The sequence below is a fragment of the Streptomyces sp. NPDC051104 genome, from assembly GCF_040682835.1.
GTDB lineage: Bacteria > Actinomycetota > Actinomycetes > Streptomycetales > Streptomycetaceae > Streptomyces > Streptomyces cynarae.
Genome location: NZ_JBFBBS010000004.1, coordinates 281,311 through 332,483, shown reverse-complemented (window position 1 = coordinate 332,483; position 51,173 = coordinate 281,311). Strand labels below are relative to the sequence as shown.

At 69.1% G+C, this 51,173-nt stretch carries 46 protein-coding genes and 6 pseudogenes (1 of these 52 running past the window's edge); 28 read left to right on the top strand and 24 right to left on the bottom strand.

The window, feature by feature from the left end:
- The 10 genes and pseudogenes from AB0N14_RS09795 to AB0N14_RS09750 all read left to right on the top strand — a co-directional run.
- Window positions 1–251: pseudogene (locus AB0N14_RS09795) on the top strand (IS701 family transposase); the annotation flags it as partial.
- A 190-nt stretch (window positions 252–441) separates the two neighbouring features.
- Window positions 442–1,299, top strand: a complete 858-nt coding sequence (locus AB0N14_RS09790) for an aldo/keto reductase (protein WP_366025139.1) — start codon at window positions 442–444, stop codon at window positions 1,297–1,299.
- A gap of 411 nt (window positions 1,300–1,710) precedes the next feature.
- Window positions 1,711–2,394, top strand: a complete 684-nt coding sequence (locus AB0N14_RS09785; protein WP_366025138.1) for an aspartate/glutamate racemase family protein — start codon at window positions 1,711–1,713, stop codon at window positions 2,392–2,394.
- A gap of 31 nt (window positions 2,395–2,425) precedes the next feature.
- Window positions 2,426–3,994: a sugar ABC transporter ATP-binding protein gene (locus AB0N14_RS09780; RefSeq protein WP_366025137.1), complete on the top strand. Its 1,569-nt coding sequence runs from the start codon at window positions 2,426–2,428 to the stop codon at window positions 3,992–3,994.
- Between the two features lie 51 nt (window positions 3,995–4,045).
- The gene (locus tag AB0N14_RS09775; protein WP_366025136.1) at window positions 4,046–5,068 is read left to right on the top strand and encodes an ABC transporter permease; all 1,023 of its coding nucleotides are present in this window, start codon (window positions 4,046–4,048) and stop codon (window positions 5,066–5,068) included.
- The gene (locus tag AB0N14_RS09770; RefSeq protein WP_366025135.1) at window positions 5,065–6,135 is read left to right on the top strand and encodes an ABC transporter permease; all 1,071 of its coding nucleotides are present in this window, start codon (window positions 5,065–5,067) and stop codon (window positions 6,133–6,135) included. Before AB0N14_RS09775 ends, AB0N14_RS09770 begins: the two co-directional genes overlap by 4 nt.
- A gap of 159 nt (window positions 6,136–6,294) precedes the next feature.
- The gene (locus tag AB0N14_RS09765) at window positions 6,295–7,335 is read left to right on the top strand and encodes a substrate-binding domain-containing protein (protein WP_366025134.1); all 1,041 of its coding nucleotides are present in this window, start codon (window positions 6,295–6,297) and stop codon (window positions 7,333–7,335) included.
- Between the two features lie 110 nt (window positions 7,336–7,445).
- Window positions 7,446–8,333: an NAD(P)-dependent oxidoreductase gene (locus AB0N14_RS09760; RefSeq protein ID WP_366025132.1), complete on the top strand. Its 888-nt coding sequence runs from the start codon at window positions 7,446–7,448 to the stop codon at window positions 8,331–8,333.
- Window positions 8,290–8,640, top strand: a pseudogene (locus tag AB0N14_RS09755) (helix-turn-helix domain-containing protein); the annotation flags it as partial. The gene AB0N14_RS09760 and the pseudogene AB0N14_RS09755, both read left to right, overlap by 44 nt.
- A 433-nt stretch (window positions 8,641–9,073) precedes the next feature.
- Window positions 9,074–9,268, top strand: coding sequence for a hypothetical protein (locus tag AB0N14_RS09750; RefSeq protein WP_366025156.1), 195 nt, complete (start codon window positions 9,074–9,076; stop codon window positions 9,266–9,268).
- A gap of 96 nt (window positions 9,269–9,364) precedes the next feature.
- On the opposite strand, the gene AB0N14_RS09745 is transcribed toward AB0N14_RS09750, so the two are convergent.
- From AB0N14_RS09745 to AB0N14_RS09670, 16 genes are all read right to left on the bottom strand, one after another.
- The gene (locus AB0N14_RS09745) at window positions 9,365–10,117 is read right to left on the bottom strand and encodes a FadR/GntR family transcriptional regulator (RefSeq protein WP_366025131.1); all 753 of its coding nucleotides are present in this window, start codon (window positions 10,115–10,117) and stop codon (window positions 9,365–9,367) included.
- Between the two features lie 5 nt (window positions 10,118–10,122).
- Window positions 10,123–11,178, bottom strand: coding sequence for a D-erythronate dehydrogenase (denD, locus tag AB0N14_RS09740; protein WP_366025130.1), 1,056 nt, complete (start codon window positions 11,176–11,178; stop codon window positions 10,123–10,125).
- Window positions 11,175–11,987, bottom strand: a complete 813-nt coding sequence (gene otnI / locus AB0N14_RS09735) for a 2-oxo-tetronate isomerase (protein ID WP_366025129.1) — start codon at window positions 11,985–11,987, stop codon at window positions 11,175–11,177. Before otnI ends, denD begins: the two co-directional genes overlap by 4 nt.
- 35 nt (window positions 11,988–12,022) lie before the next feature.
- Window positions 12,023–12,445, bottom strand: a complete 423-nt coding sequence (locus tag AB0N14_RS09730; protein WP_366025128.1) for a hypothetical protein — start codon at window positions 12,443–12,445, stop codon at window positions 12,023–12,025.
- A 126-nt stretch (window positions 12,446–12,571) separates the two neighbouring features.
- Complete coding sequence (locus AB0N14_RS09725; protein WP_366025127.1) at window positions 12,572–13,270, bottom strand: aldolase; 699 nt, start codon at window positions 13,268–13,270, stop codon at window positions 12,572–12,574.
- Complete coding sequence (gene otnK / locus AB0N14_RS09720) at window positions 13,267–14,547, bottom strand: 3-oxo-tetronate kinase (protein ID WP_366025126.1); 1,281 nt, start codon at window positions 14,545–14,547, stop codon at window positions 13,267–13,269. Before otnK ends, AB0N14_RS09725 begins: the two co-directional genes overlap by 4 nt.
- A gap of 1 nt (window position 14,548) precedes the next feature.
- Complete coding sequence (ltnD, locus tag AB0N14_RS09715) at window positions 14,549–15,466, bottom strand: L-threonate dehydrogenase (protein WP_366025125.1); 918 nt, start codon at window positions 15,464–15,466, stop codon at window positions 14,549–14,551.
- A gap of 143 nt (window positions 15,467–15,609) precedes the next feature.
- The gene (locus AB0N14_RS09710; protein WP_366025124.1) at window positions 15,610–15,762 is read right to left on the bottom strand and encodes a hypothetical protein; all 153 of its coding nucleotides are present in this window, start codon (window positions 15,760–15,762) and stop codon (window positions 15,610–15,612) included.
- A gap of 95 nt (window positions 15,763–15,857) precedes the next feature.
- The gene (locus AB0N14_RS09705) at window positions 15,858–16,160 is read right to left on the bottom strand and encodes an aldehyde dehydrogenase family protein (RefSeq protein ID WP_366025123.1); all 303 of its coding nucleotides are present in this window, start codon (window positions 16,158–16,160) and stop codon (window positions 15,858–15,860) included.
- 281 nt (window positions 16,161–16,441) lie between these two features.
- On the bottom strand, window positions 16,442–17,725 hold the full coding sequence (locus tag AB0N14_RS09700) for an SGNH/GDSL hydrolase family protein (protein ID WP_366025122.1): 1,284 nt from the start codon (window positions 17,723–17,725) through the stop codon (window positions 16,442–16,444).
- A 331-nt stretch (window positions 17,726–18,056) separates the two neighbouring features.
- Window positions 18,057–20,474: a glycoside hydrolase N-terminal domain-containing protein gene (locus tag AB0N14_RS09695; RefSeq protein ID WP_366025121.1), complete on the bottom strand. Its 2,418-nt coding sequence runs from the start codon at window positions 20,472–20,474 to the stop codon at window positions 18,057–18,059.
- 181 nt (window positions 20,475–20,655) lie between these two features.
- Window positions 20,656–22,530 carry a carbohydrate-binding protein gene (locus tag AB0N14_RS09690; protein ID WP_366025120.1) on the bottom strand — a complete coding sequence of 625 codons (1,875 nt, stop codon included), beginning with the start codon at window positions 22,528–22,530 and terminating at the stop codon, window positions 20,656–20,658.
- Window positions 22,531–22,677: 147 nt separating this feature from the next.
- Window positions 22,678–23,499, bottom strand: coding sequence for a carbohydrate ABC transporter permease (locus AB0N14_RS09685; protein ID WP_366025154.1), 822 nt, complete (start codon window positions 23,497–23,499; stop codon window positions 22,678–22,680).
- 98 nt (window positions 23,500–23,597) lie between these two features.
- On the bottom strand, window positions 23,598–24,527 hold the full coding sequence (locus AB0N14_RS09680; protein ID WP_366025119.1) for a sugar ABC transporter permease: 930 nt from the start codon (window positions 24,525–24,527) through the stop codon (window positions 23,598–23,600).
- A gap of 20 nt (window positions 24,528–24,547) precedes the next feature.
- Complete coding sequence (locus AB0N14_RS09675; protein WP_366025118.1) at window positions 24,548–25,864, bottom strand: ABC transporter substrate-binding protein; 1,317 nt, start codon at window positions 25,862–25,864, stop codon at window positions 24,548–24,550.
- A gap of 2 nt (window positions 25,865–25,866) precedes the next feature.
- Window positions 25,867–27,048 (bottom strand): ROK family transcriptional regulator, encoded by a 1,182-nt coding sequence (locus tag AB0N14_RS09670; RefSeq protein WP_366025117.1) that lies wholly within the window; start codon window positions 27,046–27,048, stop codon window positions 25,867–25,869.
- 401 nt (window positions 27,049–27,449) lie between these two features.
- On the opposite strand from AB0N14_RS09670, the pseudogene AB0N14_RS09665 reads away from it, so the two are divergent.
- The 14 genes and pseudogenes from AB0N14_RS09665 (at window position 27,450) to AB0N14_RS09600 (ending at window position 39,521) form a co-directional block, all read left to right on the top strand.
- Window positions 27,450–27,868: pseudogene (locus tag AB0N14_RS09665) on the top strand (alpha-galactosidase).
- Window positions 27,825–28,343 (top strand): GH36 C-terminal domain-containing protein, encoded by a 519-nt coding sequence (locus AB0N14_RS09660; RefSeq protein WP_366025116.1) that lies wholly within the window; start codon window positions 27,825–27,827, stop codon window positions 28,341–28,343. The pseudogene AB0N14_RS09665 and the gene AB0N14_RS09660 overlap by 44 nt, the downstream one beginning before the upstream one ends.
- A gap of 120 nt (window positions 28,344–28,463) precedes the next feature.
- Window positions 28,464–29,558, top strand: coding sequence for a substrate-binding domain-containing protein (locus AB0N14_RS09655; protein WP_366025115.1), 1,095 nt, complete (start codon window positions 28,464–28,466; stop codon window positions 29,556–29,558).
- A 35-nt stretch (window positions 29,559–29,593) separates the two neighbouring features.
- Window positions 29,594–30,682, top strand: coding sequence for a mandelate racemase/muconate lactonizing enzyme family protein (locus tag AB0N14_RS09650; RefSeq protein ID WP_366025114.1), 1,089 nt, complete (start codon window positions 29,594–29,596; stop codon window positions 30,680–30,682).
- An 11-nt stretch (window positions 30,683–30,693) separates the two neighbouring features.
- Window positions 30,694–31,761 (top strand): ABC transporter permease, encoded by a 1,068-nt coding sequence (locus AB0N14_RS09645; protein WP_366025153.1) that lies wholly within the window; start codon window positions 30,694–30,696, stop codon window positions 31,759–31,761.
- Window positions 31,758–32,834, top strand: a complete 1,077-nt coding sequence (locus AB0N14_RS09640) for an ABC transporter permease (protein ID WP_366025113.1) — start codon at window positions 31,758–31,760, stop codon at window positions 32,832–32,834. Before AB0N14_RS09645 ends, AB0N14_RS09640 begins: the two co-directional genes overlap by 4 nt.
- Window positions 32,831–34,375 carry a sugar ABC transporter ATP-binding protein gene (locus AB0N14_RS09635; protein WP_366025112.1) on the top strand — a complete coding sequence of 515 codons (1,545 nt, stop codon included), beginning with the start codon at window positions 32,831–32,833 and terminating at the stop codon, window positions 34,373–34,375. Before AB0N14_RS09640 ends, AB0N14_RS09635 begins: the two co-directional genes overlap by 4 nt.
- Window positions 34,372–34,695 carry an L-rhamnose mutarotase gene (locus tag AB0N14_RS09630; RefSeq protein ID WP_366025110.1) on the top strand — a complete coding sequence of 108 codons (324 nt, stop codon included), beginning with the start codon at window positions 34,372–34,374 and terminating at the stop codon, window positions 34,693–34,695. Before AB0N14_RS09635 ends, AB0N14_RS09630 begins: the two co-directional genes overlap by 4 nt.
- Before the next feature lie 58 nt (window positions 34,696–34,753).
- The gene (locus tag AB0N14_RS09625; protein ID WP_366025109.1) at window positions 34,754–35,512 is read left to right on the top strand and encodes an SDR family oxidoreductase; all 759 of its coding nucleotides are present in this window, start codon (window positions 34,754–34,756) and stop codon (window positions 35,510–35,512) included.
- Window positions 35,509–36,528, top strand: coding sequence for an aldo/keto reductase (locus tag AB0N14_RS09620; protein WP_366025108.1), 1,020 nt, complete (start codon window positions 35,509–35,511; stop codon window positions 36,526–36,528). Before AB0N14_RS09625 ends, AB0N14_RS09620 begins: the two co-directional genes overlap by 4 nt.
- 23 nt (window positions 36,529–36,551) lie before the next feature.
- Window positions 36,552–37,412, top strand: a complete 861-nt coding sequence (locus AB0N14_RS09615; protein ID WP_366025107.1) for an amidohydrolase family protein — start codon at window positions 36,552–36,554, stop codon at window positions 37,410–37,412.
- 47 nt (window positions 37,413–37,459) lie between these two features.
- The gene (locus AB0N14_RS09610) at window positions 37,460–38,317 is read left to right on the top strand and encodes a fumarylacetoacetate hydrolase family protein (protein ID WP_366025106.1); all 858 of its coding nucleotides are present in this window, start codon (window positions 37,460–37,462) and stop codon (window positions 38,315–38,317) included.
- Window positions 38,318–38,464: 147 nt separating this feature from the next.
- Entirely contained in the window at window positions 38,465–39,184 is a 720-nt protein-coding gene (locus AB0N14_RS09605; RefSeq protein ID WP_366025105.1) for a GntR family transcriptional regulator, read from the top strand.
- A 130-nt stretch (window positions 39,185–39,314) separates the two neighbouring features.
- Complete coding sequence (locus tag AB0N14_RS09600) at window positions 39,315–39,521, top strand: hypothetical protein (RefSeq protein WP_366025103.1); 207 nt, start codon at window positions 39,315–39,317, stop codon at window positions 39,519–39,521.
- On the opposite strand, the gene AB0N14_RS09595 is transcribed toward AB0N14_RS09600, so the two are convergent.
- The 6 genes from AB0N14_RS09595 to AB0N14_RS09570 form a co-directional block, all read right to left on the bottom strand.
- On the bottom strand, window positions 39,497–40,084 hold the full coding sequence (locus tag AB0N14_RS09595; RefSeq protein WP_366025101.1) for a helix-turn-helix domain-containing protein: 588 nt from the start codon (window positions 40,082–40,084) through the stop codon (window positions 39,497–39,499). The genes AB0N14_RS09600 and AB0N14_RS09595 overlap by 25 nt on opposite strands.
- Before the next feature lie 44 nt (window positions 40,085–40,128).
- Complete coding sequence (locus AB0N14_RS09590; RefSeq protein WP_366025100.1) at window positions 40,129–41,763, bottom strand: amidohydrolase; 1,635 nt, start codon at window positions 41,761–41,763, stop codon at window positions 40,129–40,131.
- Window positions 41,764–41,856: 93 nt separating this feature from the next.
- Entirely contained in the window at window positions 41,857–43,218 is a 1,362-nt protein-coding gene (locus AB0N14_RS09585; RefSeq protein WP_366025099.1) for an amidohydrolase family protein, read from the bottom strand.
- A 37-nt stretch (window positions 43,219–43,255) separates the two neighbouring features.
- Entirely contained in the window at window positions 43,256–44,227 is a 972-nt protein-coding gene (locus tag AB0N14_RS09580; RefSeq protein ID WP_366025098.1) for an MBL fold metallo-hydrolase, read from the bottom strand.
- Window positions 44,228–44,246: 19 nt separating this feature from the next.
- On the bottom strand, window positions 44,247–45,233 hold the full coding sequence (locus AB0N14_RS09575) for a zinc-binding alcohol dehydrogenase family protein (protein WP_366025097.1): 987 nt from the start codon (window positions 45,231–45,233) through the stop codon (window positions 44,247–44,249).
- Between the two features lie 55 nt (window positions 45,234–45,288).
- Window positions 45,289–46,164, bottom strand: a complete 876-nt coding sequence (locus AB0N14_RS09570) for a dioxygenase (RefSeq protein WP_366025096.1) — start codon at window positions 46,162–46,164, stop codon at window positions 45,289–45,291.
- A gap of 121 nt (window positions 46,165–46,285) precedes the next feature.
- On the opposite strand from AB0N14_RS09570, the gene AB0N14_RS09565 reads away from it, so the two are divergent.
- From AB0N14_RS09565 to AB0N14_RS09555, 3 genes and pseudogenes are all read left to right on the top strand, one after another.
- Window positions 46,286–47,209, top strand: a complete 924-nt coding sequence (locus AB0N14_RS09565; RefSeq protein ID WP_366025095.1) for a LysR family transcriptional regulator — start codon at window positions 46,286–46,288, stop codon at window positions 47,207–47,209.
- A 166-nt stretch (window positions 47,210–47,375) separates the two neighbouring features.
- A pseudogene (locus AB0N14_RS09560) lies at window positions 47,376–47,735 on the top strand (HEAT repeat domain-containing protein); the annotation flags it as partial.
- A gap of 32 nt (window positions 47,736–47,767) precedes the next feature.
- Window positions 47,768–49,099, top strand: a pseudogene (locus tag AB0N14_RS09555) (trehalase family glycosidase); the annotation flags it as partial.
- A 133-nt stretch (window positions 49,100–49,232) separates the two neighbouring features.
- Here AB0N14_RS09555 and AB0N14_RS09550 read toward each other — a convergent pair.
- Together AB0N14_RS09550 and AB0N14_RS09545 are read right to left on the bottom strand one after the other, a co-directional pair.
- Window positions 49,233–49,508: pseudogene (locus AB0N14_RS09550) on the bottom strand (alcohol dehydrogenase catalytic domain-containing protein); the annotation flags it as partial.
- 41 nt (window positions 49,509–49,549) lie between these two features.
- The gene (locus AB0N14_RS09545) at window positions 49,550–50,497 is read right to left on the bottom strand and encodes an EamA family transporter (RefSeq protein WP_366025094.1); all 948 of its coding nucleotides are present in this window, start codon (window positions 50,495–50,497) and stop codon (window positions 49,550–49,552) included.
- A 16-nt stretch (window positions 50,498–50,513) separates the two neighbouring features.
- Here AB0N14_RS09545 and AB0N14_RS09540 point away from each other — a divergent pair, with 16 nt between their 5' ends.
- A protein-coding gene (locus tag AB0N14_RS09540) for a PLP-dependent aminotransferase family protein (protein WP_366025152.1) crosses the window boundary here: on the top strand, window positions 50,514–51,173 show its beginning. The gene runs 936 nt beyond the window's last position; only the first 660 of its 1,596 coding nucleotides appear in the window; its start codon is at window positions 50,514–50,516; its stop codon lies beyond the right edge, outside the window.

Here is a 51,173-nt window from a genome sequence, read left to right as displayed (position 1 = left end):
TGGCCCTGCTCGCCCACGCCTTCCTCGCCGTCACCGCCGCCCTCGAACGCCGAGGCCAGGCCCTGACGGACGACGGCACCAGTCCCGACGGACTGACTCCACTCACCTGCAACGAGATCCAGCGCCTGTTCAACGCCGTGATCCCACAGCCCGCCCGCGACCTCGCGCACCGACTGCGCTGGTCCCTCTGGCGCCGACGCCACCAGGCCCGAGCCTGCCGCAGCCACTACCGCAGACAAGCCTCCCAGTAACCATGGAGATCACATCTCCGGCTGGAGTATTAGTTCCATGAAGATTGCTCCAGCCTATTGGCCTCGTGATTCATGAGTCCATTTACTGAATGGATTCGTTTACTTCTATTGGACGGAGATTCTAAGCGGCAAGCATGCTGAGCCAGCCGCTTCGGTGCGGCACCAAGTTCCGAGAAAGGCTTCGCCACCAATGCAGACTCGCCGTATCGGATCTGTCCGGGTCAGCGCCGTCGGGCTGGGCGGAATGCCGATGTCGATCGAGCGCAGGCCCGACCAGGCCCGCTCGATCTCCACCATCCATGCCGCCCTGGACGCCGGGGTGACCCTCATCGACACCGCTGACGCCTACCACATCGGCGCCGATGAGGTGGGGCACAACGAAACCCTCATCGCCAAAGCCCTCTCCTCCCACTGCGCCGGCTCCCAGGTGCTGGTCGCCACCAAGGGCGGCCACCTGCGGCCGGGGGACGGTTCCTGGACGGTCAATGGTTCGCCCGAGCACATCAAGCGCGCCTGCGAGCAGTCGCTGACCCGGCTGGGTGTGGAGGCGATCGGCCTCTACCAGTTCCACCGCCCCGATCCACAGATACCCTACGCCGACTCCATCGGGGCCCTCGTGGACCTGCTCGACGAGGGGAAGATCCAGATGGCCGGGATCTCCAACGCCAACCCCGATCAGATCCGGCTCGCCCACGAGATTCTCGGTGGCCGCCTGGTCAGTGTGCAGAACCAGTACTCTCCCGCTTTCCGCTCCAGCCGGCCGGAACTGGACCTCTGCACGGAACTGGGCATCGCCTTCCTGCCCTGGAGCCCGCTCGGCGGTATCTCCAACGCCCGCCGTCTGGGCTTTGCGCACCTGCCCTTCACCGCCGTGGGGCAGTCCCGCGGCGTCAGCCCCCAGCGTGTCTGCCTGGCCTGGATGCTGGCGACGTCACCGGTGGTCATTCCGATTCCCGGCTCCAGCCGCGTCAGGACGGCCATCGACTCCGCCGCAGCCGCCGACCTGGTCCTCACTCCCCAGGAGATGGCCCTGCTCGACGCCGTCTGAGACCTCTCCGGCTCGGACCCGTCCGAGTCCGGACCGAGACCCTGCGTTCAAGGACTGTATTCGGACCAGGCGGGTCCGGTTGCACAGCGCACTCGCACCGCGCGAGCGCTGTCTCCCACCCGGACAAAGCCTCGTACAAACCCTGAGAAGCCGCCCCCGAGAAGCCGCCCGCGTACGGGACGGCCATGCCCGAATCGCGGTCCATCGGCCCGCGACGTCCATGGCGCGGCACTGATCACCCCGGGCGGACCACGCACCGCGACTGTCTCAAGCCGACGGACGTTCCACCGCCCCCGCGGAAGCGCAACCTTACGGCCGTGCGCATAGCGCGCGGTTCCCACCGCTCTCCTCCCGCGCCCGTGTGCCCTCCTCGGCACGCGGGCTGATTCCCCACACTCTGTAGGAGCCGCAATGCCCACCGCTCCCTCGATCGCCGTGCTGCACACCAGCCTGGTGTTCGTCAACGTCGAGCCGGTCATCAACGACTACCTCGCGGAACTCGCGCCGGACGCCAAGGTCCTGCACTTCGTCGACAGCGACGTGCTCGCGACCGTGATGCGCGAGGGTGAGATCTCACCTGCCAGCACGCAGCGCATGGTGCACCTGGCCCAGGCCGCGGAGTCCGCGGGAGCCGACGTCATCTTCTCCGCCTGCTCCTCGCTCGGTCCGGCCATCGATGTGGCCCGACGGCTGGTCTCCGTCCCGATCGTCAAGATCGACGACGCGATGACCGCGGCGGCGATCGAGACCGCGGACGCGATCGGCGTCCTGGCGACGGTCCCCACGACGCTCCCGCCGACACGTGCCCTCGTCGAGGAGAAGGCGCGGGCGGCCGGTCGCGACATCACCGTCCAGGAGCGGCTCTGCGAGGGCGCCTTCTCGGTGCTGATGTCCGGTGACCGCGACCGCCACGACGCGATGGTGCTGGACGGGGCACGGGCGCTGGCCGCGGAGGTCGAAGCGATCGTGCTGGCCCAGGCGTCCATGGCACGACTGGCCCCCGCGATCGCCGAAGCCGTCGGCAAGCCCGTGCTCTCCAGCCCGCGCAGCGGAGCGGAGAACGCGGTGCGCGTGCTGCACGAGCAGACGGCTTGAAACTGTCCATGCCACAGGGAGGGCAGGAAACATGAGTGTGTCATTGAGCACCGCGCGATCCGCAGCCGTCCCCGTGCCGCTCAACGCCCTGCGAGAGGGCTACCGGGCGCGGAACGTCGGCAAGGCGTTCTCCGGCGTCACGGTGCTGGCGGATGTGTCACTCGACTTCCGTCCGGGCGAAGTGCACACCCTCATGGGCGAGAACGGCGCGGGCAAGTCGACGCTGCTGAAGATCCTCTCCGGCATCTACCGTGCCGACAGCGGGCAGTTCAGCATGGACGGTGAGTCCGTGACGCTGGGCAGTCCTCGCGCCGCGCTGGACCAGGGCGTCTACCTGGTGCCGCAGGAGCCGTCGCTGCTCCCGCACCTGTCGGTGGCGGAGAACCTCTACCTGGGCAACAGCCCCAAGCGCGGCCCCGGGAGGCTGCGGTGGCTCGACTGGGGAAAGATGTACCGCTCGGCCGAGGATGTCCTGCCGCTGGTCGGCCTGTCGGTGGACGCATCCAGTCCGGTCAGCCGACTGACCATCGCCCAGCAGCAGTTGCTGGAGTGCGCGCGGGCCCTGGTGCGCAATTCCCGGGTCATCTTCTTCGACGAGCCGACGTCCCCGCTGACCAGTCATGAGGTCGAGACCCTCTTCGGAGTCATCGACGAACTGCGCGCACAGGGCTATGTGCTCGGGTTCATCAGCCATCGCATGGACGAGGTGCTGGAGATCAGCGACCGCATTTCCGTGCTGCGCGACGGGCACTTCATCGACAGCGTGGCACGTGCCGACGCGGTGGCCGCCGACCTGGTGAACAAGATGGTCGGCCGCAGCCTGGTGCTGGGCAAGCGGAAGGCCACCTGCCACACCACGGAGGAGACCGTGGTCGAGGTCAGTGGCCTGAACGGTCCGTCCTTCAGCGATGTGTCGTTCCACGTCAACCGTGGTGAGGTGGTCGGCTTCGCCGGGCTGGTGGGCAGCGGACGCACCGAGATCGCCGAGGCGATGGTCAACCTGCGGCCGCACACGGCCGGTTCGGTGAAGGTCGGCGGCACCGACCTCGCCTCGAAGTCGCTGCGCGAGGTCATCGACGCGGGCCTCGTCTATCTGCCGGAGGACCGTGCCAGGAACGGCGCCTTCCTCGACATGACGGTCACCGAGAACCTCTCGGCGGGCATGCTCAACCGGCTCCGCGCGGCCCTTGGCCTGCTCGATCTGAGGCGTGAGCAGCGGGAGGCCGCCGCGATGACCTCCCGGCTCAAGGTTCGTGCCGCCTCCCTCGACCTGCCCATCCGGTCGCTGTCCGGCGGTAACCAGCAGCGGTGCCTGTTCGGCAAGTGGCTTCTCACGTCCCCGAAGGCGGCGGTGTTCGACGAACCGACCCGCGGGGTCGATGCCGGGGCCAAGGAGGACCTCTACCAGGTCATCGACGAACTGGCCGCGGACGGACTCGCGGTCGTCGTCATCTCGTCGGAACTGGAAGAACTGGTCCGCCTCTGCGACCGCGTACTCGCCGTCTACGAAGGCCGGATCGTCGGTGAACTCTCCGGCGACGAGATCTCGATGGAGAACGTCGGCCGGCTCATCCTCGGGTCCCACGAGCCCACCCCCTGACCCGCCCGGGGCCATGCCAGGCCCTGCAGAACCGTCGCGCCAGGAGCGCTCATGCAAGCAACAACCCAACTTCTGTCCAGAGAGCGACCACTGTCCGCCCGATCACTGAGCACCGTCCTTCGTCAACGCGCGGTTCAGCTCACCCTCGCACTGCTCGCCATCAGCGCGCTGGTCGGGTCGTTCCACCCCAAGTTCCTGTCCCAGGGCAACATCGAGTTCATCCTGCTCGACGCCGTCGTCCTGGGTTTGATCTCCCTGGGACAGACCTTCGTCATCATCAGCCGCGGCATCGACCTCTCGGTGGCCCCGATCATGGGCTTCACGGCGGTGGTCACCGGACTGATGTCCACCCGCGATGGTCTGCCGCTGTGGGCCGCGGTGCTGCTGTCCCTGGGCATCGGCCTGGTGCTGGGAGCCGTCAACGGGCTGCTGATCAGCTTCGTACGGATGCCCCCGATCATCGTCACCCTGGGAACCCTCGGCCTGTACGGAGGCTTCCAGTTCCTGTACACCAACGGTGACCAGGTCACGAGCGTGCCCGCAAGCTACGACCACTTCGGCAACGACGCACTGCTGCCCGGCCTGCCGAAACCGGTCGCTCTGCTGGCGCTCATCACGCTGGTGTGCTGGGCCGTGCTGAAGTACACCGGCTTCGGGCGCAACGTCTTCGCCGTGGGCAACAACGAACGGGCCGCGAGGGCGGCAGGCATCCCGGTCCGCTTCACGGTGTTCAGCACCTATGTGATCAGCGGCCTGCTCGCCGGCTTCGCCGGGCTGGTCTACATCGCGCACACCGCGGCGGCCACCGCCACCACCGGCACCGCCGAGAACGTCCAGCTCAACGCCATCGCCGCGGTCCTGATCGGCGGGTCCGCCATCAGCGGCGGCCGGGGCGGGGTGTTCGGCAGCGTGCTGGGTGCCATCTTCCTCTCCCTCGTGCTCACGGCACTCGTCTTCTCCGGCGTTCCGGCGATCTGGAACACCGCGGGCGCGGGCGTTCTGATCCTCATCGCGGTCCTGCTCGACGCCCGCATCACCCACCGCTCCAAGTCCGTGGAAGGAGCGAGATCATGAGCCAGACCTCACTTCCCCTCAAGCCCGCCACCAACAGAGCAGAGAACCGGAAGCGGCCGGCGCTTCCCCTCCGGGCCGTGCGCAGGTTCGGCGGCTGGGAATCCGGACTCCTCGCGCTGTTGGTTCTGGAGTTGGTCTACTTCTCCGTCACCTCACCGGACTTCCTGGTCGGCGGCACCGGACTGCTCTCGCTGTCCATGCAGTTCGTCGCCATCGGGATCGTCGCCCTCGGTCTCGCGCCGGTGGTGCTCAGCGGCGGCATCGACCTGTCGGTCGGCGCCACCGCCGGCCTCACCGGTGTGATGATGGGCACCCTGTGGCAGCAGGGGCTGAACATCTGGCTCGCCGCCCTGGCCGGCATGGTGGTGGCCCTGCTGATCGGTCTGGTGAACGGCCTGCTGGTGGTGCGGGGTCATCTGGAGCCGCTGATCGGCACGCTGGCCGTCGGCTTCATCGTCACCAGCGTCGCGACCGTCCTGGCCGGGAACAACCCGCCCTACGGCTTCCCCGCTTCCTTCACCGTCCTCGGCACCGGACTGCTGGGCCCGGTCCCGCTCCAACTCATCCTCTTCGCCGTGCTCGCGGTGCTGATGATGCTGGTGATGAACCGGACCGAGTTCGGCCGCTCGATCAGCATGATCGGCCACAACCCCGACGCGGCCCGCTACTCGGGCATCGGGGTGGGCTCAGCGCTCATGCGCGCGTACGCCGCCTCCGCGCTGTTCGCCGGTGTCGCGGGTCTCACCCTCGGCTCCTTCTACAGCGCGGTCCGGCCGAACCTCGGGGACAGCCTGCTGCTGCCCGGTATCACGATCGTGGTGCTCGGCGGGGTGGACATCTTCGGCGGCCGCGGCAAGGTGCTCGGCGTGATCCTGGCGGTGTTCACCCTGGGATACCTCACCCAGGGCCTGCTGGTCTCGGGCTACTCGAACCTGGTCTCGGCGATGATCGAGAGCCTGGTGATGCTGGCCGCCATCGCGGTGAAGCTGACCGTCTCCGGTACCGAGGGCGGGCTGGCGGAGCGGCTGCGGCAGCGCTTGCAAGGGCTGTCCGGACCCCCCACCTGAGTTCCCCACGCGCGGTACGCCCCGACGGACCACGCCGCGCTCAAGTCCCCGCCCGGCCGGCTGCGCCGTGCGCAGCCCGGCAGCCGGGCGGCTTCCACCCGCGCGAGGCGGCTTTCCCACCCGCACAGCGTCGTACGAACAAGGAAAGGCACCACCCCCATGTCACGCACTGCCCCGAGAACCAGAAAGCTGGCCGCGGTCGCCGCCGCCTGCACCCTCACCGCCCTGGTCGCCGGCTGTGGCGCCGTCCAGACGGGCGCGGCCGCCGGCGCCGGCTCCGGCAGCAAGGCGGGCAAGACCATCAAGGTCGCCATGGTCCCCAAGCTGGTCGGTCTGGCCGTCTTCAAGGCCAACCAGCAGGGTGCCCAGGTCGCTGCCAAGAACCTGAACATCGACTTCACGTACACGGGTCCGGTGGACGCCTCGGCGCAGGGCCAGGTACAGGTCTTCAACAGCCTCACCGCCCAGCGCTACGACGTGATCACCACCACGGCGAACAATCCCTCGGTGCTGGCGCCGTCCTTGATCCAGGCCAGGAAGCAGGGCATCAAGGTCGTCTCCTACGACTCCGACGTACTGCCGCAGGCCCGCGACTTCTTCATCCAGAACACCTCGTACCCGGCGTTCGGCAAGGCCCTGGTCGAGTGCGTCGCGCCGCACACCGGGCGGAACGCCGAGATCACCGTCCTGTCCTCCGACCCGGACGCCACGATCCAGGGCGAGTGGCTGAAGGCGACCAACGCGTACCTCAAGGCCAACTACCCCGGCCTCAAGGTGGTCACCACCCAGTACGGCCACTCGAGCCCGTCCGAGTCGCTGACCGCAGCCCAGAACATCCTCCAGGCGTACCCGAACGTCAAGGCGATCATCGCCCCGGACGGAGCCGCCGAGGCGGGCGCCGCGGAGGCCGTGAAGAAGCTCGGCAAGACCGGCAAGGTCGTCGTCACCGGCTCCAGCGACCCGGCGTCGATCCGGCAGTACGTCAAGTCGGGCATCATCCCCTGCTCGCCGCTGTGGGACGAGACCAAGGAGGGCCAGCTGGTCATGCAGGTCTCCCGGCTCGCCGCCGACGGCAAGATCGGGCCCAACTCCACCTTCGCGGCAGGCGGCCTGGGCACCTTCACCGCCAAGAACGGCGTGATCGTCTTCTCCAAGCCGCTGATCTTCACCAAGGACAACATCGACAACTACCAGTGGTGACGGACCGGACGCCGCCGGACGGAACAACCCCCATGAACGACGTCCGCCGGGCCGGGCTCAGACCGGGCCCGGCGGACGGGTACGGAAAGAAAAAGAAAGAGAGAAACACCATGCGAGTCCTCGTAACCGGCGCTCTGGGAAAGGTCGGACGCGCCGCCACCGACGCACTGGTCGAGGCCGGGCACCAGGTGACGGCATCCGACATGGCCAAGCCGGACTTCGACCGTGCGGCTCCCGGCACCCCCGACTACCAGCAGGCGGACCTGACCGACGCTGGTGACGCGTTCGCGGTGGTCCGCGGCCACGACGCGGTGGTCCATGTCGCCGCCATCCCCGAGCCCACCCACAACCCCCCGCACGTGGTTTTCCGGAACAACCTGATGGCCACGTTCAACGTCCTCGAGGCGGCCGTACGGTTCGGCGTCAAGCGCTTCGTCAACATCTCCTCGGAGACGGTGCCGGGATTCTTCTTCCCGGAGCGGCCGTTCCTGCCGGAGTACGTCCCCGTCGACGAGAACCATCCGGTCCGGCCGCAGGATCCGTACGCGCTCTCCAAGCTCTTCTCGGAGCAGTTGATGGACGCGGCGGTCCGGCGCTCGGACATCCAGGCCATCTCCATCCGGCCGAGCTGGGTGCAGCACAAGGGCAACTACGAGCGCAACCTGGGCCCCCAGGTGCGTGACGCGTCGGTGCTCAGCCCGAACCTGTGGAGCTACATCGACGCCTACGACCTCGCGGACGCGATCGTCCTCGCGGCCGAGTCCGACCTGCCCGGCCATGAGGTCTTCTACATCGCCTCGCCCGACAACGTCGGCGGCCGTGACTTCGCGGAGATGGTCCAGAAGTACTACGGCGACAAGATCGAGATCCGGGACCTGGCACGCGTCGACGCCTCGGGTATCTCCTGCGCCAAGGCACACCGCCTGCTCGGGTGGCAGCCGAAGCGTTCGTGGCGTGACTACCTCGACGACAACGGCCAGGCCCGCGCCGGGGACTGACCTGCGAGCGGTCTGCTGTCGCGCCCCTTGTACCGCGTCGTCCCGCGGGTCCCGGGCATCCGGGACCCGCGGACGGCTGTCGAGGTTCGCACTTCGTCCCCGGCGGAGTTGTCTGAGGAATCTGTGGTGGAACACGCCTGCATCGCCTTCGTTGAACGGCGTCACGACCGTGAAGGCCCTTGAGCGCGGCTTCGAGCTGCTCGAGGCCGTCAGCGTCGACGAGCGGCTGCGCCTGCGCGATCTGGCCGACAGGGCGGGACTGCCCGTCACCACCACGCACCGACTGCTGCAGTCGTTGGCGGACCTCGGGTACGTGCGGCTCAATGGCTCGCAGGAGTGGGGCCTGGGTCCGCGCGCCGCCTGGCTGGGCCAGCAAGCCACCCGCCAGCTCACCTCCTGGGCACGCCCGTTCCTTCACACCCTCATCGATGAAACGGGAGAGTCGGCCGGCCTCGCCAAGCTCGACGGCTTCCACGTCGTGCACACCGCGGTGGTTCCCGCGCCCCATGCGATGCGCACGGACCCCGTCCCAGGAGACAGATCGCTCCCGCACTGCACCGCAACCGGCAAGGTGCTCCTCGCTCAGCTTCCGCATTCCGAAGTGCGGACGATCCTGCGCAGGACCGGACTACCCCGACTCCCCGCGCGGACCCTCACGATACCGCGGCGCGTCCGAGCCGGCCGTCTTCCAAGGGCTCATCCCCACCGGCTGGTACCCCGGAAGCATCGAGTACGTCCCGGTGCCGGGCAAGCTGGTCATCGCCAGTCAGAAGGGCGTCGGCTCGCTGGGTGCCCCGACGACCCAGCTCCACGGGCTGGGCACGATGCCCGGCACCGGCCACTCGGTCTACTCCAGCATCGGCACGGTCAGCGTGGTGGCGAAGCCCACTTGCGGTCTCGGGGGAGTGGTCGCATGCCGGTGCGGATGCCGCTGAGCCACTCGTGCGGACACTCCAGCACCTTCTGTCCGGGACGCATGCGCCGGGAGTTGCCCGCCGGTGGGCCGGTCATCGCAGGGCTCCCCGCACGTGTCAGGGGGCAGCGTCGAGGTCCACGGCGAGGTCTTGCGCCTTGGTCCAGAACCTGTCGTCCGCGTCCTGGAGCCGAGAGGCGGCGTGCTTCAGGTGGCGGCGCGCGGCGGTGCGTGCCGTCTCGGCGTCACCTGCCTCGATGGCGGCGAAGATGGCGTGGTGCTCCTGCCGGACGGCTTCGATGAAATCGCCCCGCCGTGCCTCGTTCGCGCGGGTGACGCGGATGCCGCTGCGCAGTACCTCGCCCAGGTACCGGACCGTCGAGACCATCACGGCGTTCCCGGTCGACTCGGCGATGGACGTGTGGAAGGCGAGATCCTCGTCCACGCCGTCACCCCCGGCCGCCACGGCCGCGTCGATCGCGTCGAGGGCCTGACGTATCCGGGCGAGGTCGTCCGGTGCGGCACGGGCGGCTGCGAGATACGCCGCCTCGCCCTCGATCGGGCGACGTACCTCCACGATCTGCAGCACCTTGGACCTGGTCTGGGAGGCATCGGCTTCCAGGTCGAGCGGTCGGGTGCGCCGGGGCAGGACGAACACGCCGAGACCTTGGCGCGCTTCGACCAGGCCCGCGTTGCGAAGCCTGGAGACGGCCTCGCGCACCACCGTGCGGCTGACGCCCAGCTGCTTGACCAGCTGAACCTCGGTCGGCAGCTTGTCGCCCACGGCCAGCCGTCCGGACTCGATCTCCTCCGACAGCACCGCGGCGACCTGGTCCGCGAGCCGCACGGGACCGTTCACCTTGGAAAACATGGTCTTCAGTCTATCGGCGCGGCCCTGTCCGCCCCGGCTGCGAGCGGGGCGACGTCGACCAGCACCGCGTCGGCGTGGTCCTCGACGTAGTCCCGTACGACCGACTCGAAGCTCGGGTCGGGTTCCAGCCCGAGGGCGGCGGCGCGTGCGTTGTCGAAGACAGCGGGCCAGGAGCCCACGATGGCCTCGATGTCATGATCGGGTTCGATCGTCACCAGGTCGGCGACGGTGTCGCCGGCCATCCGCCGCAGCGTTGCCAGCATCTCGGCGACCGAAACCGTGAGCGCCGGAAGGTTCACCGGCACGCCGCCGTCGAGGCGGCCCGGCCCGACGCCTCGCTCGACCTCGGCGACGCGGAGGATGCCCGCGACCGTGCGCCGGGGCGAGGCCAGGGCCACCCGCAGCTCGGGATGCACCGGGCAGGTGGCCGGGAGGCCCGCGAGCGGCTCGCGGATGATGCCGGACAGGAAACCGGAAGCGGCCGCGTTCGGCTTGCCCAGCCGTACGGAGACGGTCATCAGGCGGGCGACGCGTCCGTCGACGAAGCCCCGGCGGGTGTAGTCCGCGATCAACTGCTCGCAGACGAGCTTCTGCGTCCCGTAGCTCGAGCGCGGTGTGGGCAGGGTCGACTCGCTGACCACCGGCGGCAGCGGCAGCATCGGGTCGCTGCCGTAGACCGCGACGCTGCTGGAGAACACCACCCGCGGCGTCGGGCCACCGGCGGCCGACTGTGCCCGGGCGGCTTCGAGGAGGGCGCGGGTCGTGCCCAGGTTTGCGCTCATGCCGAGGTCGAAGTCGGCCTCGCATGCGGCCGAGACCGCGGCGGCGAGGTGGATCAGCACATCGACCGGCTCGCCGAAGACCTCGTCGAGGTGGTCGATCAGGTCGCCCTGGACGACGTCCACGAGCGGATCAGCCGCCGCGGGCGAATCGGACGACACGATCCGGTCGGCGAGCACCAGCCGGTCGATCGGCGCACCACGGAACGTCCGCCTCTTCAGCAGTGTGGCGGCGACCTGTCGTCCCAGGAAGCCGAAGCCACCCGTGATGACGATCCTCATGCGCTTTCCCTTCGGGAGCTTCGGTAGTCGTTCAGCCAGCGGAGACCTTCGCTCGTGCCGGCGCGGGGGTGGTACTCGCAGCCGATCCACCCGTCGAAGCCCAGCTCGTCGATGACGTCGAGCAGGTGGCGGATGTTGAGCTCGCCCAGGTCGGGCTCGTGGCGGTCGGGCACGCCCGCGATCTGCAGATGTCCGACCCGGCCGGTCGGTACGTCGCGGCACAGGGTCGCGGTGAGGTCGCCCTCGACGATCTGGCAGTGGTAGAGGTCCAGTTGCACCTTGAGGTTCGAGGCTCCCACGTCCTGCACCGCGGCGTGGGCCTCGGCCTGGGTGGTCAGGAAGTATCCCGGCATGTCGCGGCCGTTGATGGGCTCGATCAGGAGGTCGACGTCCGCCGCGGCGGCCCGTTCCGCGCCCCAGGCGAGGTTGGTCAGGTAGGTGTCACGGTGCTTGGCCCGCTCGACCGGTGTCGCGTCCGGCCGGATGAGCCCGGCCATCAGATGCACCCGCGGGCTGCCGAGCTCCGCGGCGTACTCCAGTGCCCGGTCGATCCCGGAGCGCAGCTCCGCCTCGCGTCCGGGCAGTGCCGCCATCCCGCGCTCTCCGGACTCCCACGCTCCGGGAGGTGCGTTGAAGAGCACCTGCTTCAGGCCGTGGTCGTCGAGCCGGCGGCGCAGCTCGGTGGCGTCGTACGCATAGGGGAAGAGGTACTCGACGGCCTGGAAGCCGTCAGCCGAGGCCGCGGCGAAGCGGTCCAGGAAATCGTGCTCGGTGTACATCATGGAAAGGTTCGCTGCGAACCTCGGCATACTGGCTCCTGTGTTCCGGCCGGGGACGGCCCGGGTCAGTGATTGACGACGTGCTTCTTGGTGGTGAGCACCGCTGCGGCGCCGACGACGAGCGTGAACGCCAGGACGTACATCGGGATCGAGCCGGTGGCGCCCTTGATCGCGCCGATCATGTAGGGGCTGACGAAGCCGGCGAGGTTGCCGACCGAATTGATCACGGCGAGGCCGGCCGCCGCGGCGGTCCCGCCCAGGAACGCGGTGGGGAGCGACCAGAACAGCGGCGCGCAGGTCAGCACCCCGGCCGCGGCGCAGGACAGCGCGACGAGGGACAGCGCGGTCGACCCGGTCCAGCCGGCCGCCAGCGAGAACCCGACGGCACCCATGAGGGACGGGACGAGCAGGTGCCAGCGGCGCTCACGGCGCTTGTCCGCCGAACGCCCGAACAGGTTCATGGCGACCAGTGCGGCCACGAACGGCACGGCGCTGAGCCGAAGACGGCGTTCTCACGGGTGAGATCGGGGAGGCCGGCCGCCTTTGTCGCGGGCATGGACATGAGCGGAATCCTTCGTGCGGCTCAGGGGGATTCTCCGACTGGGAGGAGCTGGTCACCACGCGGCGCCGAACGTGTTCCTCAGTTCGGCGATCGCGTCGGCGGGGAGCGGCTCGGGTCGACGGTCGGTCAGGAGCCAGAGACGTGCCGTCTCCTCGAGTTCTTCGAGGACGGCGAGGGCGGTGGCCGCGTCGGGGCCCCACACCACGGGGCCCAGCCGGTCGAGCAGGACGGCCCTGATGGGCGTGCGGCTCGCTGCTCGCTCGGCGATACGGGCGGTCACCAGGTCGGCCACACGGGGGTCGCCGGGCCGATGGTAGGGGATGAGCGGGACGTGCCCGACCTTCATCACGTAGTAGGGCGTGATGGGCGGGAGCACGTCGTTCCTGCTCCACACGCCGGACAGGGTGAGTCCGACCAGGTGTGTGGAGTGGGTGTGGATGACGAACCGGGCCGTGGGGTCGGCCGCATAGATGCGCCGGTGGAGCACCAGGGTCTTGCTGGCCCGGTCGCCGGCGATCTGTTCGCCGTCGGCGCCGACCAGCGCGATGCGGTCGGGTTCGAGGAAGCCCAGGGCGGCGTCGGTGGGCGTGATCAGATGGCGGTCGCCGACCCTGGCGCTGATGTTCCCGGCGCTGGCGTGGACGTAGCCCCGGGCGAACAGGCTCGTGCCCACCCGGACGATTTCGGTGCGTGCCTCGTCGACGGCCTCGTCGTGCGCTTGGTCGTCGGCGGTGTCCAGAAGCTGGGTCATGAGGTCTCTCGGTCCAGGAGGGCGAATGAGGAGGTGAAGAAGTCAGGGCTGCCGAAGTTGCCGGACTTGAGCGTGATGTGGAGCGTGTCGCCGCCGGGAAGGGTCGCGGCGCACCACGGCACACCGGGGTCGATCTGCGGTCCGATCCGGAGCGCGGTGATCCCGAGCGCCTGGACGACCGCTCCCGAGGTCTCGCCGCCGGCGACGACGAGCCGTCGGACCCCGCGCTCCACAAGGCCCTGTGCCACGCGGGCCAGGGTCCGCTCCACGAGCTCACCGGCCTCGGTGGCGCCGAGCCGGCCCTGGACGGTGCGAACGGTGCCGGGTGACTCGGTGGAGTAGACGAGGACCGGCCCGTCGTCCAGGTGCGACTCGGCGAAGGCCAGGGCCTCGCCGGCCACGTCGTCACCGGCCGCGATGCGCAACGGGTCCACACTGAACGCGGGCCGGCCGCTGCGCAGGAACTGAAGGACCTGGCGGTTCGTGGCGACGGAGACCGAGCCGGAGACGACGGCCGCGTGGCCGCCGGATGGTGGCAGCTGTGCGGCGGCGCGGGACGGCTTGAACCCCCAGTTCGCGGGCAGACCGATCGCCAGGCCCGAGCCCGCGGTCACCAGGGGCAGCCCCTGTACCGCCGCTCCCAGGCGCACGAGGTCGTCGTTGGAGACGGCGTCGACGATGGCCATCCCGAAGCCGTCCTCGCGCAGGTCGTCGATGCGCGCCCGGATCGCCTCGGCGCCGTCGGCGACGACGGAGTGATCGATGAGGCCGACCGTTCGCGTGGTCTGCGCACCGAGGACGGAGATCAGGTTGGAGTCGGTCATCGGTGTGAGCGGGTGGTGGCGCATGCCGCTCTCGCTGAGCAGTACGTCGCCGACGAAGAGATGGCCCTTGAAGACCGTGCGTCCGTTGTCGGGGAACGCGGGCGTGGCGATCGTGAAGTCGGTGCCCAGCGTGTCCATCAGGGCTTCGGTGACCGGCCCGATGTTGCCGGCGCGTGTCGAGTCGAAGGTGGAGCAGTACTTGAAGTAGATCTGTTCGGCACCCGCGGACCGCAACCAGGCCAGTGCCCGCAGCGACGCCTCGACGGCCTCGGTCGCCGGGGTGGTCCGCGACTTGAGTGCGATGACCACGGCGTCCGCGTCCATCGCCTCCTCAGTGCCGTCCTGCGGCACGTCGATCAGCTGGACCACACGCATGCCCGCGTGTACCAGGTTGTTGGCCAGGTCCGTGGCGCCAGTGAAGTCGTCGGCGATGCAGCCGAGTCGGATTGCCATGTCAGACCTCCGCCGACTTGGGCAGGTCGATCCCCGGGAAGATCTTGATGACCGCGCTGTCGTCCTCGCTTCCCAGACCGGACGCCGAGGCCTGGAGGAACATCTGGTGGGCGGTGGCGGCGAGGGGGAGCGGGAACCGCTCGGGCCTGGCGGAGTCGAGGACGATCCCCAGGTCCTTGACGAAGATGTCGACCGTTGACAGGGGTGTGTAGTCACCGGCGAGCACATGCGCCATGCGGTTCTCGAACATCCACGAGTTGCCGGCGCTGTGCGTGATGACCTCGTAGAGCGCCTCCGCCGGAACACCGGCCTTGATGCCCAGAGCCATCGCCTCGGCGGCCGCGGCGATGTGCACGCCCGCGAGCAACTGGTTCACGATCTTGACCTTCGAGCCCAGTCCCGCGCGGTCTCCAAGGCGATAGACCGTGCTGCTCATCGCCTCGAGCACCGGATCGGCGACCGCGTAGGCCGCGTCCGAGCCGGACGTGATCATCGTGAGCTCGCCGGCCGCCGCGCGCGCGGCGCCACCGGAGACGGGGGCGTCCAGGTAGAGCACGCCCTTCTCGGCCAGACGCGCCTCCAGCGCGGCGGACCAGCCGGGGTCCACCGTTGAGCACATCACGAAGACAGCGCCCGGGCGGAGCCGGTCGGCCGCCCCGCCGGCACCGAACAGCACCGACTCGACCTGCGCCGCGTCGACCACCACGCTCACCAGGACGTCCACGGCGGCCGCCAGATCGCCGGGGGAGGCGAATGCCGTCCCGCCGTCACGGGCGAACGCGGCGGCCACGTCCGGTCGCAGGTCGTGGACCCCTACGTCGTAGCCCGCGTTCCGCAGGCTGCGGGCCATGCCGAGACCCATGGCTCCGAGCCCCACCACGCCCACGTGCGGCGGTGCTGGATTGTCCTGGCCGTTCATGTTCGTCCTCGTCTTGCTGTGCGGTCCGGTGCAGGTCACCGTAGTGACCAGGTCATATGATGACCTGAGGATGTCGATTAGGCTCCTGTGATGTGCGTCACGCACGGGTCGGCGGGTGCGGAGCACCCGGCGTTGTCCGGGTGTCAGGCGTTGAGCGCGTCGATGAGGGCCTTGGTGACGTCGGCGGTGGTGGCGGTGCCGCCGAGGTCGCGGGTGAGGATGCCCGCGGCGGTCGTGGTCTCGATCGCCCGGTTCAGGCGGTCGGCCTGGTCGGGCAGCCCGAGGTGGTCGAGCATGAGGGTGCGGAGGTCAGCAGGGCGGTCCTCGCCTTCGAGCTGTGCGCCGAGGAGGCCAAGCGGATCGGCGGCGAGTACAGGATCCGGTAGCGGTCCTACGGCACGAGCGGGTTTCCTTCAAAGGCCTTCTGCGCGGAGGCGATCGCCGCATCGACGTCTGCACGCGACGACTCTTTCAGCGTCGCGAGCGGCTCTCCGCCGAACGGCGAGACAACCGTCATCTGCTCGGAACCGGATCCGTCCGCGTTGTCGATGAGGAGGCCTGGAGTCGTGGAGGAATGGCGTGCGGGGGAAGACATGGCTGGCTCTCCCTCGCCGATGTCGGGTGCGACCGCCTCGATGAACTCGCCGTTCACCAGCACGTCGGCGGTGGTGAAGTCACCGATGCCGTCGTCCATGGTGATCACGGTGCCCTGCCGCAGCAGAACCCGCCGCTCACTCGTTGTCCACTCCTGTGTGAACAGGGACTGACAGGCCTATACGAACCATCATGACGCTGCCCTCCGTTTCGGGAACCGGCCGACGGCACCCGAAATCCGGACCGGAGACGACCGGGCTGCAGCTGTTCGGGGGAGACGACCACCCACCGTCGACCGGCCTCGGCGGCACGAAGCGGTGGCGCCCGCGAGCCGTTCCGGGCTCGTGGGCGCCACCTCGGAGGGGCCGGTGCCTGCGTCCGTCAGGTGTTGAGGAGCCGCAGGTCGATCGCGTCGGCCATCGCCTTCATGCCCTCGTCGTTGGGGTGGATGTGGTCGCCCGAGTCGTAGGCCGGATTGAGGGCGGCCGGGTTCGCGGGGTCGCGCATGGTCTGGTCGAAGTCGATGACGCCGTCGAAGGCGCCGCTGGTGCGGATCCACTGGTTGACGCTCTGGCGGAGCGTCTCGGCGGCGGGCGTGTAGTACCCGTTGCCCTGGTCGGGCATCAGTGTCGCGCCGACGACGTTGACGTGGGCGGCGTGTGCCTCTTCGATCAGGGTGCGGTAACCGTTGATGAGGTCCTGGGCAGTCAGCGGCTGGCCGTCGGGTCCGGCGTTGTTGCCGATGTCGTTGATGCCCTCGAAGAGGATCACGTCCTTGACGCCTGGCTGGCCGAGGGCGTCGTGGCCGAAGCGCTTGAGGGCGCTGACGCCCTGCCACAGGTTGGGGACGTCCGTGAGGACCCGGTTGCCGCCGATGCCGGCGTCGACGACACTCAGCTTCTGCGGGCCCGGTTCGGCACCCAGCCGGCGTCCGAGGAAGTCGGGCCACCGGGTGTAGGTGCCGGTCGAGGAGTGGTAGCCGTCCGTGATGGAGTCGCCGAAGGCGACGACGGTGCCCTTCGCGGTCGTTGACAGGACGTCCAGCCCTGCCAGGTAGTACCACGAGGTCGTGGTGGTGCCGAACGCGGCGGCGCTGTCGTCACCGGTGTGGTTGCCGGAGGCGATGTAGGTGGTGTCGAATGCGTCCGAGTGCCAGGTCGACATGCCCGTCGTGCCGGGCACGTAGAGGCTGACGAGCAGGTTCTCCCCGGCGCTGACCGAGATCGGGATGACATCGCTGACGGCCTCTTCGCCGGCGGGGACCGTGACGTGGCCGGAGTTGCCGAAGGTGACGTTCCGAGTGGTGCCGCGCGTCGCCTCTCCACCGCTCGCCTGGACGGCCACGTCCACGGCGCTGACATCGAGCGCGGTGGTGCTGTACCGATTGGACAGGGTGATGCGCGCGCCCGAGCCCGCGACGCTGCTGTGCACCACCATCCGGATGGTCTGGTTGTCGAAGGACGGGCCGCCGGTCGTCATGCTGGGCGACCAGGCACTGACCCGGGTGCCCTTGCCCTGGGACGAAGACGTGGCGGCGCTCGCCACGTTCGCGGTGGTCAACGGAACGACCGTGAGGGTCATGCCGGTCAGCGCGCCGACCACTGTCAGCAAGGACCTGCGACGCGGTCGGTGACCCGCCGCCATGCTTCCCTTGTTGGGGGACATCGTCGATCTCCACTCTTCTCGTCGTCCGCGGAGGGCTGGGCTCACCGGCTCCGGCTGAGGTGCCAGGAGGCGCGCGAAACGGAAACATCCCCGTGCCCACCCGGCGAAGACGGGCAGCACGCCGCGGACACCATGAATCCCCATCTCGGCGGGGACTTTCGAAATGACACGTCATGGGGGGGGCTCGGTCGGCGGCTGCGCATAAGCCGCCCGCCCATGTGGCGGTCAGGGGTTCGTCCTGACCGCCACGATCAGCGCGGCGACGCCTCCGCCGGCAGGGCGTCGTTGCGCGGGCCGGACGGGCCGTCCGGTCGCGTGTGCCGTATCGGCCTCAGCCGAGGTTGCCCAGCGTGACGGACTCACCGGGCTTGAGGCTGATCCTCCGCGAAGTGCCGCCCGCGAAGACGGTCGTGTCACGGCCGCCGACGCTCTTCAGCGTCACCTGGCTGACCTTGCCGTTCTTCCACCTGAGGTCGGCGACGAAGCCGCCACGGACGCCGACGCCGGATATCGAGCCCGATGCCGCCCAGGCGGCGGGCAGGGCGGGCAGCAGTTCGACATGACCGGGCCGCGAGTAGACCAGCATCTCGATGATCGCGGAGGGGGTGCCGAAGTTCGCGTCGATCTGGAAGATGCCGCGGCCCTGCCCCATGTCCATGATGTCGAAGAGGTTCGGCGCGGTGCCGTTGCTGCCGCCCACCGACGGCTTGAGGTTGTTGACGACGAGCTGGTAGGCGTTCTCCGCGTTCTTCAGCCGTGACCAGCACAGGCTGCGCCAGGCGTTGGACCAGCCGTAGCTGTTCATGCCGCGGGCGGTCAGGAGGGCCGTCGCGCCGGCCAGGATGTCCTTCGGCGTGGAGTCGTCCGGGCGGATCCGGTCGCCGGGGAAGAGACCGATGAGCGGTGAGAGGTGCCGGTGTGTGGTCTCACCGAGGTTGTCGGGCGACATCCACTCCTCCAGCCAGCCGGTCTTGGGGCTGACCACGGGCAGGTACAGGCGCTGACGCAGACCGTCGATGGTCGCGCTGTAGGAGGTGTCCTTGCCGAGTAGCTGCGTTGCGGTGCGGTAGTTGCCGAAGAGGTTCCACACCAGTTCCTGGGCGTAGGTGATGCCCTTGGCATCGAGCGGACCCTGCTCGGGCGACCAGTCACTGTCGGCGATCAGGACCTCGCGCGAGGCTCCGGAGGCGTCGGTGACGGTCGTGGTGATGAGGCGTGCCTCCCAGAACTCCACGGCACCCTTGATGAGGGGGTAGATCTTCTCGAGGTAGGCGCGGTCCTGGGTGTACTCGTAGTGCTCGAACAGGTTCTGGCAGAGCCAGGCGTTGCCGGCCGGGTGCCACCACCACCCGCCTCCGCCATAGGGGTTGGTGGAGATGGCGACGGTCCAGCCGGCGATCCTGCCGCTGGAGTTGCGATATCTGTTGGTCGGGCTGTTGAACAGCCGCCGGGTGACGTCCGTCCAGGAAGGCAGCTGCGCGAGACAGTAGTCCGCGAAGGCGTCGAAGCAGTCGGACAGGCCCGCCCGGTCGGCCATCCAGTAGTTCATCTGGACGTTGATGTCGGTGTGGTAGTCGCCCATCCAGTCCGGGTCGTTGCCGTCCAGCCACGGGCCCTGGAGGCCCATCGGCAGGCTGCCCCGCGACCCGGAGATCATCAGGTAGCGGCCGAACTGCAGGTAGGCGGCCTCGAGTTCCGGGTCGGGGACGTTGTCCCGGTAACGGGCCTGGACCCGTTGCCAGGTGTCCAGCTTGCGCTGTGTGGCGGACGATGTGCCGAGGTTGATGTCGAGCTGCTCGAACGCCGGGCGGAAGTCGGCGACATGGGTGTGCAACAGGGTGCTCGCGGAGTGGCCTGCCGCGTTGAGGACCTTGGTCCTCGCCAGGCGCTCCGGGTCCAGGGACGGGTCGCGGAACCCGGCGGCCGCGTCGGGCGCGTAGTCCGTGCCGCCGCTGACGACGACGGTGAGGTCCTTGCAGCCGTCGAAGGAGATCGACGTGCCGTTGACGGCTACCGTGCCGCTGCTGCTGTACGCGGTGACGGCGGCGCCGTACTTCAGCCCGTTGGCGAGGGAGGCGCCGAACGAGGCGTAGCGCCCGGCGCTGTCGGCGGTGGTGGACTCGCCGTGCGTGCCGGCGAGGGAGACGGTACCGGTGTAGGTGCCGCCGCCCTGCTGGGAGAAGTACAGGACGATGACGTCGTCGGGACGGCTGGCGAAGATCTGCCGCTCGTAAGTGACGCCGGACAGGTCGTACGACGCGCTGACGAGGCCCTGGCCCAGGTCGAGGGACCGACGGTAGTTGTCGACGGAGCCCAGGTCGTGGCCGGGGATGTCGACGGTGAGCTTGGCCAGCAGGGTCAAGGAGCCGAAGTCGTCGCGGCCGTAGGGGAACTGGCCGTCGCTCTGCAGGGTGTCGTTGCGACCACCGGTCCACAGGGTGGCATCGGTGATCGTCAGCAGTTCACTGGAGGGGTCGTTGCTCGCGAGCGCCCCGAGGCGCCCGTTCCCGACCGGCAGACCCTGCTGGATCATCGAGTTGGCCGAGCCGGGAGCCTGCCACCACAGCTGGTTCTTCGCGGCGTCGGCCGCGGACAGCAGGGGCGAGGAGGTCGGTCGCTGGGGGGCCGCCGAGGCGGTGAAGGCGGGCAGACCGCCGAGGGCGGCGGCCGTACCGGCTGCGGCCGCGAGGGCGAGGAAGCCCCTTCGGCTCGGGTGGTTGTCGCGCGATTCGGTGTGCTGAGCGTCCACGTTGTGCACTCCATGTCCGGAGAACGGCGCATGCGGGAACGACGGATGTGGGCCGTCGCGTTGTGTGAGGAGAGTACGCCGGGCGTTGGCACGCCCGGATGCTGCGGGACCGTTTGGGGGGCGGGGACGGTCCCCGGGCGCGGGGCCCGGGCGATGTCACTCCCGGGCCCCGTGGGAGGGGTCAGGCGGACTTGGGTACGTCGATCCTGTCGATGTCAGGTGAGTAGTCCCAACCGCTGTCGAACGTGATGGTGTTGGAGCCCGCCTTCAGGGCCAGCTGGACGCTGACGGTGTCGACCGTGTTCCAGTCGCCGGTGGAGGGGAATCTCAGGCTGGTGCCGTTGCCGCTGTTGGAGTAGACGGTCACCGAGCGGGAGTCGCCGCTGACGTAGGCGACGTTGACGGTGTAGATGCCGTCCTTCTTCACCGTGATGTCGTTGAACTGCAGCTTGCTGTCGAGGTAGAGGTTGCCGACCTTCTTGCCGCCGGAGCAGGCGTCGCATGTCGCGACGGAGGCGTTGCCGGTCAGGGTGTTGTTCGCGGACTCGGCCTCGTAGCCGGTGGTCGCCAGCGGGGTGCCGCCGGGCTTGACGGTGAACAGCCGCGAGCCGTGTGCGGGCAGCGTCGCGGTGATGCTGTTCTTGTGCGTTCCGAGGTCCTGGCGGTTCCACAGGTCTCGCACGGAGGCGGCCCCGGTGAAGCCGAAGGATGCCCAGTTGGCGGTGACGGACGCCGACGAGTTGCCGAGGTTGAACAGGGCGACGGTGTAACTGCCGTCGGAGTTCTTGGTTCCCCAGACCTGCTGGTCGCCCATCGGGGTGACAGGACGTGCGACGGGCGAGTCGTTCTGGTCGACGGCGATGACTTCCTGGTTGGTCAGCAGGGAGAGGCCGTAGCTGTCCAGCTTGGTGAGGTCGTCACCGGTGAACAGAGGCGACTTGTTGATGGCCCACAGGGTCATGTAGCTCTGCCGCTCGGCGTTGGTGAGGCCGTCCATCGCCCCGTTGCCGACGTCGATCGCGTCGAGGTCGTTCCAGCCGCCCGGGCCGGCCTTGCTGCTCCACGCCGGGGCGTCGTTCCACCGGTCGTTGACCGAGTTCTCCCAGGTGACCAGGGTGTTGCAGTAGCACTCGACGTCGGTGTCGATGCGCCAGCCGTTGGAGTACTTCTTCCAGTCGGCGGCGTGATTGATGTCGAGCGACCAGGAGAGCTCGAAGTGGATGGGGCGCCCGGTGTCGGCGATGGCCTTGTGCCAGGCGGCGACGTCCGCGACGTTGTTGTAGTTGTCACCGGACTTGAACGAGCCGGGGCCCACCCCGTCCAGCTTGAGGAAGTCGTATCCCCACCCCGCGAGCATCTGCGCCTGCGAGTCGATGTACTTCTGCGCGCAGGGGTTGTCGAAGTTCAGCTTGTAGGCGCTGTCCCAGCCGTTGGTGGTGCGCAGGTCCGGGTAGACGGCGTCCGCGGTGGTGCAGCCGGGGGCGTTCCAGATCGGCACCTTGCCGTCGCCGTACGCCCCCTTCTCCAGGCCGACGGGCAGGTAGATACCCGCCTTGAGGCCCTTGGAGTGGATGTGATCGGCGACCGACTTCATGCCGTTGGGGAACCGGACCGGGTCGGGCGTCTGCCGGCCGTACTGGTCGTACTCGGGCGTCCAGTTGTTGTCCATCCACCACCCGGCGTCGATGTTGACGTAGTCGTAGCCGTACTTCTTCAGCGTGGTGGCAAGGGCGTCCGCCTGCTTCAGGACGTTCGCCTCGGTGAGGTAGCTGTAGTTTCCGTTCGGGTTCAGACCCGGGTACTGGGAGGACTGCATGCTCCAGCTGGACCAGCCCATGTACGGCTTGGCCGCGATACCGGAGTCGGCGTCCGCCGTGGTCGCGGCCGAGGTGACGGCTGCGGTCGTGGACTTGGAGACGGCGGCTGTCGCCTGGGTGGCGGCCGGGACCGCTGTGGCGAGTCCGGCCGTGACGGCCAGGACCAGCATGCCTCTGATGGTACGGCGCGGAGAGCCGGCGAGGGCTTCGCGCAGAGCTCTGTACGGGGATGACCGCATGGGTCGCCTCCTGGTGGTGGGGTGAGCGGGATCGCGCGGTACCCGGTGGGGGACGGGTGTTGTTCCGGGCAGGGGACGGGCGTGGTACCGGCCAGGGCGCCGGGGAAGCGGTCGCGTGGCCGAATGCCAGGGCGTCGGGGCGGCGGCTCAGCCCTTGCCCGAGCCGATGGTGAGTCCGCTGATGAACTGGCGCTGCAGCGCGAAGTACACCAGCAGCGTGGGGATCGCGGTCATGAGGGCACCTGCCGCGATGAGGTTGGGATTGGTGAAGTACGCGCCCTGGAGATTGGCCAGTGCGGAGGTGATCGGACGCTTGTCACCCGTCTCGATCAGCGCGAGTGACCAGAAGAAGTCGTTGTAGATCCAGATGGCTTCCAGGGTCGCGAGCGCCGCGAACGCCGGTCGGCACAGCGGCAGAACGATCTGGAAGAACTGCCGCCACACCGGGGCACCGTCCACGAGAGCGGCTTCGAAGATCTCTTTGGGGAGCGTCTTCATGTAGTTGCTCAGCACGAACGTGCAGAAGCCGCACTGGTAGGCGATGTGGATGAAGATGATGCCCCAGAGCGAGTTGTAGACGAGCAGGGAGTCACTCATCCAGCCGGGCAGCGGTAGCAGAAGGTACAGCCGGTACAGCGGTGTGATCAAGACTTGTGCGGGGAGCAGGTTTCCCGCGGTGAAGAGCATCAGCAGCGCGACGTTCCAGCGGAAGTCGAACCGCGAGACGAAGAAGGCCACGGCTGCGGCGAACAGCAGGGTGCCGAGCACTGCCGGAACGGTGATGAGCACCGAGTTCCAGAAGAAATGCGGCATCCCCGACTGGTGCCAGGCGTCCGAGAAGTTCTGCAGGCTGATGCTGTGCGGCCAGGACAGATACCCGTGCCGGGTGGTGTCGGAGTAGGGGCGCAGTGAGGTGTACACGGCCCAGAGCAGCGGGACGAGCCACAGCAGTGCGATGGCGCCGAGCATGACGTGGCGTCCGGTCTGACGCTTCGGCCCTCCGGAGCCCGCGGCCTGATGCGTCGGCGAGGGGTGTGACCGGTGGACCGGCGGCGTGGCGGTCGTGGTCACTGGTCCTCCTTGCGGAATGTCTGGACGAGGAACGTCCCGATCGCGGCCAGGGAGACGAGGAGCAGGATGACCGCGAGCGCGGACCCGTATCCGATGTGGCTGGACTCGCCGATGATGTTGTCGGTGATGAGCAGCGACAGCAGCTCCATGCCGGGCTTGCTTCCGGTACCGCCGCCGAGCACGTAGACGACGTCGAAGGCGCGCAGTGACTCCATGACGGTGACGACCAGGATGATGACGTTGACCGGCTTCAGGGCCGGCACCACCACCTTCAGGAAGGTCTGGCGTCCGTTGGCGCCGTCGAGCGCGGCCGCCTCCTTCAGGGCGGGGTCGAAGCCCTTCAGTCCGGCAAGATAGAGGATCATGATGTAGCCGGCGTGCCGCCAGCCGGAGGCGACCAGGACGGCCCACAGGTTGAGGTTGGGATCGCCCAGCCAGTCGATGTGGTGGCCGATCACACCGTCGAGCAGCCCGGTGTCGGGGTTGTAGATGATCTCCCAGATGAAGCCGACGACCGCCAGGGACAGCACCATCGGCATGAAGATCGCGGTCTGGTAGACGCGGGTGAAACGGATTTTGTGGTCCAGGTGGTAGGCCAGGAAGACCCCGAACGGAGTGGGGAGCAGGGCCGTGAACAGCAGCCAGATCAGGTTGTGCCCGACGGCCGGCCAGAACGGCGGGTAGTTGGTGAAGATCTGGTGGTAGTTGCCCAGACCGACCCAGTGGATGTCGGACAGGCTGAGACCTTCCCAGCTGGTGAAGGACAGGCCGATGGAGGCCAGCGCCGGCAGCCACACGAAGACCAGCAGGGCGAGGAACGGGATGCCGACGGCGAGAGTCAGGAAGAGGCGGTCACCAGGACCGAGCCGGCGAGGACGACGGTGTGCGCGCGACGGCGGCCGAGGCGCGCTGCGTACGGAGGACATGGTGAACCTCTCCGGCGGGATCAGGCCGCGAAGAAGCGCGAGCGCTGTGACTCGATCTTCTTGAGCAGGGCTGATCCGTCGTCGGGGTGGTTCAGCCACTCGGTGAATCCGGGCTCGACCACGGTGGAGATGAATCCAGGGTCGCTGTCGCGGTCACCGAACTGGGTGATGTGCTTGGCACCCGCGATGAGTTCGGCCGCCTTCTTCTGCAGGGCGTTGTACGAACCGGTGCCGGCACCGGAGTTGACGGCCACGTTGCTCGGGTCGATGCCCATGTAGATGCCTTCGGCCTTCGCGCCGCCGAGGAACTCGAGGAACTTGGTGGCACCGTCGCGGTTCTTCGGCCTGCGGCTGAGCATGAAGCCGTCGGTCGGCGCCTCGACGGTGTCCTGACCGTATGTCGGGTCGATCTCCGGGAAGGGGAAGAAGTCGATGTCGGACCGGAGGGAGTCGTCGGTGACCTGCTGGCCGAGGAAGAGGCCGATGATCGCCATTCCGGACTTCTTGTCGAGTAGCGACTGCGCGGCGTCCTGCCAGGAGCGGCCGCCGGCGTTGGTCTGGTAGTAGGGGGTGAGTTCGCGCCACAGGTCGATGGTCTTGGCCGCGCGGGCGTCCGTCCAGGCGACCTGACCCCTCATCAGGGCCATGTGGAAGTCGTAGCCGTTGGCGCGGAGGTTGAGGTAGTCGAAAGCGCCGAGGATGCTCCAGCTGTCGCCGCCGCCGTAGCCCGAGGCGATCGGCGAGAGGCCGTCCTTCTTCATCTGCTTGGCCAGTGCGACGAACTGGCTCCAGGTCGTGGGGATCTGGTAGCCGTGCTGCTGGAAGACGCTCTTACGGTAGAAGACGGCCCATGGGTAGTTGTAGAGCGGGATGAAGTAGTACTTCCCGTCCTCGCCCTTGGACAGCTGCTTGGTGGCGTCGCTGTAGCCGGCGCCTATCTTCGCCCACACGTCGTCAATGGGGCTGGCCAGGCCCTTTTTGGCGAAGTACTGCATGCGGTAGCCGGCGAACCAGGTGAAGACGTCGTCCGGGGTGCCCTGCAGGTAGGTGGAAATACTCTTCTGGAAGGTGTCGTGGTCGACGACGTTCGTCTTGACCGTGAGGCCGCTGTCCTTCTGGAAGGTGTCCGTCACCGCGGCGTAGGCCTTCTTGGGGGTGGCGTCCCCGCCATTCGACCCGAATGTCACCGTCTTCGGGTCGGACCCGGCCCCTGCGCCGCAGGCGGCGAGAGCGGGCACGGCCAGGGCGCCGGCCCCGACACCGACCAGCCCCTGGAGCACGGTTCTGCGGCTGGGGCCTGCGGCGGTGATTAGAGGGCTGCGGCTCTGCAGCGTCATTGCTACTCCTCGTACGTATCTGATCCGATGAAGGACTGGATGGCGGTGGCCGCGGCCCCGCGCGCCCACTCCTCGAAGGGCAGGGGACGTGTCATCACGTCGCATTGCGAAGCGGTACCGAAGGCGGACGCGGCGAACGCGTCGCGGATGCCCTCGGCGAAAAGGTCGTAGGCGGCCAGGCCCTCCCCGGAGATGATCACCCGCTCGGAACCGAGGATGTTCACCAGGGACCCGATGGCCTTGCCGATGGCCTCGCCGGCCCGTGCGTAGACCGCTCGGACACCGGGGTCTCCGCTGTGGGCCAGCTCCAGCGCCTCGGCCGCAGCGGTCACCTGCTTGCCCGTGGCCTCGCGCACTGCGCGGAGTATCGCGGGGTCCGCCGCGATCGCCTCCACGCACCCCCGGTTGCCGCAGTGGCAGAGCGGGCCGAGCGGGTCGAGGGACAGATGCCCGATCTCGCCGGCCACGCCGTGCGCGCCCGACACTACCCGTCCGTGCACCACCAGGCCACAGCCGATACCGGCGCCCACGGTCACCAAGGCGAAGTTCATAAGTCCGACTCCGGCCCCGAACCAGTGCTCGGCGACCGTGAGCGCCCGCACGTCGTTGTCGACCGTGACCGGCAACCCGGTCGCGGTCCCGACGATCTCGGCAAGCGGTACGTCCCGCCACTCCAGGAAGGGCGAGTAGCGGACCACACCGTCCGCGCGGTCCACATCCCCCGAGATCGCGATGCCCAACCCCCGCACCCGCACGCCGAATCCGTCAGCCTCCGTGAGCAACTCCTGCACCAGTGAGGTGATGGCGGGGAGCACTGCCTCAGGTTCGCGGCCCGTGAGCGGTACGTGCCGGGCGATCCGCATACGGCAGCACAGGTCGGCCAGCACGGCGATGATCTCGTCGCCTGTCACCTTGATCCCGATGAACAGTGCCCTTCCCGCCTCCACCCACACCAGGCTGGCCGGACGTCCCACAGCGGGCCGCGCCCCTTCGTCCACACCCTCGACCAGATAGCCGAGCTCCATCAGCGGCCGAACTGCCTTGGTGACCGCGGCGGGGGAGAGCCTGGTCCGCCGCGCTATCTCGGTCCGGGTGAGCGGACCGTGCGAGAGCAGGGTGGTGAAGACCAGGGAAGCAGCCGGCGCCATCGCCGGGACCGTCTCGCGAGGGGAGGTCGAGCGCATGGCCGGAAACCTAGGGTGGTTCTTTTCCGCTGTCAATGAAAAAACTGTTCTTCTTCTGAAGGGCGCACTGATGGCACGTTGAGCCTGGGAAAGATAGATCTACCGCAGCTGTTGGCACCCGATCGAAGGGCAGGGTTGGCTGCTCACCGCTCTTGTGCGGCCCTGTCCGAACGTGAGGACCAATGTCTGCCATCTCCTTCGATCCCGCTTCCGGCGTCTGGCTGCCATGCACCGGGTGCACGGCGTACGCGATGTGGATCGACCCCACCGGAGCGCCCTGCCGCCTCGCCTGAGGACCTCCGTTGCCCCTCGGGGCAGCCGCTCAGCTCTGCCTCTTCCAGGCGGCCGCGTCCGCGCGCAGCGAGGCCACCGGCTTCGATGTCGACGAGGCCAGTCAGAAGGTGCTTGCTGCCCGGGCGGCGAAGCTTGGGGTGGAGCTCTACGTCGTCGACGACGGCTGGTTCTCAGGCCGCCGCGACGACGCGGCCGGACTGGGTGACTGGGTACCGGCGCCGGACCGCTTCCCCCAGGGGCTGGGTCCGCTCGTCCAGGAGGTCACCGGCTCGGGATGCGCTTCGGCCTGTGCCTGGAGCCCGAGATGGTCAACCGGGACAGCGACCTCTACCGCACGCACCCGGAGCGGGTGCTGCAGTTCCCCCACCGCACCCGCACCGAACTGGGGTCCTGGCGGTGGGCGGCGACTTCGCACGCTGGACACCGGAGGAACTCGCCCAAGGCGCGGAGTTGGTGGCGGAATACAGAAGGTCCGTCACATCGTGCAGCACGGCACCCAGCACCGGCTGCGCGGTCCCGACGATGACGGACCGACCGCCGTGCAGTGCACCACCACGGACCGCCGGGAGGTCTTCGTGCCGATGTGGCAGGGGGCACCCCGCCACGGCACGCCGCGCTCCGTCCTCAGGCTCGCCGGCCTGGATCCCGCCGCGCGCTACCGGGACGCCGCTTCGGGCGCTGTACATCACGCGTCCGTACTGACCGGGTACGGGATCACCCCCGAGCTGCCGGCCGGGGACTGGTCCAGCACATCCCCGCACCTGATCAGGGTGGACGACCTGGCGGCAGAAGGCACCGGCCCTGAGCGTCATGAGTCTTTGTCACGGCCGGGTCGGCGAGGCGGTCCCGGCCGTTCCCGGCAAGTTTCGGAACCGTCCATCGGGTCATTTTTCCTATACGATTTTGGCCCGATCCGACGCCGGTGGCGCCGATCGAGGGGATCGATATGGCCGGATTCAGGCGCTTCCCTGTTACGTCGAGCTGCCCGTTGCTCGGCGTGATGAGCCGCAGTACCAGGGGAGGTCGTCATCGATCGTGCCGTTCAGGGGGTTGACGGGCGGCAGTGTGTGGCTGAACATCGCCATACCAATTTCCTATTTGATTTTTTGGGAGTGGTGGAGATGCGTCTCCCGACCCGTTCCGTTCTGCCAGGAGTTGTCGCTGTCGCTGTGCTCATGGCGGGGTCGGCGGCCTGCACCATCAAGTCCTCCGGCGTGTCCTCCGGCGCCCAGGCCCCCGTGTCCGGCAAGGCCGGCACCGGCACGGCCGAGCTGGCCGACGGGTCGGGCACCAAGGTCGCGCTCGTGCCCGGCGGCGCCCACCCGTACTTCCAGCCCTGGAAGGCGGCGGGCGCCGCCGCGAAGAAGAAGTACGGCCTCGGGGACGTGGCCTTCGACGAGACCTCCGAGTGGGACCAGCAGAAGCAGGACAACCTTCTCTCCACGCTCGCGGCCCGCGGTTACAACGCGTTCGGGATCTTCGGGGTGTCGCCCACCGACATCAACACCACCTTCGCGGACCTCAAGTCACAAGGCTTCGCCGTCGCTTCGCTCGCCTCCTGCCCGGCCGGCGGCACCGACAAGGCCGACTTCTGCCTGTCCACGGACGTGGAGGTCGCCGCCTACAAGGCGGCCAAGGCCGCGATCGCCGCCATGGGCGGCCAGGGCACGCTCGTCCACCTCACCGGCAACAACGTGGACGCCAACACGCAGCTGCGGATCAAGGGCGTGGCCATGGCGGTGAAGGAGTCCGGCGGCAAGGTGAAGTTGCTGCAGACCATCACCGACGTCGACAAGGACCTGCAGACCGCGCAGAAGGCGGTCTCCGACCTGCTCGCGGCCAAGGGCAACCAGATCCAGGGCATCGTCACCACCGCCTACAACCCCGCCGTCGCCGCCGCCGACGCGGTCAAGACTTCCGGATCCAAGGCCAAGGTCGTGGCCATCGACGACGACGCCAAGATCCTCGGCGCGATCAAGGACGGCTCGGTCGCCGCCACCGTGGTGCAGAACCCCGTGGGACAGGCCGACATCGGGACCTGGGCGCTGGCACTGCTGCAGACGAAGCAGTGCACCATGCGCCACCCGGGCCAGATCATCGACTCCGGTTCGTTCGTGGTCACCAAGGCGAACGTCGCCACCTACGACTCGGCCAGGAAGGCCAAGACCGAGCAGCTCAAGAAGCAGTTCGCAGACACGGTCCTGGCCTGCAAGTGACCACCGACGGCGCTACGGAAAGCGGACCTCGCACGATGACCACCATCACGACCGCCACGGCACTGCTCGCCGACATCGCGGTGGAGAAGGACCGCACGGACGCCGTGCAGGCCTTCGTCAAGCAGGAGACGATCCTCGTCGAAGTCACCACCGGGGACGGCCTGAAGGGAACCGGCTACGCCTACACGATCGGCACCGGCGGGTCGTCCGTCCTGGCCCTGCTCCGGGACCACCTGCTGCCCCTCCTCATCGGAGAGGATGCCCGCAACGTCGAAGCACTGTGGAAGCGGCTGTTCGCCGCGACGCGGGCCACCACCACCGGAGCCATCACCTCCCTCGCCCTCGCCGCCGTGGACACCGCCCTGTGGGACCTGCGGTGCAAGCGTGCCGGTGAACCGTTGTGGCGGCTGGCCGGCGGTCACCGCCAGGAGGTCCCGCTCTACGACACCGAAGGCGGCTGGCTCCACCTGAGCACCGACGACCTGGTCGACTCGGCGCTCGAGGCGCAGAAGGCCGGGTGGGCGGGCGTCAAGATCAAGGTGGGAAAGCCGCACGTGGCCGAGGACGCCGAGCGGCTGCGGGCCGTCCGCGAGGCGGTCGGCCCGTCGATGCACATCATGACCGACGCCAACCAGTCACAGACGATGTCCTCGGCACTCCAGCTCGCGGCCGCCCTCGAGCCCTACGGCCCGTACTGGCTGGAGGAGCCCCTTCCGGCCGACGACATCAGCGGACACGCCCGCCTGGCGGCCGCGACGAGGATTCCCGTCGCAGTCGGCGAGTCCATGTACTCCGCCATGCAGTTCCGCGCGTACCTGGAGTCGGGTGCCGCCTCCGTCGTGCAGGTCGACGCGGCGCGCATAGGAGGCATCACGCCGTGGCTGAAGGTCGCGCACACGGCGGAGAGCCACAACGCCATGGTCTGTCCGCACTTCTTGATGGAACTGCATGTCAGCCTGGCCGCCGCGGTGCCCAACGGCATGTTCGTCGAGTACATCCCGCAGCTGAGGGCGGTGACCCGCACCGAACTGACGGTCCGTGACGGACTGGCGGTGGCACCGGACATGCCGGGCATCGGGATCGACTGGGACATGGACGCCATCGACAACAGGAGGGTGGCGTGAGGATACCCGTCATGACACCGGAGAACGACAGCCGGGCCGACGGGGCGGCCGCCGCGCCGCGGTCCGCGCAGCGGCTGCCGTTCTGGGTGAACCAGCGGCTCGGTCTCCTGGTGCTCACCGTTGCTCTCGCAGCGCTGTTCGGCGTCCTGCGGCCGGCGTTCCTCGACCAGCGGCTGGTGCTGTTCCCCCTGCTGCGGGACATCTCGACGCTGACCGTGGTGGCGCTCGCCCAGATGGTGGTCCTCTCCGTGGGGCACATGAACCTCGCTGTCGGCCGGATGGCGACCTTCGGCGCTTTCTTCGCCGGCCTCGGCTACGACCGGCTCGGTCTGCCGCTTCAACTCGGCCTGCTTCTCTGCCTGTTCGCCGGCGCCGCAATCGGCGCCCTGACCGGCTGGATCATCGCCCGTACCGGCGTGAGCTCCTTCGTGGTCACCCTGGCCATGGACTTCGCCCTGCTGGGACTGGTCTCCTTGCTCTACTCGGCGCTGACCGAGAACGCGGCCTTCACCACGCAGCCGAACGGGCTCATGGACCTGCGCTCCACCTCGCTCGCCGACATCTGCATCGGTCCCGTCTGTGGATCCCCGGCCGTCCCGCAGATGGCGCAGTTCACGGTCCTGGCGCTGGGCGGCCTCGGTTTCCTGTACACCCGCACCCGTATGGGCCGGGAGCTTCTGCTGACCGGGGCCAACCCGGCGGCGGCGGAGCTGTCGGGCATCCCCACGGGCCGCCGCGTGATCCTCGCGCACGCCCTCTCCGGATTGCTCGCCGCGCTCGCCGGCTTCATGGCCGCCGTCAGCACCGGCACGTTCCGCGCCTCCATCGGTGAGGACTTCATGCTCCCCTCGTTCCTCGGCGCGGTCCTCGGCGGCACCCTCCTCACCGGCGGCGTCGTCTCCGTACTCGGCGCGCTGCTGGGTACTTCCCTGGTCGGCGTCATCCGCAAGGGCCTGGATCTGCTCGGCGTCGGCCTGGAGAGCCTGAACATCTACCTCGGCTGCGTTCTCCTGCTGGCCCTGTCGGCCGACCGGGTGCGCACCGTCGTGTCCTATCGCAAGGTGGTGCGCTCCACGTGATCACGATCAACGATCGCGGAGCCCGAACCGGTGCGGTCCTGCGCCGCTTCTCCCGCTCCACGACCATGACGCTGCTGTGCGTGACGCTGGCCGGATACCTCGCCCTGGGGGTCGCCTCGTCGGGCGAGTTCTTCCAGGGACCGTCGGTCCGGACCTTCCTGCAGTACCTGGCCACGCCCATCCTCATCGGGCTCGCCCAGATGGCCGCTCTGTGTGTCGGACAGCTCAACCTCGCGGTCGGTGCGCTGGGCGGCTTCACGGCCTGTCTGATGGGCGTCCTCATGGCCGACAGCGGTGTGCCGGCACCGATCGCCGTCGCCGCGGGCGTCGTCGCGGCGACGCTGGTCGGTCTGGTGACCGGTGTGTTCATCGTGGCGACGCGTATCAACGGCTTCATCGTCACGCTCGGGACGATGACCATCCTCCTGGGGGCCCAGTACCGGCTGGCCGGCACGCGCACCATCGACGGCTACTCATCGACCCTCAAGGACCTCGGCCGGGCGGCGCCGCTGAACCTCCCGCTGGTGTTCCTCACCGCGCTCGCCGCGGCGGCCCTGCTGGCCGCGTTCATGTACCGCGCGACCGCCGGCCGGCGACTCCTCGCGGCAGGCGGCAACCCGCTGGCGGCGAGACTGTCGGGCATCTCCACCGACCGGCAGATCGTGCTCGCCCACAGCCTGTCGGGTCTCCTGGTCGGCGTCGCCGCCGTGACCGCGACGGCGTCGCTGCCCGGTGTCAACAGCAGCGTCGGCGGGGACTGGCTGCTGCCGAGCTTCGCCGCTCCGATCATCGGAGGTGTCGCGCTCACCGGCGGCTCCGTCGCGGTGCTCGGCACGGTGCTGGCGGCGTTCGTCATGCGGCTCATCGACGCCGCGCGCGCCCAGTTCTCGCTCGACCCGAGCTGGGTGAACTTCCTCATCGGACTGGTCGTGCTGGGCACGGTGGTCGGTGGCCACATCCATCAGACACATCTGGAAAAGAAGGGCAAGACACAAGGGCGTACCCCGCCGGCACCGGTCGACCGGGGGCCGACGGCCGACGCCGCCCTGCCGAACGCGGGAGGTGCGCGATGAGCGACGTCCTTCTCGAATGCCAGGAGATCGTCAAGATCTTCCCCGGGGTGCGGGCCCTGGACGGTGTCGGACTGCGCCTGACGGCCGGATCCGTGCACGCGCTGCTGGGCGAGAACGGCGCGGGGAAGTCCACCCTCATCAAGGTCCTGACCGGAGTCCACACGCCCGATGCGGGCCGCCTCACCTGGCGTGGCGAAGAGGTCCACCTGCGTTCGCCCCTGGAGGCCACCCGGACCGGCATCGGCGTCGTCCATCAGGAACGCAACCTCATACCCGACTTCTCGGTGGCGGAGAACATCACGCTGCAGAGCCCTCCCTCGCGCCGGGGGTTCGTCGACCGGGAGGCCATGGACGCCCCGGCCCTGCGCTGCCTGGCGGAGCTGGGTCTGGACCTCGATCCGCATCGGCCGGTCCGCGAACTGTCGGTTGCCCAACAGCAGTTGGTGGAGATCGCGAAGGCGCTCCACACCGAGAGCAGGGTGCTGCTCCTCGACGAGCCGACCGCCTCGTTGTCCCCGCAGGAGGCCGAGCGCCTCTTCGACGTCGTCCGGCGGCTGACGGCCCGTGACACCTGTGTCGTCTTCGTGAGCCACAAGCTGGAGGAAGTCTTCGCGATCTGCGACACCGTCACGGTCTTGCGTGACGGCAGGTCCGTGCTGGAATCCTCACCGCTGGCCGACCACACGCACGACGACGTCGTGAATCTGATGGTGGGGCGCGCGCACACGGCGACCGAAATGCGGCCGCGCATCCCGGACCGGACGGCGGCCCCGGTCCTCGCGCTCGACGGGGTCTCGACCGCCGACGGTCACCAGGACATCTGCCTGGAGGTGCGGCCCGGTGAGATCGTCGGCCTCTACGGCCTCGTCGGCGCCGGGCGCAGCGAACTGGTCAAGGCCGTTCTGGGCCTCGACCGGGTCACCGGCGGCGAGATCAGGGTGCACGGCAAGCCGGTCCGGATCGCTTCCCCTCGCCAGGCGCTGCACGAGTTCGGCATCGGCTACCTGACCGAGAACCGCAAGGAAGAGGGCGTCTTCCTCGAGCAGCCCATCCATCGGAACATCACGGTCACCGTGTGGAAGAAGCTGGCCAAGGCCCTCGGGTTCGTCTCCGCCCCTGAAGAGCGGAACGTGGCGCAGGACCTGGTCGAACGCCTCGGCATCCGGATCTCGGGACTCGAGCAGAACGCCGGTGAACTGTCCGGCGGCAACCAGCAGAAGGTGAGTCTGGCGAAATGGCTCGCGGCCGACACCCGGCTGCTGATCGTCGACGAGCCGACCGTGGGCGTCGATGTGCGTACCAAGCACGGCTTCCACGAGCTCCTGTGGGAACTGGCCCGCGGAGGTCTGCCGATCCTGCTGATCAGCAGCGACCTCACCGAGATGATCACGCTGGCGGATCGTGTCCTCGTCATGGCCGGTCATCGCATCCGCGGCGAGGTCGACAACGACCGCGACTACGAACGAATGAGTGGCCGGATCATCCGCATCATTCACGACCGCGCGCTCTCGGCAGTGACCGTGAAGGAGGCCGCGGAATGAAGCGCGTGGCGCAGGTGGTCCGGGTCCGCCCGGAGCAGCTCGAGACGTACCGCGAGTTGCACCGCAGCGTGCCCCAGCCGGTGCTGGACACCCTGCGGGACTGCCACATCAGGAACTACTCGATCCACCTGCTCGGCGACCTGCTGTTCGGCTACTTCGAGTACCACGGCGACGACTTGGCCGCGGACATGGCCCGTATGGCCGCCGACGAGGCGACGCAGGCCTGGTGGCGGCTCACCGCCCTTTGCCAGCAGCCGGTGGAGGAGGCGGCACCGGCGGAGTGGTGGGCCTCGATGGAGCAGGTGTTCCTCATGCCGTGAGACGCGACGTACCCACGACATCCGCTCCCCGGCACCCCGCACTCACAGAGGTGACCTCATGACCGCCGAACTCATCGGACTGAACGCCGTCGTCACGGGCGGCGCCTCGGGCATCGGGCAGGCAACCGCCCGACTCCTCCACGAACGAGGGGCCCGTGTGGCCGTACTCGACCTCGACCCCTCCGGCGTGGAGCTGCCCCTGATGCCGATCCGTACCGACGTCAGGGATGACGGGGCGGTACGAGACGCCGTCGAGAGCGCCGCCTCGGCCCTCGGCGGAATCGACATCCTGGTCAACAACGCGGGCATCGGTGCCGCGGGCAGCGTCGAGGACAACCCCGACGAGAAGTGGCACGAGGTGCTCGACGTCAACGTCCTCGGCGTCGTGCGCGTCACCCGTGCCGCGCTGCCCCACCTGCGCCGCTCAGCCCATGCCGCGATCGTCAACACCTGCTCGATCGCGGCGACGGCCGGCCTGCCCCAGCGCGCCCTGTACTCCGCGAGCAAGGGCGCCGTCCACTCCCTCACGCTGGCCATGGCCGCAGACCACGTCCGGGACGGCATCCGGGTCAACTGCGTCAATCCCGGTACCGTCGACACCCCTTGGGTCGGAAGGCTGCTGGACGCGGCCGACGACCCCGTCGCGGAACGGGCCGCGCTCAACGCGCGCCAGCCACACGGGCGTCTGGTCACCGCGGAGGAAGTCGCCGCCGCCATCGCCTACCTGGCGGGCCCTGCCGCCGGGTCCGTCACCGGCACGGCGCTGGCCGTGGACGGCGGCATGGCGGGCCTGCGTCTGAGGCCGGTCACGGCATGAACGCCCCTTTGAGAAGCGCACCGCTGGGCCGCAGCACCGCCTGGACGTCGACGCTCGCCTTCGGCGGCGCCGCGGTCGGCAACCTGTTCACCGAGACGAGCGAGGAGCAGGCGGCCGCCGCAGTGGATGCGGCCTGGGAGGCCGGCATCCGTTCGTTCGACACTGCGCCGCACTACGGTCTCGGTCTGTCCGAACGCCGGATCGGGGCCGCGCTGCACGGTCGTCCCCGGAGCGAGTACACCGTTTCCACCAAGGTGGGCCGCGTGCTCGAACCGGTGCCCGTGGTGACGGGCGACGACCTGGCCAACGGCTTCGCGGTGCCGGCGACCCACCGCAGGGTATGGGACTTCAGCCCCGACGGCGTACGCCGCAGCCTGGACGACAGCCTGTCCCGGCTCGGCCTGGATTACGTGGACATCGTCTACGTGCACGATCCCGACGACCACGAGGAGCAGGCCCTGCGCGAGGCGTATCCGGCGCTGGAACGCCTGCGCGGCGAAGGCGTGGTCAAGGCCATCGGAGTGGGCATGAACCAGGCCGCCGTGCCGGCCCGTTTCGTGCGGGAGACCGACATCGACGTCGTCCTGCTCGCCGGCTGCTACACGCTTCTGGAACCATGCGGGCTGGACGAGTTGCTGCCGCTCGCCGCGCAGCGGGGTGTCTCGGTGGTCGCCGGAGGCGTCTTCAACTCGGGGCTGCTGGCCCGCCCCCGACCGGGGGCGACCTACAGCTATCGGCCGGCCCCTCCACAGATGCTGGAGCGAGCGCTGCATCTGCAGCAGATCTGCGAGGGGTACGGCGTACCGCTGCGGGCTGTCGCGGCACGGTTCCCCCTCGGCCATCCGAGCGTCGCCGCCGTGCTGATCGGGCTGCGCAGCGCGCGGGAGGTGGACGACGCGATCGAGCAGTACCACCGCCCCATTCCGGATGCGCTGTGGCAGGACCTCCGGGCGAGCGGACTCGTCGCCGCCGACGTGCCGGTCCCGGACGGACGTCGAGCGGTGCGAGAGCACTGACCGGAGAAGGAGGAGGAGACCGCATGAGCTCCACGCCGCTCGTCGATGCCCACCACCATGTGTGGGACCTGGCCGTACGGGACCAGGAGTGGATCAACGGTCCCGAACTCGCCCCTTTGCGCCGGACCTTCTCGCTGTCGGACCTGCGTCCGCCGGCCGAGCGGGCCGGAGTCGGCGCGACCGTGATGGTACAGACCGTGACGGTCCCGGAGGAGACACCCGAGATGCTGGCGCAGGCGGCTTGCGACCCGCTGGTCGCCGGGGTTGTCGGATGGACCGACCTGACAGCTCCCGATGTGGCGGACACGCTGGCCCGGCTGCGTGAACTGCCGGGTGGCGGCCGACTGGTGGGCATCCGGCACCAGGTGCAGTCGGAACCCGACCCTCGGTGGCTGGTGCGGGAGGATGTCCTGCGGGGTCTGTCCGCGGTGGCCGAGGCAGGCCTGGCCTACGACCTCGTCATCCTCCCGCACCAGCTGCCCGCGGCCACCGCCGCGGCCCGCCGTCTGCCGGGCCTCCGGTTCGTCCTGGATCACGCCGGCAAGCCCGGCATCGTGGCGGGCGCGCTCGAACCATGGGCTTCCGAACTGCGGGCCCTGGCGGCCGAACCCAACACGTTCTGCAAGCTTTCCGGCCTCGTCACGGAGGCCGACTGGCGCGGCTGGACGGTCGACGACCTGCGTCCTTTCGCCGAGACGGTCCTCGGCGCCTTCGGACCGGACCGGGTCATGTACGGCTCCGACTGGCCCGTGTGCACGGTGGCCGCCGACTACGCGGAGGTGCTCGATGCGGCCCGTACTTTGACGGCCCGGCTCAGCGTGGACGAACGGGTCGGCGTTTTCGGCGGCACGGCCGTGAACGCCTACCGGCTGCGCGTTCCCTGACGCCTCCGGCGCCTGCGGCACACACCCCCCGGAAAGGAAATAAGAGTATGAAGTTCATGCGTCTCGGACCGCTCGGCAGTGAGCAGCCCGCCGTCCAGTCGGACGACGGCCGCCTGTGGGATCTCACACCGCTGACCGCAGACATCACCGCCGAGTTCCTCACCTCGGACGGCGCCGCGCGTGCACGGCGCGCCCTGGCGGCCGGCGAGCTGCCGCCCCTGGACGGCGACGGTCTGCGCGTCGGAGCCCCGATCGCGTGCCCGGGCAAGATCGTCTGTGTCGGGCTGAACTACCGGGATCACGCCAAGGAGACGGGCGCGCCGATTCCGGAACGGCCCGTGGTCTTCATGAAGGCTGCCAACACCGTGGTCGGCCCGTACGACACGGTGCGCATCCCCCGCGGCTCCGAGAAGACCGACTGGGAGGTGGAGCTCGCCGTGGTCATCGGCGCGCAGGCACGGTACCTGGCGAGTCCGGAGGCCGCCCGGGCTGTCATCGCCGGTTACACGATCAGCAACGACGTCTCGGAGCGGTCCTTCCAGCTGGAGTTGTCCTCCCAGTGGGACCTCGGCAAGTCCTGCGAGACGTTCAACCCGCTCGGCCCGTGGCTGGTGACCTCCGACGAGGTCGGCGATCCGCAGGCACTGGGACTGCGGCTGCGGGTCAACGGCGAGGAGCGGCAGAACGGCACCACCAAGGACATGATCTTCAGCGTGGATCACATCGTCTGGTTCCTCAGCCAGTACATGGTCCTCGAGCCCGGAGACGTGGTGAACACCGGTACCCCGGCCGGCGTGGCACTGGGCCTGCCCGACAGTCCGTATCTCCGTGCCGGGGACACGGTCGAGCTGGAGATCGACGGCCTGGGGCGGCAGAGACAGACATTCTCCGCGGCCGAGGCCTGATCGCCGATGCCGAACGCAGGACGAGCCCGGACCGGGGCTGCGGGCATCCTGGGTGGCCGCGCGACCGAGGCAGGGTCGGACAACGCTCTCACCTCGGTAAACTGCTCTCGTCCCGACAACCGCGGAGCAGCAGGAGCAGGAGAACGGATGCCACCGCATGACGGTTCCTCTGCCAGGGCCCGGGAGTCCGCAGGAAGAAGCCATTCCGCCGGTCCTGCTCGCCAGGTCCTTTCGGACAGCGTCTACGAGCAGATCAAGGCCATGGTCATGGACCATGAGATCGCTCCTGGCGCACGCGTGGGGATCGAGGCGCTGTCACGTGCTCTCGGTGTCTCACCCACTCCCGTCCGTGAGGCGCTGGCCCGGCTCGAGTCCGACGGACTTGTGGTGAAAAGGTCGCTCTCCGGGTACCGGGCGACCGAGTTGCTGACCCGCAAGGGCCTCGAGGAGCTCTTCGAAATGCGGCTCCTGCTGGAACCGAGAGCGGCGGCGCTCGCCGCCATCAACGCCACCGAGGAGCAACTCGACTCCATCGAGCGGCTCGTGGAGGAGATGCAGACTCATCCGGGGCCGACGGGGCGGTACGCGGACTACCGCGGCTTCGCCGCTCTCGACCAGCGCTTCCACGACGCGATCGCGGTGGCCTCGCAACGTCCGCTGCTCGCCGATGCGGTGGAGCGGCTCCACTCCCATCTGCATGTCTTTCGACTCAGGAGTGTCAGCAGCGCCGACGACCCGACGCTGGCGGAACACGAACGCGTCGTACGCGCGATACTGCGCCGCAAGCCCGACCGCGCCGCGGAAGCCATGGCGGAGCACCTCACACGCAGCCTTCAGCGCCAGCTCGGTCAGGACCCGAGCTCCTGACCGGCCACCCGGCGATTCCCTCACCTGCGGAAACCGGATTCCATCTCGCTCGTAATTGTCCATACGGCGGACAGAAAGAGTATGCGCTAACCGGTAGGGAAGGTTCCGGACAGCTACGAGTATCTCGAGCATGATCACGGACAAACAGATATTCGAGACCGGATTCGCCCGCCGTGGCTTCCTCGCCGCCGTCGGCGCCACCGCTGTCGGTGCCGCCCTCACCGGCGCCGGGGCCACCAGTGCGGCAGCGGCTGACAAGAGTGGCCGAACAGTTGCTGGAACCGACATCGGCGTGGCCGCCATCGGGAAGCATCATGAGCCAGTCATGAGGCGGTGAGTGCCGCAGCCACCCAGGATGAGGTCGAGGAGGCGTTCGGCCTGGTCCCGGCGTTCCGGCGTTCCGGCGGCGAGAGCGACGCCGGTGAGGGCGGCGAACATGTCGCTCGCCCGGATGTCCGACCGGATGGTGCCGGCGGCGGCCGCGGCGTCCAGGAGCGAGGTGAGGGCCGTCATCAGCATCTGGCGGCTGTGGACGCAGGGAATCACGCCGGAGTCGACGACGGCGCGGAGGGCGTCGGCCATCCCCAGTTTGGCGGTGGCGTAGTCGATGAAGCGGCCCATCCAGGTGCGAAGTGCCTGGCGCGGTGGCATGGTCGCCAGGAGCTCGGGGGCGGCGTCGCACAGCCGCCTCAGCTCGTTGCGGTAGGCGGCCTCGATCAAGAGCTCCCGGGTCGGGAAGTGCCGGTAGAGGGTGCCGGTTCCCACGTTCGCTTCCTCGGCGATGCGATGCAGGCGCACGTCCAGTCCCTCTTCCGAGAAGACGCGCACCGCTGTGGAGAGGATCTTCTCCCGGTTGCGCTGCGCGTCGACCCGCAGAGGACGCTCGGTGTCTGAGGTCATGGGGGGTCTTTCGTCGTCTCAGTCTGCTTGTGTCCTGACGGCCGTCAGGCGACCGTCCCGGTGGTGTGGACGATCTCGCCTCCGACCACGGTGAGGTCGGAGCGGATTGCTGGAATGCGGTCCTCCGGCACGGCGAAGTAGTCCTCGCTGAGCACCGCGAAGTCGGCGTGCGTACCGGGTCGGAGACGCCCGCGACTGGTTTCCTCGAAGCTGAGCCAAGCGCTGCCCGAGGTGTAACACTCCAGCGCACGCTCCCGGGACATCCGATGGCGGTCGGCGCGTCGCGGGACGCCGTCCGCGGATTTCCCGGTGATCAGCCACCACAGCGACAACCAGGGGCTGTGGGATGAGGCACGGGTGGCGTCGGTCCCGGCCGCCAGGGGAATCCCAGCGGTGAGCAAGTCCGCGATGCGCGGGGCTTCGGCCATCGAGCCGTCGCCCCAGGCCGCCTCCGAGAGAGCGGCCTTGAACACTTGGTGGTCGTCCAGCACCACGCCCGCGCCCAGTGCGGCGAGCCGGCGCAGGTTGGCCGGGCTGATGCGGTCGGCGTGAGACAGCGAGAACCGCAGCCCGCGCAGCGGGATCCGCTCGTCGACCGCTTCCCAGCAGGCCAGGATCCTGTCGATCGACTCGTCCAGCACTGCATGGATGTTCACCGGCCAGCCGCGTTCTGCGGCGCGGTGGGAGATCCGGTACAGCTCCTTCGCGGCATCGTCGGAGATCGAGAACTCCTCCAGCCCCTCGAAGTCGTGGCAGCCGTAGTGCACCACTTCACCGATGCCCTGGAATCGCAGCATCGGGTCCCCGAAGCGCGGGGGAGTGTGCCGCATCCACTCTTCCAACTGCTCGTACTCCTGCCCGGAGTCCCCCGCGGACAGGAACAGCCGCATCCGCATAGAAAGACCTCCGTCGCGCCAGAGCGCGAACAGCGGTTCGTACCGATGCGGCGGCATGCCGAACCCGCCGGCGTCGACGATTCCGGTCAGTCCGAGCGCATGCAGGTCCGCGAGCATCGCTGCGGTGGAGTGCCGTTCCCGGTCCGGTGTGTCCGGAGGAACAGCGCCCAGGATTCGGTTGAACGCGCCCATGCCGAACACCCGGCCGGTGGGCTCCCCGGTCACCGGGTCCCGCTCGAGGCGCCCCCCGGGCGGGTCGGGGGTGGTGGCGTCGATACCGGCCGCGCGGAGCGCGGCCGAATTGAGAACCGCGACCTCGTAGAGCGCCTGGACATATACCGGGTGGTCCGGAGCTAGTGCGTCCAGCTCGGCACGGGTGGGCTCCCGCGCTTCGGTGAACTGGCACGGGTGCCAGCCGCCGACGACCCGGACCCATTCCCCTGGCCGCGCAGTCCCGACCGCGCCGTGAATCGTGGCAAGCGCAGTCCGCAGGTCGGGAACGTCCGTCCACCGCAATTCGCTCGCCCAGGTCGCGCCCCCGCGCACGGCGTGCATGTGGCCGTCGATCAGGCCCGGTATGACGCGGCGCCCGCGCAGGTCGACGACGGTCGAGCGGGCGCCGGCCAACGCGCGGATCTCCGCGTCGCTGCCGCACGCCACTACCCGGCCGTCGCACACGGCCAGGGCCGTCGGTTCCGGCCCCTGTCGCCGCTCACCGCCCGGCCAGACCAGCCCGTTGACGAAGATCCGGTCGGCGTGCGCGGTGTGGGGTGATGTGCTCATGAAACAACCTCGATGTTGTCGATCGCATCGCCCGGATACGGGTCCGGGCCGGACACCGGAAAGGCCCGGATACCGGTCAGAACCGGACGCGGGTCACACACGAGGCCAGGCCGCCGGGGCCGTGGTCGTGGTGGAACCGGTGCCGGACCAGGACTCCAGCAGCCGGTCCCGGGAGCTTCGGGCGCGCGCCCGGACGGTCCGCAGGTCGTGCCCTGCTATCCGTCCGCGCTGTTTGACGACCTGGCCCGCGATCAGCACGGTGTCGACGTTCTCATTGTCTGCCAGGGTGATCGCCGCGGACAGGTTATTGACCGGCGACAGGTTCGGTCGGTCGGTGTCGAGCAGGATCATGTCGGCCTGCTTGCCGGGGGTCAGCGATCCGATCCTGCTGTCCAGCCCGAGGGTTCGGGCGCCTTCGATCGTGGCCATCCGGACCACGTCCCGGGTGGTGATCGTCAGCTCCGGCAGCGCCTCGTCACGGGAGAGCGCGGCATGGTGCTGCCAGCCGCGCTCGGCTTCGAGGGTGCCGCGCATCTCGGCGAACAGACTGCCCCCCACCCCGGAGACGACGTCGATGCTCAGGCTCGTCGCCACCCCGGCCGCGCGCAGCCGCCCGGTCGCCGGATAGCCGTGCCCCATCTGCATCTCCACCCGCGGCGAGATCGAGGCATGTCCGCCGGTGCCGGCGATCAGCCGCAGTTCGGCGTCGGTGCAGGTGTTGCAGTGGACGAAGATCAGGTCGGGACCGAGCAGGCCGCGTCGGTGCAGTTCGGTGATCGACCGCTGTCGGCCGAGCAGGCCGACGCCCACATGCAGCGAGGTGCGGATGCCGAGTTTGCGGGCCAGTTCCAGATCGGCCAGCGTGTCCTCGACCGGCCCGAACTCCGGACCCATGCTGGCCAGCGCGAACGTGACCAGCCCGGCCTCGGAGGAGAAGTAGCGCTCACCCACCCTGGTGACATCGCGTGCGTACCAGTCGGCGGGGGGCCCTCCGGGGTTGCCGTAGCCGAACACCGCCCGGATGCCGGACTCCCGCAGCCCGCGCACTGCCTCGTCGGCGTGGTCCGGGCTGCGCATGATGTGCGCCCAGTCCATGACGGTGGTGACGCCGGCGTCGATGGCCTCGATCGCACCGAGCAGTTCGGCCACGTACACGTCCTCGGGGGAGAATCGCGGGCCGAGTTCCAGCAGCATGTGGTCGATGTACTGGCCGAGGGTCCAGTCCGCCGCGATCTGACGCAGCGCCGCCTGCCACAGATGCCGGTGGGTGTCGATCAGCCCCGGCAACACGATCCGGCCGGTGGCGTCGATGATGCGTGCGTCCGTCACGGGAATGTGCTCGCCGACGGCCACGATCGTGTCGCCCTCCACCAGCACGTCACCGCGGGGGAGTTCGCCGATCTGGGGGTCGACGCTGTAGATGATGCCGCCTTTGATGAGCGTTTTATGTGTCACCGTTGACCTCTGGTTCGTTGCTCGAAGGGCTATGGCGTCATCGCCAGACGCGAGTGTCGGCGGGCACGTCGCCGACGGTGATCACGGTTCCTGCCGTGACGAGGTCGAAGGCTTCCGGGATGATGTCGGCGACGGCCTTCTTGAGCGGGAATCCGCTGCAGTGCATGGGAGCGACCAGCTTCGGCTCGTAGGCGGCGAGCGCCTTTGCTGTGTTCTCGATCCGGTTGGCGCTGATGCCGGGATGTCCGGTGTGGAACCCGCCGAGGACGCCGTAGAGCTTGTCGGTGCCGGTGAGGGCCCGCATGTGCTCGATCGAGCTGACGACGCCGCGGTGCCCGCACGGGTCGATGACGATCAGCCCATGGCCTTCGACGTCGATGCCGAGGACCTGGTGATCGTTGATGTCGTCCGCCTCCACGCGGCCGTCCGCGTGGACGCACAGGCGTCCGGCGGGAGCTTCGAACTCGAAGTCGGCGGTGGTCTCCATCTCGCCCGAGGTGCGCAGGCCCGGCCCGAGCGGGATGGAGCCGCGCGCCTCCATCAGGTGACCGCCCGATTCCCGGATTCCCTCCCGCGTCAGCCCGATATTGATCATCGGCAGGGTGGTGTGCGGCTTGACGATCATCCGCGGGTTGAACGCGTCCGGATGCGCGACGACCGGGGTCGGGTGACCGATCGCCTTGAGGACTCCGTTGATGCCGCCGAAGTGGTCGGGATGGCCGTGGCTGAGTACGACCGCCTCCACCTCGTTCAGCTCCACGCCGAGGTGTCGTGCGTTGTGCAGCACCACCTCGGAGGTCAGCCCGGCGTCGAACAGGATCGTGGTGGAACCGTTCTCGGTGAACGTCTCCACGAGGAAGCACAGCCCGTTCTCGGCGAGCAGTTCGCCATAGCGCGAGTTGAAGTGCTGATCCATGTTGTAGCGGCGTATGCCCGGGGTCGAGGGCAGGAGGATGTCGATGAAGTTCTCGTCGAGAACGGTGATACGGGCGCCGGCGCAGCGTGTCATGGTGTCGCCTTCCTCGGTGTTACGAACGGCCTTCGGGAACGATGACGACGCGGCCGGAAACCCCGTCCGCCACCGCGGCATAGGCTTTCTGGCCCTCGTCGAGGCCGAAACGGTGCGTGACCGGCAGCGGCCGGAAATCGCCACGCTCGAAGTAGGGGGTGAGCCGGGTCAGGCGCTCGGCGGACTCGGTGACGCCGAGCTTGCGGCTGTCCGCACCCAGCATCTGAGCCTCGCGGTGGTAGAAGTCAGGCAGGTTGATCTCCACCGTCGGCGTTCCGACCGCGCTGATCACCACCAGCCTGCCCCGCTGGGCCAGCGAGGCGAGGGCGGAAGCGGTGGTGACCCCGCCGACGGCGTCGTAGACGACCTCGGCTCCCCGGCCGCCGGTGTGCGCCAGCAGGATCTCGGCCACCTCGGCCGAGTCCGGGACGAAGGGAACGAACTCGTCGATGATCTCCGCCGCCGGAGTGCCGTCCGCCGGGGCGACCCGGTCGACGCCGAGCACCCGGGCCCCGCGAGTCCGGGCGATCTGGGCGACGGCGCCACCCACCCCGCCGGAAACGCCGAAGACCACGACGGTCTCGCCCTTGCTCAGGTGCGCCAACTCGACGGCACCGAGCCAGCCGATCACGAAGTTGACCCCGACCGCCGAGGCCTCCTCGAAGCTCAGCGGCGTCGGCTTGCGGGCGAGCGCGGTGACCGGCACGCAGATGTACTCGGCGTGCGAGCCGTCCAGGGTGAAGCCGACGTCGCCGCCGGTGCCCCAGACCTCCACGCCGCGCCAGTGAGGCGGACCGTCGACGACGACGCCGGCGAAGTCACGACCGGGCACGCGGGGCAACTCCGTGCCCTCCATGATGCCGGCCACGTTCTTCACGTCGGACGGGTTGACGGAGGCGGCCCGGACGGCGACCACGGCGGTGCCCTCGGTGGCGATGGGATCGGGCAGTTCGGCGGTCCGCAGGACGTCGGGACCGCCGAACCGGTCGAAACGTAGAGCGCGCACGCGGGTGTCCTTTCGAGACTTTTGATCAGCGAGGTGTGCTTCCGGCGCGGTGTCGTCACCGTCGAGCCGGGGCCAGGGTGAAGGTCCACTCGACGGTCTGGAAGGGCTCGGTCATCACGGTGCCGTCCGGCGCGCTCTCGCCGGCCTCGTGCTGGACGAAGTCGGCGACCAGCGAGCGCTTGGCGCCGAACACCGCGTCCCGCTCCAGGTATGGGTCGTCGCGCCGGAACAGCATGGTGACCAGCGATTCGTAGCCTTGCGCGTGGAACCAGAAGTGGATGTGCTCAGGCCGCATCGGGGAGCGGCCGGCGGCGCGGAGGATCTCGCCGCAGGGTCCATCGGTCGGCACCGGGTAGTACCGCGGCACGATCGAGCGGTACCAGAACCGGCCGTTGTCGTCCGTGGACAGCAGAGCCCGCATCGCCGGTTCACCGTCCAGCTTGTCCGCCTGCTGCACGTCGTAGAAGCCGTCACCGTCGCTGTGCCAGGTGTCCACGTCCACACCGGCCACCGGCCGCCCCTCGGCGTCCACGACCGTGCCGCTGAAGAACAACGGCATGCCTGCGACACCACCGGAGATGTCGGCGCCGTTCTCGGCGCGTGGCCGACCGTCCACATAGAACGGTCCGAGCAGGGTGGAGTCGGTGGCGGAGCCGTTGCCGTGGTTGATCTGGTCGACCAGCACGCTCAGCCCCAGGATGTCCGACAACAGCACGAACTCCTGTCGGGTGGGACTCGAGATGTGACCGACACGCTCCAGGAAGTCCACCGCGGTGAACCATTCCTCACTGGTGAGGCGGACTTCGCGGGCGAAGTCGTGCAGATGTTGGACAAGCCTCTCGAAGACCTCGGACATGCGCTCGTTCGTGCACCCCTCGAAGGTCTGCTGCACTGCGGCTGTGATCGTTTCCTCGGTCAGATCGATCGACATCGCTCATCTCCCTCGTCGGCGGCGGGTCTCGCGGTCCGCACTGGGAAGCATGCGCGTGGTCAAGCCATCTCGTCTAACGAAACCTCTAGATAATCTTCATCTCCATGCGAGATAGTTAGGTATGGAACTGCGACAGCTGGAGTACTTTGTCGCCGTCGCCGAGGAATGCAGCTTCTCTCGCGGCGCTGAGCGGGCCCATGTCGTTCAGTCGGCGGTGTCCACTGCAGTCGCCAAGCTCGAACGTGAGCTCGACATTCAGCTCTTCGACCGCGCCAGGTACCGCGTCACGCTGACACCGGCAGGTGCCGCATTCCTCGCTGAGGCCCGCAGCACCCTCGCCGCGGCCCGACGCGCGAAGAACTCCGTGGGCCAGTACCGGGAGCAGCTCTGCGGCAGAGTCGACCTCGGGACGCTGATGTCGTCCGGGCCGCTTGACCTGCCGGCCGCACTGGGAAGCTTCCACGCTCAATATCCCCTGGTGTCGATACGGCTGCACCAGAGCGTCGCAGGCACCGCCGGGCACCTCGCCGCCGTCGCGGACGGCTCACTCGACCTGGCCCTGGTCGCAGCCACCAAGGCGCCGGCACAGGTCACTCTTCGGCCGATCGCCCGCGAATCCCTGGTCCTGCTCTGCCGACCTGACCACCGGCTCGGTGCCCGCAGCGAGATACACATGGCCGACCTTGCCGAGGAAACGGTCGTGCGGTTCGCCGCGGGCTGGGGCATTCGCCGCCAAACCGACGAGGCCTTCGCCGTCGCAGGCATCGCCCCAGAGGCCCCCTACGAGATGGCCGACTACGACACCGCCGCCGGTCTCGTCCGCAACCGGCTCGGCATCACCCTGATGCCCGCCACGCCGGCCGGCCGCTACCCGGACCTCCGCGCCATTCCGGTCACACCCGCCATCACGTGGACGCTGGCACTCGCCACCACATCGCAACTCCCCGTGCCCGCGGCGGCGGTGGCGATGGCTGACACTCTCCTCAAGGCGTGCCGATCTCCCCTGCCGCCCATGGACTCGGCCTCCCAGGGACTGGACACGTAGGGCATGCCGATCAGGCGGCCGCACCCCTTGTCGCGGCTTCGGCTGCGACGCGGGTGCGACCGCGTTGAGAGATCACTCACCTGGGAACCCCGAGGGCGAGATCCGCCTGCTTGCCTTGGGCCGAAATCCCTTTGGGGGATCTCGCCCCGCACCCGAAACTCAAGTCGTGCTCGGATTTGTCAGGACCGACGACGAAGCCCTCGTCTCGTGCTTGGGCGACCCGCAGCGCACTGCGGCCTACCGAGAGCTGCTGCGACGTGGGAAGAACGTACTGAGCGCCATCCGTGCCGGCCTCCGCGACGGGAATTCGGCCGTCCGCGAGGGCTGCTGTCGCCTCCTCGACCACCTTGTCGACACCGAGTCCATGGGCGAACTCGTCGCCATGGCCGACGACCCTGACGTCCGGGTCAGGATCGCCGCATTCCACGCTCTGGCGTGCGACCGGTGCAAGGGCGATAGCTGTGCACCGGGCCCGGACCGGGTTCTCGAACCCGCATTGCACCACTTGGCTTCAGATCCGGAGTGGAACGCCAACATGGCCACCGCCGCCGTGGGTAAGAGACCGGACGCCGCTACCGCGTCACCGTGCTCTCCGGCACCGTGGCCCATACAGCCGGAGGCCAGGCCCTCGGCAGCAGCGACCGCGGCCTCGTCACGACCGCCGGAGCGAACGGCACCTGGGAGATCGCGCTCGAGGAACTCGACGCGTCCCGCCCGCCGTACGTGTCCTCGGGGACCTTCGGCGAGATCGTGGCGTCCGCGCGGAGCTCGTTCGCGGACTTCGTCGAGGCGGTGGCGCCCTGGCGCTCTTCCGCCACCCCGGCCGCCGAACTCGCCGCCTACGTCCTCTGGTCGGCCACGGTACGTCCGACGGCCCTGGTCACCCGGCCTGCCGTGCTCATGCCCAAGCACTGGATGGACAAGGTGTGGAGCTGGGATCACTGCTTCAACGCGCTCGCCTTGGCTCCCGGACGCCCCGAACTCGCCCTGGACCAGTTCGCCCTGCCCTTCGACCACCAGGAACCCGGCGGCGCCCTGCCCGACTCGGTCACCCACTCGGAGGTCCTGTACAACTTCGTCAAACCGCCCATCCACGGCTGGGCCCGCAGTCACCTGCGCCGCCGTCTGCCGACACCTCCGAGCCGTACCGAACTCGCCCGGACCTATGACCGGCTGGAACGGTGGACGGACTTCTGGCTCATCGCACGGCGGGCCCCCGGCAGCGAACTGGCCCACTACCAGCACGGCAATGACAGCGGCTGGGACAACGCCACCACCTTCGACCCCGAGCGAGTGGTCGTCACCGCCGATCTGGCCGCCTTCCTCGTCCTCCAGATGCGGGAACTCGCCACTTTGGCGGTGGAATTGGGAAGGGCTGATGAAACCCTCCGGTGGACGCGGGCAGCGGATGCGGCCCAGTCGGCGCTGCTCGACCAGCTCTGGACGCAAGACAGGTTCGTCGCCCGGGGCGTCGACAGCGGGGACACCTGGAGCAGCGCCAGCCTCCTCGACCTGATGCCCATGGTGCTGGGCGAGCACCTGCCCGGACACGTCGGCAGCGCACTGGCGGACCGCATCAAGGCCCACCTGACGCCGTACGGCCTGGCCACCGAGCTCACCACCTCGCCGCACTATCTCGCCGACGGCTACTGGCGCGGCCCCATCTGGGCCCCCGCCACCGTCCTCATCGAGGACGGCCTGCGCAGGGCCGGCCACCTCCGACTGGCGGACGACATCAGCGCCCGCTTCCGCGTCCTGTGCGAGACCCACGGCTTTGCCGAGAACTTCGACGCCCTCACCGGAACCGGTCTGCGCGACCGCGCCTACACCTGGACGGCCAGCAGCTACCTCCTCCTCGCCGAAGCACACACCCGCCGAGGCAGCGACTGACCGACCGCCCCCGGTCACCGTCGGGGCGTGCTCGGTCGGCCTTCCGCAGCAGGAGCTTGCCCGTCGAGGTGCGCCCGCCCATCAGCCGGTGGGCCTCGGCCGCGTCCGACAGCGCGAACTCCGCGGTGATGGGCAGAGCATGCGCCGTCGGCAGCACGGTGGGCAGGGCGGCCGCGGTCCGCAGGTCCAGGCCCTCGGGGAGCGGGAAGACGGTGGCACTCCCGGCGACCACGACCTCCGCGTCAGCGCCGCTGTCGACGAGTGCGACGACCTCCTGCCCAGGACGCAGTCCCTCGACGCCGTTGCCGACGGCCCGGATCCGTCCGGAGACCTCCAGACCGGGGCGGAAGGGCAGCGACTGCACCCGGTAGCCCGCGCCGCGTGCCTTGAGGTCCGCGAAGTTCACACCGACCGTTGCAGGGCTTGCCGCACTCTCCCTGTGCCGGCCCGCTACTTGGAGCGCGCCGAGGCGGGTGCGGAGTCCGCCGTCGGCGACTGATCCCTTGCTGTGACGCCCCGGGCGGGACCGCCGTGTGGGCGCAGGCCACCGACCAGGCCGAGTATCAGCACGGCGATGCCCAGCCATACCGACGGTTTCGGCGCGCCGCTGCCCGAGACGGCGCCGACGACCGCCGCGGAGAGTGGTGCGATGCCGGTGAGCAGCCCGGCTCGTCCGGCCCCGACGGCGCGGACCGTCGAGTACCACAACACGAAGGCGACCGCCGTCACCATCAGCGCCAGATAACCGACGGCAGCCCACTGGGAGCCGGACAACTCCCGGACCGCCGAAGGACCTTCCGAGGTTGCGCCGAGGACGGCCAGCAGCACACCGGCCAGCCACATCGCGTGCACGGACACCCCCCACGGCGAGTGCCGCCGCAGCACCGGCACCGCGAGCAGTGTGAACGCGGCCTCGCACCCCAGGGCCACCACCGCCCAGCCCACCCCCACGGCATCGGTGCGCCCCGTCCCCTCCACCAGCACCGCGCCCGCCATGACGACCGGCGCCGCCAACAGGACCTGCCGGCTCGGCCTGCGCCGCTCCAGCGCCGGGCCCACCACCCCGAGCACCACCGGTACGCACGCGACCGCGACGGCGACCACCGCGGGCTCCGCATGGCCGACGCCCCGGACCACGGCCACGTTGAACAGCGCCAGACCGGTGACCGCGATCCCGGCCAGCCACAGCCACTCCCGTCCACGGGGCCACAGCAGACGGGCACCGGTGAGCCGGGCCATGAGCAAAAGGATCACGGTGGCGGCCGCGTACCGGACCGCCTGAGTGGTGAACAGCGGGGCGTCGACGAGCGTGCGCGAGACGGTGACGCTGCTGCCGACCAGCGTCATCCCGACCATGCCGGGGACGAGTCGGGAGAACGAAGCGGAAGGTATGTCCATACCGCCCACGCTGACAATGGTCGCCATGGACAGGTCCACAAACCCATCGGCACAGGGGTCCAAAAGTCCACGCCCGGCGGCGGCAGCGGACGCGTCGGTGGACAACACGGCGGCCTCGGGCGCGGTCGTCGGCTCGGACTTCCTCCAGCTGGACATAGGCGAGGCACCGCCGAGCGGGCGTACCGCCTGGCTCGCCGACCGGCTGCGGTCAGCCATCGCCGACGGCCGGCTGCCCATCGGTGCACGACTGCCCGCCAGTCGCGTACTCGCCGAGGAGCTGCGCGTCACCCGGGGCGTGGTCACCGAGGCTTATCGGCGCCTCGCCGAGTCCGGCCAGATCGCCGGGCGCGGCCGGCTGGGCACGGTGGTCGTGGCGGCTCCCACCGCGCCCCGCGACCACGCCCGCGACGCGGCCGGACCGGCTGGGGCCGGGGCCGGGGCCGGACCCGCGCTCTTCGGCTCGGGCGACCGCGACGGCCTCATCGACGCTCTGCGCGCCCTGCCCTGCCGCATCGACCTGTCCCCGGGCGTCCCCGACCTCGCCGCCTTCCCGCGCACCGGCTGGCTGCGCGCCGAACGCGCCGTCCTCGCGGGCGTCGGCCCGGCCGACTTCGGCTATGGCGACCCCCGGGGTGCTCCCGCACTTCGCCGGGCCGTGGTCGGCTGGCTGGCGCGC

Excerpts from the sequence above, each read along its gene's own strand:
- AB0N14_RS09790 (WP_366025139.1), top strand. The coding sequence starts at position 442 with ATGCAGACTCGCCGTATCGGATCTGTCCGGGTCAGCGCCGTCGGGCTG.
- AB0N14_RS09610 (WP_366025106.1), top strand. The coding sequence starts at position 37,460 with ATGAAGTTCATGCGTCTCGGACCGCTCGGCAGTGAGCAGCCCGCCGTC.
- AB0N14_RS09625 (WP_366025109.1), top strand. The coding sequence starts at position 34,754 with ATGACCGCCGAACTCATCGGACTGAACGCCGTCGTCACGGGCGGCGCC.
- AB0N14_RS09605 (WP_366025105.1), top strand. The coding sequence starts at position 38,465 with ATGCCACCGCATGACGGTTCCTCTGCCAGGGCCCGGGAGTCCGCAGGA.
- AB0N14_RS09680 (WP_366025119.1), bottom strand. The coding sequence starts at position 24,527 with ATGTCCTCCGTACGCAGCGCGCCTCGGCCGCCGTCGCGCGCACACCGT.
- denD (WP_366025130.1), bottom strand. The coding sequence starts at position 11,178 with ATGAGGATCGTCATCACGGGTGGCTTCGGCTTCCTGGGACGACAGGTC.
- AB0N14_RS09670 (WP_366025117.1), bottom strand. The coding sequence starts at position 27,048 with ATGCGCTCGACCTCCCCTCGCGAGACGGTCCCGGCGATGGCGCCGGCT.
- AB0N14_RS09565 (WP_366025095.1), top strand. The coding sequence starts at position 46,286 with ATGGAACTGCGACAGCTGGAGTACTTTGTCGCCGTCGCCGAGGAATGC.
- AB0N14_RS09770 (WP_366025135.1), top strand. The coding sequence starts at position 5,065 with ATGAGCCAGACCTCACTTCCCCTCAAGCCCGCCACCAACAGAGCAGAG.
- AB0N14_RS09675 (WP_366025118.1), bottom strand. The coding sequence starts at position 25,864 with ATGACGCTGCAGAGCCGCAGCCCTCTAATCACCGCCGCAGGCCCCAGC.
- AB0N14_RS09780 (WP_366025137.1), top strand. The coding sequence starts at position 2,426 with ATGAGTGTGTCATTGAGCACCGCGCGATCCGCAGCCGTCCCCGTGCCG.
- AB0N14_RS09580 (WP_366025098.1), bottom strand. The coding sequence starts at position 44,227 with ATGACACGCTGCGCCGGCGCCCGTATCACCGTTCTCGACGAGAACTTC.
- AB0N14_RS09630 (WP_366025110.1), top strand. The coding sequence starts at position 34,372 with ATGAAGCGCGTGGCGCAGGTGGTCCGGGTCCGCCCGGAGCAGCTCGAG.
- AB0N14_RS09650 (WP_366025114.1), top strand. The coding sequence starts at position 29,594 with ATGACCACCATCACGACCGCCACGGCACTGCTCGCCGACATCGCGGTG.
- AB0N14_RS09595 (WP_366025101.1), bottom strand. The coding sequence starts at position 40,084 with ATGACCTCAGACACCGAGCGTCCTCTGCGGGTCGACGCGCAGCGCAAC.
- AB0N14_RS09760 (WP_366025132.1), top strand. The coding sequence starts at position 7,446 with ATGCGAGTCCTCGTAACCGGCGCTCTGGGAAAGGTCGGACGCGCCGCC.
- otnK (WP_366025126.1), bottom strand. The coding sequence starts at position 14,547 with ATGGCAATCCGACTCGGCTGCATCGCCGACGACTTCACTGGCGCCACG.
- AB0N14_RS09690 (WP_366025120.1), bottom strand. The coding sequence starts at position 22,530 with ATGCGGTCATCCCCGTACAGAGCTCTGCGCGAAGCCCTCGCCGGCTCT.
- AB0N14_RS09685 (WP_366025154.1), bottom strand. The coding sequence starts at position 23,499 with ATGCTCGGCGCCATCGCACTGCTGTGGCTCGTCCCGCTGCTCTGGGCC.
- AB0N14_RS09775 (WP_366025136.1), top strand. The coding sequence starts at position 4,046 with ATGCAAGCAACAACCCAACTTCTGTCCAGAGAGCGACCACTGTCCGCC.
- AB0N14_RS09545 (WP_366025094.1), bottom strand. The coding sequence starts at position 50,497 with ATGGACATACCTTCCGCTTCGTTCTCCCGACTCGTCCCCGGCATGGTC.
- AB0N14_RS09655 (WP_366025115.1), top strand. The coding sequence starts at position 28,464 with ATGCGTCTCCCGACCCGTTCCGTTCTGCCAGGAGTTGTCGCTGTCGCT.
- AB0N14_RS09725 (WP_366025127.1), bottom strand. The coding sequence starts at position 13,270 with ATGACCCAGCTTCTGGACACCGCCGACGACCAAGCGCACGACGAGGCC.
- AB0N14_RS09700 (WP_366025122.1), bottom strand. The coding sequence starts at position 17,725 with ATGTCCCCCAACAAGGGAAGCATGGCGGCGGGTCACCGACCGCGTCGC.
- AB0N14_RS09785 (WP_366025138.1), top strand. The coding sequence starts at position 1,711 with ATGCCCACCGCTCCCTCGATCGCCGTGCTGCACACCAGCCTGGTGTTC.
- AB0N14_RS09710 (WP_366025124.1), bottom strand. The coding sequence starts at position 15,762 with ATGCTCGACCACCTCGGGCTGCCCGACCAGGCCGACCGCCTGAACCGG.
- AB0N14_RS09620 (WP_366025108.1), top strand. The coding sequence starts at position 35,509 with ATGAACGCCCCTTTGAGAAGCGCACCGCTGGGCCGCAGCACCGCCTGG.
- otnI (WP_366025129.1), bottom strand. The coding sequence starts at position 11,987 with ATGCCGAGGTTCGCAGCGAACCTTTCCATGATGTACACCGAGCACGAT.
- AB0N14_RS09745 (WP_366025131.1), bottom strand. The coding sequence starts at position 10,117 with ATGTTTTCCAAGGTGAACGGTCCCGTGCGGCTCGCGGACCAGGTCGCC.
- AB0N14_RS09600 (WP_366025103.1), top strand. The coding sequence starts at position 39,315 with ATGATCACGGACAAACAGATATTCGAGACCGGATTCGCCCGCCGTGGC.
- AB0N14_RS09705 (WP_366025123.1), bottom strand. The coding sequence starts at position 16,160 with ATGGACGACGGCATCGGTGACTTCACCACCGCCGACGTGCTGGTGAAC.
- AB0N14_RS09645 (WP_366025153.1), top strand. The coding sequence starts at position 30,694 with ATGACACCGGAGAACGACAGCCGGGCCGACGGGGCGGCCGCCGCGCCG.
- AB0N14_RS09570 (WP_366025096.1), bottom strand. The coding sequence starts at position 46,164 with ATGTCGATCGATCTGACCGAGGAAACGATCACAGCCGCAGTGCAGCAG.
- AB0N14_RS09635 (WP_366025112.1), top strand. The coding sequence starts at position 32,831 with ATGAGCGACGTCCTTCTCGAATGCCAGGAGATCGTCAAGATCTTCCCC.
- AB0N14_RS09765 (WP_366025134.1), top strand. The coding sequence starts at position 6,295 with ATGTCACGCACTGCCCCGAGAACCAGAAAGCTGGCCGCGGTCGCCGCC.
- ltnD (WP_366025125.1), bottom strand. The coding sequence starts at position 15,466 with ATGAACGGCCAGGACAATCCAGCACCGCCGCACGTGGGCGTGGTGGGG.
- AB0N14_RS09590 (WP_366025100.1), bottom strand. The coding sequence starts at position 41,763 with ATGAGCACATCACCCCACACCGCGCACGCCGACCGGATCTTCGTCAAC.
- AB0N14_RS09615 (WP_366025107.1), top strand. The coding sequence starts at position 36,552 with ATGAGCTCCACGCCGCTCGTCGATGCCCACCACCATGTGTGGGACCTG.